Source organism: Azospirillum sp. A1-3, from assembly GCF_023806445.1.
Taxonomy (GTDB): Bacteria; Pseudomonadota; Alphaproteobacteria; order Azospirillales; family Azospirillaceae; genus Azospirillum.
Genome location: NZ_JAMSLU010000003.1, coordinates 115,205 through 171,274, shown reverse-complemented (window position 1 = coordinate 171,274; position 56,070 = coordinate 115,205). Strand labels below are relative to the sequence as shown.

The following is a 56,070-nucleotide window of genomic DNA, read 5'->3' as shown; positions in this document are numbered from 1 at the left end:
GCCGGCGGGCTGCTGGTCTTCCTGACCGCCTTCAACGAACTGACCGTCTCCATCCTGCTGTGGTCGCAGGGACGGGAGACGCTGGGCGTCGTCGTCTATGCGCTGGAGGAAGGCGGCAGCCCGACGCTCGGTGCCGCGCTGGGTGTCATCGCCATCCTGGTGGTGCTGGCGGCGATGATCGCCGCCGGGGCGCTCGGTCGCCGCCTGCCGCCGGGCGTGGTGCCCTGGCGGGGATAGCGGGATTTCAGGCCGGCAATCCCGCCGCCTTGCGCACCGCCTCCAGCACCGCCAGCACGTCGCGCGCCTGCTCGGCTGTCACCGGCGGCGGGGCGCCGTCGAGGATGGATGACGCCACGCCACGATAGAAGGCGGGATAGTCGCCGGGGATGGTCTCGACCCGCCGCTCCGTGCCGTCGGCCTGGACCAGCAGGGCGAAATTCTCCGGATCGTCGGCGCCCCAGTCGGCTTCGGTCGGCAGGCGGCCGGCGCGCAGGGCCGCCTCCTGCCCGTCCATGCCGTGCTTGAGGAAGCTGCCGCCGTCGCCATGCAGCTGGAAGCGCGGCCCCGGCCGGCAGACCACCGTGCCGCAATGCAGGATCGCCCGCATCGGCCCATAGCCCAGCACGATGTGGAACCAGTCGTCGACCTGCGCGTCCGGCCGCTGGGTGCCGACATCGGCGAGGATGCGGTCGGGCATGCCGAACAGGGTCAGCGCCTGATCGATCAGATGGGCGCCGAGGTCGAACAGCACGCCGGAGCCTGCCAGTGTCTGCTCGCGCCAGCCCTGCTTGATCTGCGGCCGGAAGCGGTCGAAATGCGCCTCGTAATGATAGGGGCGGCCGATGTCGCCATGGTCCAGGCAGGCGCGCAGGGTCAGGAAGTCGTTGTCCCAGCGCCGGTTGTGGAAGACGGTCAGCAGCCGGCCCTGCCGCTTGGCGAGGTCGATCAACTCATCGGCTTCAGCGGCGGTGGTCGCCATCGGCTTGTCGATCACCACATGCTTGCCGGCCAGCAGAGCCTCGCGGGCCAAGGGGGCGTGGCTGGTGTTGGGGGTGGCGATCACCACGAGGTCGATGTTCGGGTCGGCGATCACCGCGTCGGCCGTGGTCGCTTGCGCCCCCGGCGCGCTGCGGCGGATGTCGTCGGTGCGCGAACTGGCGATGGCCGTCAGACGCAGGCGCGGTTCGCACTGGATCAGCGGCGCGTGGAACACCGACCCGGCAAGGCCGAAGCCCAGCAGGCCGACCGACAGGCTCTTCATCGTCGCAAAACCTCTTCGTGATGTGTTGTCCGGCAAAGCCGCTGCGTCAGGGCGCCCAGCAGACCATGGTGTCGGCGCCGCCCCGGCGCAACAGGGCGCGCACCGGCATCGCGTCCTCCGGGCCTGCCGCGCGGGCCTGTTCCAGCACCGCCCGCTTGGCGCCGCCGGTGATCAGCACGACGATGCGCCGGCTGTCGAGCAGGCGCGGCAGAGTCAGCGTCATGCGCGGATGCGGCGCGGTGGGGGAGCGCATCGCCCGGCAGGGTGCGGCCCCCTCCCACGCAGAGGCGAGGGCCGGCGCATCGGGGAACAGGGAGGCGACATGACCGTCCTCCCCCATGCCGGTCACCATCAGGTCGAACGGTCCGTCAAAGACGCGCAACGCCTCGGTGCAGGCGGCCTCCCCCTCCTCCGGCGTGGCGGCGCCGGTGTAAAGCGGAACGAAGCGGATGGCGGGGGCGGCGGCCAGCAGCGTCGCGTGCAGGGTGGCGGCGTTGCTGTCCGGGCTGTCGGGCGGCAGCCAGCGGTCGTCCACCAGCGTGGCCGTCACCCGGCTCCAGTCGACGGCGCGCCGGCCGAGCGCCGTCAGGAAGGGCGTCGGCGTCCGCCCGCCCGGCAGCGCCATGGTGGCGCGCCCGCGCGCCGCGATGGCGGCGGTCAGCAGGGCCGCCGTCTCGTCGGCCAGGGTTTCGGCAAGGTCCTGGGCATCGCGGAACACACGAAGGCGCGCGGTCATGATGGAAGCTCCCCGACAAATCTTGTTCGTTGGCGCAGACCATAATCCGCACGCCCCGCATGTGCGCGCGCATCTGTGTAACGGTTGCGTAACAACGCCGGCCCCGGGAAAGCGCCGCGTTACCAAATTGTCCGCCCCGCGCATCATCGGCAGCGTACAGTGACCGCCAAGCGAACGACCGCCGGGCGAGACCTCACCGGGGCGGTCCAACAGCAACCCGTCACGGGAGGGAACCGACATGCGCGACCTGCATCCGTGTGCAGCGCCGGCCCGAACACTGGCTCGAAAGCCGGCAGGGCTCGCACCATGACCATGCAGACCCCATCCTTGCGACCGGCCGCCGGAGAGGACGCCGGGGCCGTTCCCGGCAGCACAACCCCGCAAAAGGCGGGCGGGCTGCGCGCCGTGGCGCAGCGGCATCTGTCGAAGCTGGTGGTCGCCCCGTCCTTCGCGGCGATCCTGCTGTTCGTCTACGGCTTCATCGCCTGGACGGTCTATATCAGCTTCACCAATTCCAGGATGCTGCCCTCCTACGATCTGGTCGGCGCCGACGCCTTCTCCAAGCTGTGGCGGATCGAGCGCTGGTACGTCGCCATCGAGAATCTGCTGATCTTCGGCGGGCTGTTCATCGGCATCAGTCTGATCGTTGGCATCCTGCTGGCGGTGCTGCTCGACCAGCGCATCCGCGGCGAAGGGGCGTTGCGCACCATCTATCTCTACCCGATGGCGCTCAGCTTCATCGTCACCGGCACCGCCTGGAAATGGATCCTCAACCCCGGCATCGGCGTGCAGCAATTCGTGCGCGACCTGGGATTCCCCACCTTCACCTTCGACTGGATCGTCCAGCAGGACACCGCCGTCTACACGCTGGTGATCGCCGCGGTCTGGCAAAGCTCCGGCTTCGTCATGGCGCTGTTCCTGGCGGCGCTGCGCGGCGTCGATCAGGAGATCATCAAGGCGGCCTATCTCGACGGCGCCAGCCTGCCGCGCATCTATTGGGGCATCGTCCTGCCGTCGGTCCGGCCGGTGTTCATGAGCGCCTTCGTCATCCTCGCCCACCTCGCGGTCAAGAGCTACGACCTCGTGGTGGCGCTGACCGGCGGCGGCCCCGGCTATGCCTCCGACCTGCCGGCGACCTTCATGTACGAGATGACCTTCCGCCGCAACCAGATCGCCATCGGCTCGGCCAGCGCGCTGATGATGCTGGCGACGGTGGTGGCGATCATCGTGCCCTACCTCTATTCCGAACTGAAGGGAGGCAAGCGTGTCTAGCCTGACCTCCGCCCTGCCGCCGGCGCAGGGCACCGGCGCCCGCATCGCCCGCTGGGGCCTGTACCTGATCCTTCTGCTGTTCGCGGCCTATTACCTGCTGCCGCTGCTGCTGATGATCACCACCTCGTTCAAGAGCCCGGAGGAGATCCGCACCGGCTCGCTGCTGTCGCTGCCGCGCGATTTCAGCCTAGACGCCTGGAGCTATGCCTGGAACCGCGCCTGCATCGGCGCCGATTGCCGCGGCATGGCGCCCTATTTCCTCAACTCCATCGTCATCGTCGTGCCGGCGGTCGTCATCTCCACCATCTTCGGGGCGCTGAACGGCTATGCCCTGACCAAGTGGCGGTTCCGTGGCGCCAACATCGTGTTCGGCATGATCCTGTTCGGCAGCTTCCTGCCGTCGCAGGTGATCCTGCTGCCGATGGCGCAGACGCTGGGTTTCCTCGGGCTGGCCGGCAGTGCCGGCGGGCTGATCCTGGTCCATGTGGTGTACGGGCTCGCCTTCACCACGCTGTTCTTCCGCAATTACTATGTCAGCATCCCCGACGATCTGGTGAAGGCCGCGACCATCGACGGCGCCGGTTTCTTCCAGATCTTCACCAAGATCATGCTGCCGCTGTCGCTGCCGATCCTGGTGGTGACGATCATCTGGCAGTTCACCCAGATCTGGAACGACTTCCTGTACGGGGCGTCCTTCGCGGCGGGCGGCGCCCAGCCGGTGACGGTCGCGCTGAACAACCTCGTCAACACCACCACCGGCGTGAAGCAGTACAACGTCGACATGGCGGCGGCGATGATCGCCGGCCTGCCCACCCTCGTCGTCTATGTGCTCGCCGGGAAATACTTCATCCGCGGTCTGACCGCCGGCTCCGTCAAGGGGTGATCTTCCGATGGCGACTCTCAGCATCAACAACGTCCGCAAGCAGTATGGCAGCGTCGAGGTCCTGAAGGGCATCGACCTGGACCTGACGGACGGCGAATTCCTCGTCCTGCTCGGGCCCTCCGGCTGCGGGAAATCCACCCTGCTCAACATGATCGCCGGTCTGGAGACGATCAGCGCCGGCGAGATCCGCATCGACCAGCGCGTGGTCAACGAGGTCCATCCCAAGGACCGCGACATCGCCATGGTGTTCCAGTCCTACGCGCTCTATCCCAACATGACGGTGGCGCGGAACATCGGCTTCTCGCTGGAGATGCGCGGGCAGGCCAAGACCGAGCGCGACGGCGCCATCCGCCGCGTCGCCCGGCTGTTGCAGATCGAGCATCTGCTGGACCGCAAGCCGGCGCAGCTGTCGGGCGGACAGCGCCAGCGCGTCGCCATGGGCCGCGCCCTGGTCCGCGACCCCAAGGTGTTCCTGTTCGACGAGCCGCTGTCGAACCTGGACGCCAAGCTGCGCGTCGACATGCGCACCGAGATCAAGAAGCTGCACCAGCGGCTCGGCACCACCGTGGTCTATGTCACCCACGACCAGATCGAGGCGATGACGCTGGCCAGCCGCATCGCCATCATGAAGGAGGGCGTCGTCCAGCAATTCGCCCCGCCGCAGGAGGTCTACGAGCGCCCGGCCAACATGTATGTGGCGAGCTTCATCGGCTCCCCCACCATGAACTTCATCCGCGGCACCCTGTCGGCCGAGGGCGACCGGCTGGGCGTCAGCGTCGGGCGCGAGCGCAGCGGCTTCCTGCCGCTGTTCCAGGCGCCGGAGCAGGCCGGCCACTGGCTGGGCCAGGAGGTGATCCTGGGCATCCGTCCGGAGGCCATCACCTGCTACGACCCGGCGATCGCCGCCGGCAACCCGGCGCTGGTGAAGGTCGCCTGCGGCGTCAATGTGCTGGAGCCGACCGGCGCCGACACCATCACCTATGTCGAGCTGAACGGCCACGAGGTGGTCGCCCGCATCAAGCCGAGCGACCGGGTGGCGGAGGGCGAGACCGCCGACTTCATGATCGACATGGCGCGGGCGAACCTGTTCGACCCGAAGACCGAACAGCGGATCTGACCGGCGACACTTGCCCTCTCCCCCCGGGGGGAGAGGGAGATTTTCCTGGCTCGGAAGATCTTTCCCCGACCAGCGTGATTTCCAGCGTCGTTGACGGTTAACAGGCCGGCTCAATCCGTCCGCAGGGCGGGGGGCCGGCCGTGGTCCGCCGTCGGGCAGGACCCGTTCCGACATGGGGAATGCGCTGATGAACTTCACCATCAATGGCCAAAGCGTCGAGGTCGAGGCGGATATCCGCAGTTCGCTGCTCGACCTCCTCCGCAACAGTCTGGGATTCACCGGGACCAAGAAGGGCTGCGATCAGGGCGCCTGCGGCGCCTGCACCGTGCTGGTCGACGGCGAACGCATCAATTCCTGCCTCGCGCTGGCGGTCCAGTATCAGGGCCGCAGCATCACCACCGTTGAAGGGCTGGGCAGCGACGGCGCCCTGCATCCGCTGCAGCAGGCCTTCGTCGAGCATGACGGCTTCCAGTGCGGGTATTGCACGCCCGGCCAGCTCTGTTCCGCCATCGGCATGGCGCGCGAGATCGAACGCAACATCCCGAGCGTCGTCACCGCCGATCTGTCGGCGGACAGCGTCGCCATCGATGAAAGCGAGCTGCGCGAACGCATGAGCGGCAATCTCTGCCGCTGCGGCGCCTACAACGGCATCATCGAGGCCATCTCCGAAACGCTGGTCAAGACGCCGGCCGCATCGCAGAAGAGGGCGCCGGCATGAACCCCTTCACCCATGAACGGGCGTCCGACGCCTCCGCCGCCATCGAACTGGCCAAGGGCAGCGCCGCGGCGCGCTATCTCGGCGGCGGCACCAATCTGGTCGATCTGATGCGCGAAACGGTCGAACGGCCGGAAATGCTAATCGACGTCACCGGCCTGCCGCGCGGGATCGAGCCGCGCACCGATGGCGGCCTGCTGATCGGGGCGGCGGCGACCAACACGGCGCTGGCCGCCGATGGCCATGTGCGCAGGCATTACCCGCTCCTCGCCCGCGCGATCCTCGCCGGCGCCAGCGCCCAGATCCGCAACATGGCGACGGTCGGCGGCAACATCCTGCAACGCACGCGCTGCCGCTACTTCTATGACACCGCGGCGACCTGCAACAAACGGCAGCCGGGGTCCGGCTGCGACGCACGCGACGGCTTCAACCGCTATCACGCCATCCTCGGCGCGTCGCCGGCCTGCGTCGCCACCCATCCGTCCGACATGTGCGTGGCGCTCGCCGCGCTCGACGCCACGGTGCATCTGGAGGGTCCGGCGGGGCCGCGCAGCATCCCACTGATCGACCTGCACCGCCTGCCCGGCGACCGGCCGGACATCGAGACGGAGCTGAAACCGGGCGAGCTGATCACCGCGGTGGAAATCCCGCCCCTGCCCTTCGCCCGCCGCTCCACCTACCGCAAGGTGCGCGACCGCGCGAGCTATGCCTTCGCGCTGGTGTCGGTCGCCGCCGCCATCGATCTCGACAAGGACGGGACGGTGCGCGACTTGAGGCTGGCGCTCGGCGGTGTCGCCCACAAGCCGTGGCGGGCCTCGGCGGCCGAAGCCGCGCTGAAGGGCCGGCCAGCCACCCCGGAGAGCTTCCGCGCCGCCGCGGAGGCGGAACTCGCCGCCGCGACCGGGCTTCGCGACAACGCCTTCAAGATCGAACTGGCGAAACGGACGATCGTCGCCGTCCTCGGCGAGCTGACGGGAGACGACGCATGAGCATGCAATCCGAGTCCGCAAACACCCGGCCCGGCCGCTGGCAGCCGGCGGTCACGCAGGATCCGATGCTGCACAAGCATGGGGCGCTGGGCCAGCCGGTCTCGCGCATCGACGGGCCGCTGAAGGTTCAGGGCAAGGCCCAATTCGCCGCGGAGTTTCCTTATGAGGGCCTGTGCTACGCGGCACTCGCCTTCAGCACCATCGCGCGCGGGCGGATCACGGTGCTCGACACCGCAGCGGCCGAAGCGGCCCCCGGCGTCGTGCTGGTCATGACCCACCGCAACGCGCCGCGGATGAAGGCGCCATCCCTGATGATGTCGTCGCCGACCGCCGCCGGGGCGAGCGACCTGCCGGTCATGCAGAATGACGAGATCCACTGGAACGGCCAGCCCATCGCCGTCGTCCTCGCCGAGACGCAGGAGCAGGCCGACCATGCCGCCTCACTGGTCAAAGCCGACTATGCGCCGCTGCCGGCGGTAACGTCCTTCGACGAGGCGAAGAAGACGCCGCGCCAGCTGGACAACATCCTGGGCCAGCCGCCGGTGGTCGAGATCGGCGATGCCGAGGCCGCCCTGAAAGCCGCCGCAGTACAGGTCGACCAGATCTACCGGACGCCGCGCCACAACCACAATGCCATCGAGCTGCATGCCGCGACCGTGGCCTGGACCGGCGACGAGCTGAGGGTGCATGACGCCAGCCAGCTTCTCGACCTGACGGCGGGGCAGTTGGCCGATATCTTCGGCCTGGAGCCCGACAAGGTCCGCGTCTCCTCCCCCTTTGTCGGCGGCGGCTTCGGCGGCAAAGGCCTGTGGGACCACCAGATCCTCGCCTGTGCGGCGGCCAAGCTCGCCGGCCGGCCGGTGCGCATCATGCTGTCGCGCGAGGGGGTGTTCCGCATCGTCGGCGGCCGGACGCTGACGGAACAGCGGGTGGCGCTCGGCGCCAGCGCCGACGGCAGGCTCGACGCGCTGATCCACACCGGCATCGTGGCGATGACCACCCACAACTCCTGCCCCGAACAGTTCACCTTCCCGGCCCGCCACCTCTATGCCGCCAAGACCATCCGGCTGGCCCAGGAGGTCGCCGACCTGGACATGTTGGCGAACACCTTCATGCGGGCGCCCGGTGAGTCCGTCGGCACCTTTGCGCTGGAATGCGCCATCGACGAGCTTGCCGACAAGCTCGGCCTCGATCCCATCGAGCTGCGCCGGCGCATCGAGCCGGAAAAGGATCCGACCAGCGGCAAGCCCTTCTCCTCCCGCCACCTGATCGACGCCTATGAGAAGGGCGCGGCGAGGTTCGGCTGGGACCGCCGCAGCCCGACGCCGCGCGGGCGGCGGGACGGCGAGTGGCTGATCGGCATGGGCTGCGCGACGGCGACCTATCCTTACCACCGCTTCCCCGGCGGTGCGGCGCGGATCAGGCTGACGGCCGGCGGGCAGGTCACCGTTTCGACCGCAGTGCACGACATGGGCATGGGCACGGCGACGGCGCAGGCCCAGCACATCGCCGCCCGGCTCGGCGTTCCGATCGGCAACGTCACCTTCGAGTATGGCGACACGACCCTACCGCGCGGGGTGATCGCCGGCGGATCGACGCAGACGGCTTCGATCGGCGGAGCCGTGATCGCCGCGACGGAGGTCTTTGTCGAGGAGCTGCTGAAGCTCGCCGGCAACGATTCGCCGCTGGCCGGCCTGTCGCTGACCGAGGTCGAGACGCGGGACGGCGGCATCGGCCACCGCGAGGATGCCGCGCGCTTCGAAAGCTACGAGTCGATCCTGCGACGGTCGGGACGCGACGAGTTGGTCTGCGAGGCCGCCGCCCCGCCGCCGGCAGAGATGGAGGCCTTCTCGATGCATTCCTACGGCGCGCAGTTCTGCGAGGTCCGGGTCAGCGAGATCACCGGGGAGGTCCGCGTGTCGCGCTTCCTCGGCTCCTTCGATGCCGGCCGCATCCTGAACGCCAAGACGGCGACCAGCCAGTTCAAGGGCGGCATCATCATGGGGATCGGGCTGGCGCTGACCGAGGAAACCAACTTCGACCCGCGCACCGGCCGCGTCGTCAACGCCTCGCTCGCCGAGTATCACGTGCCGGTGCAGATGGACGTTCCCGCCATCGAGATCCTCTACACCGACATCCCCGACCCGCAGGCGCCGATGGGTGCCCGCGGCATCGGCGAAATCGGCATCACCGGCGTCGGCGCCGCTGTCGCCAATGCCGTCTACAACGCCACCGGCAAGCGCATCCGCGATCTGCCGATCACGCTCGACAAGCTGATGTGACGCTTCGCCGGCTTCGATCTGGGAATTGAAGTCACAGGTGATATGGCGGGAGAGGCGGTTTCCAGACTGCGCCTCCCGCCATATGTCTCCATCCGACACATGAAGAAGCGCCGCGGCGCCGATCAGGAGAGAGCAGGATGCAGACCGTGAAGGCAAATGGCGCCGAAATCCCCGCGCTGGGCTTCGGCGTTTTCCGCATGTCGGACGAGGAGGTCGAGCGGGTGGTTCCGGCCGCCCTGGAAGCCGGTTTCCGTCATTTCGACACCGCGCAGATCTACCGCAACGAGGCGGCGCTGGGCCGTGCCCTGCAAGCCGCCGGCGCCCGTCGCGACGATCTGTTCCTGACCACAAAGGTCTGGGTTGACAAGTACAGCCCCGACCTTTTCGCCGCGTCGGTGGATGAAAGCCTGGAGAAACTGAAGGTCGACCGGGTGGACCTGCTGCTGCTGCACTGGCCGGCCGATCAGGTCGCCATCGCCGACCAGATCGAGATGCTGAACGCGGTGCAGGCTGCCGGCAAGACCCGCTTCATCGGCGTCAGCAACCAGAACATCGCCCAGCTGCGGGAGTCGGTGCAGCGCAGCCAAGCCCCCATCGTCACCAACCAGATCGAGGTCCACCCCTATCTCGACCAGAGCAAGATGGCGGCGGCGGCCCGGGAGCTGGGCGTGGCGATCACCGCCTATTACGCCATGGCCGACGGCAAGGTGCCGCACGATCCGGAGCTGCAGCGGATCGGCGCCAAGTACGGCAAGACGGCGGCCCAGGTGACGCTGCGCTGGCTGATCCAGTTGGGCCACATCGTGCTGTCGAAGACCGCCAAGCCGGAACGGGTGCCGGAGAACTTCGCGGTGTTCGACTTTGCGCTGAACGACGGCGACATGGCTGCGATTGCCAAGCTGGCGCGGCCGGATGGGCGGATCGTGAGCCCGGCGGGGCTGGCGCCGGCTTGGGACAAGTGAGTTGGGGGTGGTCGCCCGGCGCTTGATCCCCTCTCCCCCCTGGGGAGAGGGGGATTATCCCTGATCGCAGTCCCCTCACAACATCCGCGGCAGCGTCACGCGCACCCGCAAGCCGCCGCTGGCGCGATTGCTCAGCTCGATACGGCCCTGGTGGGCTTCGACGATCGACTTCACGATGGACAGGCCGAGCCCGCTGCCGCCGGTCTTCCGGTTGCGGGAGCCTTCCAGCCGGACGAACGGCTTGAAGACGTTGGCGATCTCCGCCTCCGGGATGCCCGGCCCCTCGTCGCAGACATCGACCACGATCTCGGCGGCGTCGGCGTCGACGGAGACGGTGGCGCGCTCGCCGTATTTGATGGCGTTGTCGATCAGGTTGGCGAAGGCGCGGCGCAGGCTGGAGGGGCGGCCGGCGAGGCGAAGCTGGCGCGGCTGGTCGAAGCGGTCGTTGCGCTCCACCCCGCCGCCGAAGACGGTGCGGACGGCGGCGAACTGCAGCGGCGGCGGCTCGTGGTAGGTCACCGGGGCGCCGGTGTCGGCGTAATCGTCGCACAGGCTCTGCAGCAGGCTGGCGAAGGCGACCACCTCCACCTCCTCGCGCAGCACGTCGTCGCCGAGGAACTCCAGCGTCGCGGTGACCATCGCCGCCATCTCGTCGATGTCGGCCATCATCTTGGCGCGCAGCGCGTCGTCATCGACATATTCGGCGCGCAGCCGCAGCCGCGTCGCCGGGGTGCGCAAATCGTGGCTGATGGCCGCCAGCAGATGGGTGCGCCCCTCCATAAGGTCGCGCAGCGCGTTGCGCGCCTGGTTGAAGGCGCGGGCGAGCGAGGCGACCTCCTCCGGCCCGTCCTCCGGCAGGGGGCGGGGATGGAGGCGGTCGTGGGGGCGGGTCGCCTGCTCCGCCAGCGCCTCCAGCGGGCGGACCAGCCGGCCGGGCAGCCAGAGCAGCACCGCCAGCGCCAGACCGAAGGCCGCCAGCCCGGCCAGCACCATCTCGAACGGCGTGCTGCGCGGCCGCCAGAAGCGCGGGCTGGCGAACTCCAGCCAGCCGCCGCCGGCAAGCTGGACATAGACGCGGGCGTCGCGCAGCTGGGCCGCCGTGTCCTCCGCCACCAAGGACAGCGATTCGGCCAGCGTCTGGGCGTGGGCGGGCTGGAGCGGCAGCAGGGCGCGCTGGGCGGCGACGAACACCGGGCGCGGCGCGTCGACAACGCCGTCGAGCACCCAGCCGGGCGGAACGGTGGGGGTGCCGGGCGCCTGCCAGGATACCGACAGGTCGGGCAGACCGTGCAGCGCCAGCGCCGGCCCGGCGGCGACGCCGTCCTGCACGGCCCGGTCGGCCGCCTCCACCGCCGCGGCCATTGCCGGACCCAGCCGATGGGCGGTCAGCAGTTCCCGCGCGCGGTCGTCCACCAGATGCATGCCGACCAGCGCACCGCCATGGGTCAGGGCCAGCAGCGCCACCATCACCGCCAGGATGCGGTGGCGCAGACGGGCGGCACGCAGGCGGGCCGGCAGCAGATGCTCAAGCGCCACGGCCGGTTCCGGAGGAGGCTGATTCACCCTGGTCCACCACCGTCGCGGTGAACTGATAGCCGATGCCGCGCACCGTCTTGATCAGGGCCGAGCCGCCCGGCCCCTCCTCCAGCTTGCGGCGCAGGCGGCTGATCTGGATGTCGATGCTGCGGTCGAAGGGGATCGAGGTGTCGCCGCGGTGCTTCTCCAGCAGTTCGGTGCGCTCCACCACCTGCGGCGCGCGTTCCAGCAGCGTGCCGAGCAGGGCGTATTCGCCCTGGCTGAGATGCACCACCACCCGGTCGGGCGTGCGCAGCTCCCGCCGCCCCTGGTCGAGCGACCAGCCGGCGAACCCCAGCACGCGCGGCCGTTCGCGCGCCGGTTCCGGCCCGCCGCAGCGGCGCAGGATGGCGCGGATGCGGGCCAGCAGTTCGCGGGCGCTGAAGGGCTTCACCAGATAATCGTCGGCGCCGACCTCCAGCCCGACGATGCGGTCGACCTCGCTGCCCATGGCGGTCAACATGATGACGGGGGTTTCCGACTTGGCGCGCAGACCGCGGCACAGGCTGGTCCCGTCCTCCCCCGGCAGCATCACGTCGAGGACGATGAGGTCGACCGGCCATTGCGCCAACACCCGCGCCATCTCGCGCCCGTCGCCGGCGGTGGAGACGCGGAAGCCGCTCTTCACCAGGAAATCATGCAGCATGTCCCGGATCTCGGGATCGTCGTCCACGACCAGGAGATGGCGCGCGCGCTCCATGGCTTTCCTTCCCTATTCCGATTGGAACTTTCTTCTTGGTTGGCGCCGAGTGTAGCCTCCCCGGCCGGTCCGGGTACAGTGCGCCGCCAAGGCTCGTTTGTAACGGTTGCGTAACAGCGGCGTGGCCGTGAAAAGGCGTTGTTACCAAATAATCCGGGCGCCGAATTGCCTGCGGGATAGAGTTCCTCCAGCGGCCGAACGGCCAGCCGGAAGACCGAACGAAGAAGGGAACAGGGGGAAATGTCCAAGATGCCGTCTCTCAGCACATCGATCCTCGGCATGACCGCGATCGCGACCGTGATGGCCGGCGCCCTGCTGGCCGCGCCGGCCCAGGCCGAGCCGAAGGTGGAGGTGCTGCATTACTGGACCTCCGGCGGCGAATCGAAGGCGGCGGGCGCGCTGCGCCAGGACTTCGAGGCGGCGGGCGGCAAGTGGATCGACGCGCCGGTGGCGGGCGGCGGCGGCGACGCGGCCAGCACCGTCCTGCGCTCCCGCGTGCTGGCCGGCGACCCGCCGAACGCGGTGCAGTTGAAGGGTCCGAACATCAAGGACTGGGCGGCGCAGGGCAAGCTGGCGACGCTGGACGACGTCGCCAAGGCGGAGAATTGGGACGCCATCCTGCCGCCGCAGATCCGCGACGTGGTGACCTACAAGGGCCATTACTACGCCGTTCCGGTGAACATCCACCGCGTCAACTGGATGTGGGTGAACCCGCAGGCGATGAAGAAGGCCGGCGTCGAGATCCCCAAAACCTGGGACGAGTTCAACGCCGCCGCCGAGAAGCTGAAGGCCGCCGGCATCATCCCGCTCGCCCATGGCGGCCAGCCCTGGCAGGAAGGCGCGCTGTTCGAGGACGTCGTCCTCGGCCTCGGCGGTCCCGACTTCTACCGCAAGGCCCTGGTGGAACTGGACGAAAAGTCGCTGACCAGCGACACGATGGTCAAGGTGTTCGACCAGATGCGCAAGCTGCGCGGCTATGTCGACGACGGCTTCCCCGGCCGCGAATGGAACCTCGCCGCCGGTCTGCTGATGAACGGACAGGCCGCCATGCAGATCATGGGCGACTGGGAAAAGGGCGAGCTGACCGCCGCCGGCAAGGTGCCGGGCAAGGATTTCGTCTGCGCCCATGTGCCGGGCAAGTCGGGCTACATCGTCAATTCCGACAGCTTCGTCATGTTCAGCTCGGCCGACCCCGACCGCGCCGCCGGTCAGAAGCTGCTGGCCAAGCTGATCCTGGGCAAGAAGTTCCAGGAGACCTTCAACGTGCTGAAGGGCTCGATCCCCGCCCGCCAGGACATGGCGCGCGACAGCTTCGACGAATGCGCGGTGAAGTCGATGGACGATCTGAAGACCGCCATCGACAGCAACAGCGCCGTGCCGTCGATGGCGCATGAAATGGCGGTGCCCGGCGCCGTCCGCGGCGCCTTCCTGGACGTCGTCACCGCCCACTTCAACTCCACCATCTCCTCGCAGGACGCGGTGAAGCGTCTGGCCGAGGCGGTCGATCTGGCGAAGTAAGTCTCCGTTTTTCTTTGGTGTCGTCTCTCCTTCTCTGGTGTTGCGCGTGACCTTGAAGCCCCCCTTCCACCATGGGAGAGGGGCTTTCTTCTTTCGCCCCGCGAATTGCGGGAGCACCGCGGTTCCGGTGGTGAAACAGGATGACGCCGGGCAGCCGAAAGTTTGCTGCGGCACCCCGACAGTCATTCCGGTGATCTCCGACGGGAATCGGATGGGTCCGACAGGCCGGACATTTGCCGGCAACTGGCGGCTTACTTCCCCGATCGTGCGGAAGCGAAGGAAACCGGCGCGCACGCAAGGCGAATGGCCGCCGTCCGACAGGCAATGCCGGCATTAGTGCCGGAGCAATCTCTCTAGAATCTCTTTAGAAATTTATCGGTTCCGCCGACTTCCGCTAACGTGTTTACCGGCCTTTCCGTCGGGAACATCATTGGTGGGCGAAATGCGGATGCCGTTCCAGAAACAAACACTGCCTGCGGACACCCTTTTACCCGGCGGATTCGGCACCGGATCAATCAGGATCCTTGACCGTCTTGGACTGACGACAACCCTGTGCTTGTTGTCGCTCTCGGTGTTGAGCTATTTCCTCGCCGCGTCGAATACCCATTATGGCGAAGTCGGCTTGCCTAATCAGGCGGCGTTCTTCGACCGTCTGGCGGCCTCCATCGCCGACCTGCCCGTCCCGCTGGCCCTCCAGTTGGCTCATGCGCTGACCGCCGGCAATGTCTTCACCCATGACGGCCTGTATTTCCTGGTCTATTGCCTGCCGCTCGCCCTTCCGGTCGCCTTGGCCGCATGGCTGTTCCGCTGGCTGTCCGACGCCGACGGGCCGATTCCGAAGGCGGTGACGGACCGGCTGTTCCTGTGGCCGGTCGTCTTCACCGCCGTCAGCATCCTCTCGTTTCCGGTGATGACGCAGGACATCTGGTTTTCCGCGCTGTGGGGCGAGGAGATCGTCCGGGGACAGAACCCCTACTATGTCCCCTTCACGCCGGAGCAGGCCGCCGCCTTCCCGTTCGACGAGGTGCCGGCGATGATGACCTACGGCCCGCTGTGGGCGGTGGTCTCGGCCGGCGTCATGGCGCTCAGCGGCGGGAACGTCTGGGTGACCGCGCTTCTGTTCAAGCTGCTGCTGGCGGGGGCCTGGATCGGCGGGCTCGCCATCATCCGGCATATCGGCCGGACCCATGACGAGGCGACCGCCGCCGCGGGGCTCGTTGCCTTCGGCTGGCTGCCCATCGGCCACATCTATTCGGCCGGCGAGGCGCACAACGACATGGCGATGGTCGTCCTGATGCTGCTGTGGCTGATGCGCCTTTCCGCCGGCGACCGCGCCGGCCCGCTGGCTCTGGCCGCCTCGGCCGCCTGCAAATACACCAGCGCCGCCCTGGTCTCCGTCGATCTGCTCTACAGGCTCGGCAAAACCAGGAAGCTGGATTTCAAGGACAGGCTCACCGCCTACCTGCTGCGCGGGATTCCCGCCGCCGCCTTCTTCCTGGCCGTCCTGTTCCTCTTCTACCGCTCGCCCGCCTTCTTCGACGCCGTGCGCGGCATGTCCGGATGGCAGTGGCTGCAGCCGGCGGATGTCGTCCGGGTGGCGGAGCGGTTGCTGGGCATCGACATGGCCCCCCTGCGCTGGCTGGTGCGCGGAGCCTTTGCCGGCTTCGCCCTGTGGACCCTGGCCGCGCTGTACCGGCGGCCGACCGCGGAGAACGCCTGGAAGGCCGCCACCGCGGTGATGGCGGCGGTGGTGTTCGGCCTGTCGACCCACCTGTGGCCCTGGTTCATGCTGTGGCCGCTGGCGCTGGCCGCGCTGGTGCCGTCCTGGTGGTTCTCGCGCTGGATCTTCGGCGTCGCGGCCTTGGCCCCCTTCGCGGTCGTCCCCTTCTGGCGCTATGAAGACGGATTCGATCCCTTCTACACCAAGACGCTGACCGCCCTGCCGCTCTATGCGGGGGCAACCCTCTTCATGGTCTGGATGCTTGGCCGCAGGGAGAGGGCGGCGGTCGCCGCTTGGGCGGCGTCGCTGCCGGGACGCCTGCGCATCGCACGGGCTCACCGATCATGAGGGGCCGATCATGAGGGGCCGGTCATGCGGGAGCGCCGGATGCCGGCAAGCACGATCGAAACCCTCGCCACGACAGGCCGGACCACGGCTCCGCCCTTGCCTGGGAGTGACCCTATGCTGATGCCGACCCCGCAGCCGGCCAGGGACAGAAGCCTGGACGTCATCCGCGTCACCGCCCTTGTCTTCATGGTGGCGGCCCATTGGGGCCGCACGATCAAGGACGCCGATCACCTCGTCAACGTCCTCCAGTTCGTATTCGAACTGGCGCCGGTGATGTTCTTCTTCGCCTTCGGAATGACGCTCGATCATTTCCTGAGAAAGCCGCTGGCCCGGCGGATCGAAGGCCATCTGAAGCTGTTCATCCTGGCGGCAATCCACGGCCTGTACCAGGAGAAGAACCCGTTCACCAGCGACTTCTTCATGTTCCTCTTCGCCGCCCGGCTTCTGTTCGACATCCACGCCAGCGTCGGCGCCGCCAACAGGGTGTTCATCGCCCTTTTTCTTCTTGCGCTGTGCGGCGCCTGGGTCGTCCTTCCGCTCCCCTACGTCTACGACCTGTTCGCGTCGCCGTTTCCGGGCTGGTTTCCGGTGTTTCCCTGGATCCTCTTCGTCGTCGCCGGGCGGATGTTCGCCCATCACCGGCAGTCCTCACGCACCGCCGTCATCGCTCTGTTGGGGCTGTCGGTGGCGCTGTTCGACATCCTGATCCTCGGGCACAGACTGTCGAAATGGCCGCTGTCGCCCGACTATGCGCTGCTGTTCGGCAGTGCGACCGCGCTGGCGTTCCTCGCCCTCGACCGCGTCCGCTGGCCGGCCTTCCTGTCCTGGCGGACCGTGGACCTGCTGTCCGGCAATCTGCTGCTGGCGACCGCGTTGCATTACATCGCCGTCGCCGCGGTGAGGTCGGCGCATGGCGCGCTGGCGCCGGTCCTCGCCGGATCGGTTCCCGCCGCCTATCTGCCGGCGGCAATCACCCTGGAATATGTTCTGCTGGCCTGCATCGCCTTCCTCATCCTGATCGCGCTGGTCCGCGCGACCCTGGCGGTGGGAGCCTGGCTGGACGGACGCGGAATCCTGGGCATCGCCGACGCCCTGCTGCCGACGATCGCGGTGACCGGCATCGTTCTCTATGCCGCCATGCTCCACCTCAACAACGACCTGCGCGACGCCGGGCTTCCCTTCCTCTGCGCCGTGGCCTTCCTGATCGTCTACAAACGAGGCATAGGAGGGCGCGCATAGGGGGACGCCGGCGTCGCGACCGCCGTCAGTTCGGCGTGATCGCCACCTTCAGCACGCCGTCGCGCTGGTGGCCGAACAGCTCATAGGCCGCTTCGATCTGGTCCAGCGTGAAGCGGTGGGTGACCAGCGGCTTCAGGTCGACGCGGCCGGAGGCGACGACGCCAAGCAGCCGGCGCATCCGCTCCTTGCCGCCGGGGCAGAGCGAAGTGACGATGGTGTGGTCGCCCAACCCTGCCGCGAACGGCCCCAGCGGCAGGCGCAGGTCGCCGGAATAGACGCCCAGACTGGACAGCGTGCCGCCGGGACGCAGGACGCGCAAGGCGGCTTCGAAGGTCGCCTGGGTGCCCAGCGCCTCGATGGCGACATCGACGCCGCGGCCGTCGGTGAGGCGCATGATCTCCTCCACCGGATCGACCTCGCGGAAGTTGACCACGTGGTCGGCGCCCATGCGCCGCGCCATCTCCATCCGCGCCGGCACGGCGTCCACGGCGATGATGGTGGTGGCGCCCTTCAGCTTGGCCCCGGCGGTGGCGCAGAGGCCGATGGGGCCTTGCGCGAACACCGCCACCGTGTCGCCGATGCGGATGTTGCCGCGCTCCGCCCCGGCGAAGCCGGTGGACATGATGTCCGGGCACATCAGCACCTCCTCGTCCGTCAGCCCGTCGGGGACGGGGGCGAGGTTGGTCATCGCGTCGGGCACCAGCAGATATTCGGCCTGGGCGCCGTCGATGCTGTTGCCGAAGCGCCAGCCGCCCAGCGGCTTCCAGCCATGCCTGGTGCCGGCGCCGTCCTGGGAGTGGCAGCCGCACAGGCAGGCGTTGCTGTGGCCGCTGGGGGTGATGGCTCCGGCGATCACCCGCTGGCCCTCCTGGTAGCCGGTGACGGCGGAGCCCAGCTTTTCGATGATGCCGACCGGCTCGTGACCGATGGTGAGGCCGCGATTGACCGGATATTCGCCCTTCAGGATGTGGATGTCGGTGCCGCAGATCGTCGTCGTGGTGATGCGGATCAGCGCGTCGAGCGGTCCGACGTCGGGGACCGGCTTGTCGTCCAGCACGATGCGGCCCGGTTCGACGAATACCGCCGCTTTCATCATGACCATGGCGTCCTCCCCTTGATGGTGGCCGCCGGTCCCGGAGCTGCGTCGCGCAAACATCGCGAACGGCCCGCGGCCGGCGCTGTGCTTCACGCCGTCCAGTCTGGCACGGCGGGGAGGGAGCCCGCGTTGATGCAGATTAAAAGGTGGGAGCTTTGGCGTCGGGGCCCGCACCGTCACGGCGCCCCAACCCTTCGGAAAGGAGCGAGACGACCAGAGTGTTCAGGCTGACGCCCTCACGTCCGGCCCGTTCGCTGAGCCGCCGGTGAAGCGATTTCGGCACCCTCTGCTGCCATTTACCGCTGAAAGCCCCGTCATCGGCGACCGACGGCGGCGGAATCTCCCGGCCGGCGGCGCGCATTGCCTCGATCCAGCCATGCATGGCGTCGGCACCGTTGGAAATCGCCTCTTCGATGGAATCGCCGTCGGACATGCAGCCGGGAAGGTCCGGAAACTCGATCAGATATCCGCCGCCATCCTCGTCGCTGAGGGGCCGGATGGTGAAAGGATAGTCGAGTTTCATCGGTCATTCTCCTGTGCTTCGCGCTGCTCCAACACCCGTCGTTCCTGGACGGCTTCGATGAAGGCGACGAACGCTTTGACATAAACCGGCTTGATCGGGCGATGAGCAGGGACGGATGGCGCCTCGACAACACCGGGATAGTCGAAAATAACGTGGCTGCCGGAAGGCTTTCGGATAGTCACGCCCTGTGCGCGGGCGACAGCCTCAAGATCCTCGATCCGCCAATCCCGCGGATTGTTCTTCATGCGGGCGAGGATCTTATCCGTCTGAGTCATGGTTGGATAGTATCACGGGCGGTACCGACAAACAAGCTGCCGACGGCCTCGCCGTCCCATCTTGACGCCTGTCCGCGCCTGACTAAATTTTGCCCGCGCCAGGGTGCCTCACCCGACAGGATCCCGGCGCACCCGAAGACCGTGTCCTGCATGTTGCTCTGCGGAGGATGTGTGCGATGCCGACGACAAGACTCTTGCGCGCCCCACCCTGTCCGGTCCGGCCGGAATCTGCGCCCGCCTGAGACAACGACCAAACCCGGCCGGCAAGACCTCAAGAAAATCCGAGAAAACAGATCGCCTGTGTCTGCGTAAGCGGCCATGGGCACTTGGCATTGAAAGTCAAACTGGGAGAAATCCCGTACGCTTCTTCTTAAAAAACCCCCTTGACGACAAAAACAGCCTGAGTAAATTTCCCACCCGAAAGCGCGGCCCATTCGGGCGTGCTTGGGAAAGTCAGACATTCGCTTAAGCTCAAGGAGTGTCACACCATGAAGTTCAAACCGCTTCACGACCGCGTTCTGGTCCGCCGCGTCGAATCCGACACCAGGACGAAGGGCGGCATCATCATCCCCGACACCGCCAAGGAAAAGCCGCAGGAGGGCGAGGTCATCGCCGTCGGTGCGGGCGCGCGGGACGAGGCCGGCAAGCTGATCGCCCTCGACGTGAAGCCTGGCGACCGCGTGCTGTTCGGCAAATGGTCCGGCACCGAGGTGAAGATCGACGGCGAGGATCTCCTGATCATGAAGGAGAGCGACATCCTCGGCGTGATCGAGGCTGCCGCCGAACCCGCCAAGAAGGCTGCGTGATAGGGGAGGAACAGGACCATGGCTGCGAAGGACGTGAAGTTCGGCTCCACCGCCCGCGACAAGATGCTGCGCGGCGTGGACATCCTGGCCGACGCCGTGAAGGTCACGCTGGGGCCGAAGGGCCGCAACGTGGTGATCGAGAAGTCGTTCGGCGCCCCGCGCATCACCAAGGACGGCGTGTCGGTCGCCAAGGAAATCGAGCTGGCCGACAAGTTCGAGAACATGGGCGCGCAGATGCTGCGCGAGGTGGCGTCGAAGACCGCCGATCTGGCCGGCGACGGCACCACCACCGCCACCGTGCTGGCGCAGGCCATCGTCCGCGAGGGCGCCAAGTCGGTCGCCGCCGGGATCAACCCGATGGACCTGAAGCGCGGCATCGACATGGCGGTCGACGCCGTGGTGACCGAGTTGAAGGCCCGCTCCAAGAAGGTGACCACCAACGAGGAGATCGCCCAGGTCGGCACCATCTCCGCCAACGGCGACCGCGAGATCGGCGACATGCTGGCCCGCGCGATGGAGAAGGTCGGCAACGAGGGCGTCATCACCGTCGAGGAGGCCAAGAGCCTGGAGACCGAGCTGGATGTCGTCGAAGGCATGCAGTTCGACCGTGGCTACACCTCACCCTACTTCGTCACCAACGCCGACAAGATGCAGGTGGAGCTGGACGACCCCTACATCCTGATCCACGACAAGAAGCTGTCCGGCATCCAGGCCATCATCCCGGTGCTGGAGAAGGTCGTGCAGTCGGGCAAGCCGCTCCTGATCATCGCCGAGGAGGTCGAGGGCGAGGCGCTGGCGACCCTGGTGGTCAACCGCCTGCGCGGCGGCCTGAAGGTCGCGGCGGTGAAGGCCCCCGGCTTCGGCGACCGCCGCAAGGCGATGCTGGAGGACATCGCCATCCTCACCGGCGGCCAGGTCATCAGCGAGGAGGTGGGCATCAAGCTGGACAGCGTCACCATCGACATGCTGGGCCGCGCCGACAAGGTGGTCATCACCAAGGACAACACCACCATCGTCAACGGCGTCGGGTCGAAGGACGACATCAAGGCCCGCTGCACCCAGATCCGCCAGCAGATCGAGGAGACGACCTCCGACTACGACCGCGAGAAGCTGCAGGAGCGTCTGGCCAAGCTGGCCGGCGGCGTCGCGGTGATCCGCGTCGGCGGCGCCACCGAGGTCGAGGTGAAGGAGCGCAAGGACCGCGTCGACGACGCCATGCACGCCACCCGCGCGGCGGTGGAGGAAGGCATCCTGCCCGGCGGCGGCGTGGCGCTGGCCCGTGCGGTCGCGGTGCTGGAGAGCGTCAAGCCGGCCAATGACGACCAGCGCGTCGGCGTGGAGATCGTGCGCCGGGCGCTGACCGCCCCGGTGCGCCAGATCGCCACCAACGCCGGCGTCGACGGCTCGATCATCGTCGGCAAGCTGAACGACAGCAAGGACTACGGCGTCGGCTATGACGCGGCCAAGGGCGAATGGTGCGATCTGGTGAAGGCCGGCATCATCGACCCGGCCAAGGTGGTGCGCACCGCGCTGCAGGATGCGGCCTCCGTCGCCGGCCTGCTGATCACCACCGAGGCGATGGTCGCCCAACTGCCGGAGAAGAAGCCCGCCATGCCCGCCCCCGGCGCCGACATGGACTTCTGATCCGGACGGCATCCGCCCGGACATGTCTTAGGATGTTCCCTGGACGGGGTCGCGCCCTTGGTGGCGCGGCCCCTCTTTTCATGCGGCGGCGGGCCTGTCGTCCGACTGCGCCGCCTCGCGGCAGCAGGGAAAGCGCAGGGTGACCTTTAGTCCCTGCTCCGGCCGGGGTTCGAGGTCGAGGCTGCCACGCAGCTGCTTGGCCAGCTGCCGCATGATCCGGCCGCCCAGCCCGGTTCCCTGCGGCCGATCGGACAGGATGCCCACACCGTCGTCGCAGACGCGCAGCACGCACTCCCCCTCCTCCTTGCGGAAGGTCAGGTCGATGCGGCCGGATCGGCCGTCGGGGAAGGCGTATTTCAGCGCGTTGGTGATCAGCTCGTTGGCGACGGTGCCGACCGCCACGGCGATGCCCATGTCGAGATCGACGTCGTCCACCTCGGCGCCGACCGCCACCGGCCGCACCCCGACGACGCCCAGCTGGATGTCCTCCACCAGACTTTCCAGGAAGTCTTTGGAACTGACGATGTTGACGCCCTCCACCCGGCGCAGGCGGACATAGACGCGGGACAGCACGCCGATCCGCTCGATGGTGCCGTTGACGATGTCCTGCCCGGTCCCCGACCGGTGGGCCGCGAGCGTCAGCTGGGCGCAGATCTGCTGCAGGTCGTTGCGGATCCGGTGGTGGATCTCGTGCAGCATCAGGTCCTTTTCCGCATTGGCGGCGGACAGCTGGTCCCAGGACAGACGCAGCTGCTCGTTCGCCCGGCGCAGGGCGTTGGCTCCGCCGGCGATCCCGAAGCCCAGCGCCATATAGATGAGGAAGGCCAGCCGGTCGCCCGGTTCGGCGATCCACAGCTGCCATTCCGGCTTCATGAAGAACCAGGCCGAACACAGCCCGGACAGGGCCACGGCCAGATAGCCCGACCCGCGGTCGAACAGCAGCGAGATGACGAAGATGGTCGGGATGAAGACCAGGAACGGGTATTTGAACAGCAGCGGGTCCAGCGCATAGCGCAGCAGTGCCGTCAGCCCCACCAGCAGCAGCGTGATCCCGTATTGTGCCCAGACTGCGTCCGGCAAACAGGAATTCAGCCGGCGCAAGATGCTTTCCATACCCCGTGCCCTGTTCCCGACCACACAACGGAAGGGATAACAGCCTGAATCCGGATTCGGATGACCCGGGTATGCACACAATGTTGTGACGAATTTCGTCGATGCCCCTTTTCGCGGTGGCGCCATCGGAGTCTTTCGGAGTGGCCGGCCTTGGCCGCCGGTATGGCACCCCCACCTACAAGGCCAGCCAATAGAATCCGGAGGATCGTGATGCGCAGCACCCTGACCCTGTCGGCCCTCAGCCCTGTTGCCGCCCTTGTTGCCGCCGGTCTTTTGGCCACCGGCCCTGCCCGGGCGCAGGCGGTCAAAACCGTTCCGACCAGTGCCGGGCCGGTGGAGGTCAGCCGCTTCGCCGACGGGCTGGAGCGGCCCTGGGGAATCGATTTCCTGCCGGACGGTCGGGCGCTGGTGACGGAGAAGCCGGGGCGGCTGCGGATCATGGCCCGCGACGGCTCTCTGTCCCCGCCGCTGGCCGGCACGCCGAAGGTCTTCAATCAGGGCCAGGGCGGGCTGATGGACGTGGCGGCCGATCCGGATTTCGCCCGCAACCGCACCGTCTATCTCGCCTATGCCGAGCCGGGCGAGAACGGAACCGCCGGGACGGCGCTGGGACGCGGCACACTGGGCGAGCGCGGGGTCGAGGATTTCCAGGTCATCTTCCGCCAGTCGCCCAAGGTGGACGGCGGCAACCATTTCGGCACCCGCATCGCCTTCGCCCCCGACGGCCACATCTTCCTGACGCTCGGCGAACGCTACAAATTCGACCCGGCGCAGAAGCGCGACAACACGCTGGGCAAGGTGGTCCGGCTGAACCGCGACGGCTCGCTGCCGCAGGACAACCCCTTCGCCGGCGAGGGCAAGACGGCCGGCGCCATCTGGTCCTACGGCCACCGCAACATCGAGGCGGCGGCCATCGACCCGCGCAGCGGCTCGCTGTGGATCGGCGAGATGGGACCGCTGGGCGGCGACGAGCTGAACCGGCCGGAAGCCGGCAGGAATTACGGCTGGCCGGTGGTCAGCTGGGGCAAGCATTACGACGGCCGCGACATCCCCGATCCGCCGACCCGCAAGGACTTCGCCGATGCGGCGATCCATTGGACGCCGGTGATCTCGCCCTCCGGCATGGTTTTCTACACCGGCGGACTGTTCCGCGACTGGCAGGGCAGCGCTTTGCTTGGCAGCCTGAGCGCCAGGGGGCTGGTGCGCGTCGCCATCGACGGAAGCAGCGCGAAGGAGGTGGAGCGCATTCCGCTCGACGCGCGCATCCGCGATGTGGCACAGGGACCGGACGGCGCCCTCTATGTCATCACCGATGCCGCCGACGGCGTGGTCCTGAGGCTGGCGCCGGCGAAGTGACCGCCTGAAGATGGGCCGAAAGAAGGGGCAGATGAGGATCAGAGACTACCGGCCGTCGGACGCCCCGGTTCTGGCGGAGATCTATGCGCGCTCCGTCCGCGGCATCGGCCGACGATTCTACAGCCCCGAGCAGGTGGAGGCCTGGGCCGCGCAGGCGCCGACGGTGGAGCGGGTGCGGGAGGCCTATGGCGACGGCCGGGTCGCCCTAGTCGCAGTGGACGCGACCGACCGGCCGGTGGCCTTCAGCGACGTCGAATCCGACGGCCACATCAACTTCCTCTATTGCGCGCCGGAAGCCGCCGGCCAAGGCGTGATGTCGGCACTGGTCGACAGGCTGGAGGCGCGCGCCCGCGCACTCGGCCATCCCCGCCTGCATGTGGAAGCCAGCGAGGCGGCCCGTCCCTTCTTCCTGCGCCGCGGCTTCACCCTGCTGGAGCGCCGCGAGCTGCGGATCGGCGACGTGCCGATCCACAACTATGCGATGGAGAAGTGGCTGGCGCCGCAATAGGCGGCGCGTCAGGCCGGCGTCAGTTGGGCATCAGCACCAGGGCGCCGCTGGTGCCGCGTCCTTCCAGCGCGCGATGGGCCTCGGCGGCGGCGTCCAGCGGCAGGCGGGTCACCGGGCCGGCGCTCAGGCCCTTGGCGACGCGCGACAGAACCTCCTCGGCGGCGACGCGGTAGGCGGCGAGGTCGGACATGTAGCCGAACACGCTGGGCCGGGCGAGGCAGAGCGAACGGCGCGGCCCCAGTTCGGACAGCTCGATCGGCGAGACCGGACCGCCGGCCTGACCGACGCTGGCCACCGTGCCGAACAGCCGCACCGCGTCGAAGGTCCGGCGCAGCGTGTCGCCGCCGATGCCGTCCACCGCGACGTCGGCTCCGCGCCCGCCGGTCAGGTCGCGCACGGCGGCGACGAAATCCTCCTCCTGGTAAAGAATGGCGTGGTCGAGCCCGTGGGCGCGGGCGGTCTCCGCCTTGGCGGCGCTGCCGACAGTGCCGATGACGGTGGCGCCGAGGCTCTTCGCCCACTGGGTCAGCAGCAGGCCCAGCCCGCCGGCGGCGGCATGCACAAGGATCGTGCTGCCGGGACCCACCGGGCAGACCCGGTTCAGCAGCATGTGCGCGGTGATCCCGCGCAGCATCAGGGAGGCGGCGGTCACCGGTTCCACCCCGTCGGGCAGGCGCACGGCACGGTCGGCGGCCAGCAGGCGCGCCTCGGCATAGCCGCCGGCCGGCAGACCGGCCCAGGCGACGCGGTCGCCGACGGCGAGCCCCTCCACGCCCGGCCCGACCGCCTCCACCACGCCTGCGCCTTCGACGCCGAGCATCGCGGGATATGAGGGCAGCGGATACAGGCCGGTGCGGTGATAGATGTCGACGAAATTGACCCCGGCGGCCTCGTGGCGCAGGCGGATTTCCCCGGCGCCCGGCGCCGGCAGGTCGATAAGGGCGTGCTTCAGCACCTCGGCGCCGCCCGGCGCGGTCATCTGAATGGAGCGGATCATAGCGGCTGTCTCCGTCGATCGTTGCGATGGGGCGGAGGTTAATCTGTGGTGCAGCGCGCAGTAATTCGGCAAGATCGCCCACAAACTGGGTGTTTTTGCGCAGAACTGGTGAGCGATGAATTGGGATGACTTGCGCATCTTCCTGGCGCTGGCGGACAGCGGCAGCCTGTCGGCGACGGCGCGGAGGCTGGGGGTGGACCATTCCACGGTCGCCCGCCGGGTGGCGGCGCTGGAAGGCGATCTGGGGGTGCGCCTGTTCGACCGGCTGCCGCGCGGCTACGCCCCGACGGCGGAGGGGGAGGAGTTCGCGGCGCTGGCCCGCCGGGTGGAGGACGGCGTGCTGGCGGTGGAACGCCATGCCCGCGGCCAGCCGGGTGAGCCGGCCGGCACGGTGCGCCTGTCGGCCCCGCCGGCCTTCGCCAGCCATTTCCTCGCCCCGCGGCTGGCCGGGCTGCGGCGGACCTTGCCGAAGCTGGTGGTGGAGCTGGTGGGCGATGCCCGCGCGGTCAGCCTGACCCGGCGGGAAGCCGACCTCGCCCTGCGCCTGCAGCGGCCGGAGGACGAGGGGCTGGTCGCCCGCCGTATCGGCGCGATGGGCTACGGGCTTTACGCCACGCAAGCCTATCTCGACGGAAGGGACGAGGCCGGCTGGGAGTTCATCGGCTATGACGAGAGCCTTGACCATGTGCCGCAACAGCGCTGGCTGCGCCAGATCGCCGGCCGCCGCCCCTTCGTCTTCCGCGCCAACGACCTGATGAGCCTGCGCGGGGCGGCGTCGGCCGGCGTCGGCATCGCGGCGATTCCGCATTTCCTTGGGCGGTCCGATCCCGCCCTGGTCGCGGTCATGCCCGACCCCGCTCTCCCGCCGCCGCAGCCGCGCGAACTCTGGCTGCTGGTGCATGGCGACCTGCGGCGGTCGGCACGGGTGCGGGCGGTGATGGACGCCCTGGTGTCGATCATCGCCGACGGGCGGCAACTGCTGGAGGATTGAGGGAGTTCATCGCCTGCCACCGCCCAGTTCCGAACGGTTCCATCCGCGGCGTCCTTGAAATTTTTGCGTCTACCGTGAGCGCGGCAAAAAAATGATGGAACAGATGCCCACGCCGCTCCGTTAAATCGGCAGCATCGAAGAGTTCTGCTCTTCCAACCTGTCACTCGGAATATGGAGGCGTCGCATGCCTATCTTGCTTTGGCTTCTGGGTGTTCCCGGAATTATCGTGATCCTGCTTTGGATGACCGGCATCATCGGCTTCTAAGCCCGGCGAGGGGAGCGGTTGGCCCGCGTCTTCCAGACGAATTCCGCGGGCAACCCGCCCCGCCGCTCACCCCTGCGACGTCAGCGATCAGTCGCCAGCGGCCAGTCGCAGGGCTTTCCCATTCCATTCACCGGCAATGCCGGGCCGAAGGCAAGCGCACGCGGACGCTGCGGGGCGGGAAGCGTCGCCTCGATCCAGTCGGTCAGCCGCCGGTACAGCTCCTCCCGCGGCGGAGCATTGCGTGCCGGGACGATGAAGGCCTTGAGGCGTGTCCCCTCCTCCGGCCGCATCAACCGTACGGCGGCGGCTTCGACATCGGGATTGCCGGCCAGATGCGCCTGCACCGCCGCCAATGACACGTTGACCCCACCGACCTGCACGACGGTGTCGAGGCGACCGCTTGGGCGGAAGCCTCCTTCGCCGTGACTCAACCGGTCCTGGAGCGTGGCGAACAGGACCGTTCCGTCGGCCAGATGCCGGGTCACCCTGCCGTCGTCGCCGAAACGCCACCAGGGAAAGGGCCGGAACGGTGCGTCGGGGCTCTCGCGCCAGCCGAGCCCGGCAGTTTCCGAAGACCCGAACACCTCCACCAGCCGCGCCAATCCGATCCCACGCACGCCGCGCGCCGTGTCCGCCGGACAGGGCGCGGTGGAACTGGTGCCCGTCACCCCGCCCGCCAGCGCCGCGCCGGACCGCAGCAAGGCGCCCCACCAGTCGGGGTGGGCGACGACAAGGTCACCGGGACCCAGCTGGGCCGCAAGACCACCGGGTGAGGTGCCGCGTCCATCCACCACCGGGACGGCGAGGCGGTCCGGCAGCAGCACCGTGAACAGGAAGCCGTAGATGTGGTGGGCCGGGACGACGCTCACGACCCGCCGCGGCGCCTCCGCGCCGCCGGACAGGAGAGCGGCCAGCGCATCGGCCTCTTCCTCCAGCGCGGCCAGCGGATGCTCGCAGCGCTTCCCCTCGCCGGTGCTGCCCGAGGTGCGGAAACTCAGCGCACCGTCGAAACGGCCGAGCGCCGCCTCGCAAACGTCGAGCCAGTCCCCGACCGTCCGATGCACCAGAAGGTAATCCTCGATGCCGCTACGGTGCAGGTGCAGCGCCTCGTTGAGGGCCGAGGCGAGTTGCAGGAGATCGAGGGAGTCGGCTCCCACCCCGTCAGGGCCGAGCGGAAGCGTCTCCGGCCAGCGATGGGGATGCGCCGGCGGCGAACCGCCCGGCCGAAGCCGAGCGAATTCGCCCGCCAGCAAATCGCACACGACCCGGCTCAGGCTCTCGCGATTCCGCCACCATCGTTGGATCGTCATCGCAACCCGCTCACAGGCGCTTGACGAACACCCAATAGCTGTCGCCGATCAACGCCTTCTTCATGTGCACCTTCACCTTGGTCGGCTGCATCTGGTAGTTGAAGGTGTACTCGATCATCGTGTTCAGATCCCCGGACTTGACTCCCTTGTCGAACACGCCCTTGAAGGCCGGCGTGTTGGTGCAAGGGGCGATCTCGGTGAAGAAATTCTTGCCGACGACGGTCTTCGGGTCGCGTCCGGTGATGGCGCCTTCGGCGGAATTGTACTGGAGGATACGACCGGTGGCATCGAGCTGCACGGCGCCGAATGCCAGACGGTCGATCTCCGACGCGCTCATTTTGCCGAGGGTGTTTTCGATGTCGGAGGAGCCGAATTCGACGAGTTGCATGGTCGCGGGCATGGTGGGGAGTTCTCCGTAGCCAGAAAGACGCGCGCCGCGCCGGGCGCGCAGCGGACGAAAGACGATGCCAGTTGGCTGACACAGTTATGAATAGACAATGAATTCGAAGAGGGACTTGAGCGTCCCAATCCTCTTCGTCATCGGCGTTGTCGATAGAGGTATGTTTGGGTGCCTCACTTGTCTATAGGGACTCAAAAGCATAGCAATAAAATCATTGCCAATTATGACGTAATATGCTTTTGGTTGTGTCGCAATCTTAACTGAATCTTGACATTCGCCGCAGCGCCGGTCGGCCACCGGTCATTTCGACTGTCATCGAAATGAGATTGACAGCCTAGCCCACGGCCGTTAATTCCATGATTGTCGAAATATAGAATTTATAGGGGTCGGCATGGAGAAGAGGGACGTCCTGGCCGGGCTGGCGGCGCTGGCGCAGGAGACGCGGCTGGACATCTTCCGCCTGCTGGTGGAAGCGGGGCCGGAGGGTCGCTCCGCCGGGGCGATTGCGGAGGCGCTGGCGGTCGCGCCGGCCACCCTGTCCTTTCACCTGTCCAACCTGACCCATGCCGGGCTGATCGTGCAGCGTCGCGAGAGCCGGTCGCTGATCTACTCGGCCGATTTCGAACGGATGACCGGCATCGTCGGCTTCCTGTCGGAGAATTGCTGCGGCCGGTCGGCCAATCCCGCCGCCTGCGCGCCGCTTTGCGCGCCGACGCCGGGACCGGCCAACACGGTGACTGAGGAAAATCCCTGCCAAGGAGCGTCCGCAGGGCCGCGCCGCGGCTGCTGACCGCCTGCAAACGGAGCGAAGAATGGCCGAGAATCGCGTCTACAACGTGCTGTTCCTGTGTACCCACAACAGCGCCCGCAGCGTCATGGCGGAATGCCTGCTGAACCGGGAGGGCAAGGGCCGCTTCCGCGGCTTCAGCGCCGGCAGCCAGCCGTCCGGCCGCATCAATCCGTATGTCCGCGACCTGCTGGAGCGGCTGGGCTTCCCGACGGCGGAGTTGCGGTCGAAGACCTGGGACGAGTTCGCCGCCCCCGGCGCCCCCCACATGGATTTCGTCGTCACCGTCTGCGACAACGCCGCCGGAGAGGTCTGCCCGGTCTGGCCGGGCCAGCCGATCAGCGCCCATTGGGGCTTCCCCGATCCGTCCAGCGCCACGGGCACCGATGCGGAAAAGGCCGCCTTCACCGCCACGGTGTTTGGGCAGATCCAACGCCGCATCCAGGCCTTCGCCGCCCTTCCCATCGCCTCGCTCGACCGCATGGCGCTGAAGCGCAAGATGGACGACATGGCACGGGCGGAGCCTTCCCTGCAGGGCGAGAGCCATGACCGCTGACATCCATTCCACCCCGGTGGCGCCTCCCGCCATGGGCCTGTTCGAGCGCTATCTCAGCCTGTGGGTGGCGTTGTGCATCGTCGCCGGCATCCTGCTCGGCCATCTGGTGCCAGGCCTGTTCCGGGGCATCGCGGCGGCGGAGGTCGCCCAGGTCAATCTGCCGGTGGCGGTGCTGATCTGGCTGATGATCGTGCCGATGCTGTTGAAGATCGACCTCGGCGCGCTGGGACAGGTCAGAGAACATTGGCGCGGCATCGGCGTGACGCTGTTCATCAATTGGGCGGTCAAGCCCTTCTCCATGGCGCTGCTCGGCACGCTGTTCATCGGCCATCTGTTCGCCCCGCTGCTGCCGCAGGACCAGATTTCCTCCTACATCGCCGGGCTGATCCTGCTGGCGGCGGCGCCCTGCACCGCCATGGTGTTCGTCTGGTCGAACCTGTGCGAGGGCGAACCGCACTACACCCTCAGTCAGGTGGCGTTGAACGACCTGATCATGGTGTTCGCCTTCGCGCCGATCGTCGGGCTGCTGCTGGGCGTCGCGTCGATCACCGTGCCGTGGGGCACGCTGCTGCTGTCGGTGCTGCTCTACATCGTCATCCCGGTGCTGGCGGCCCAGCTCTGGCGGCGCAGCCTGCTGGCGGCCGGTGGCGAGCCGGCGCTGGCGCGCGTGCTCGGCCGGATCCAGCCGGTGTCGCTGCTGGCGCTGCTGACCACGCTGGTTCTGCTGTTCGGTTTCCAGGGCGACCGGATCCTGGCGCAGCCGCTGGTCATCGTCCTGCTGGCGGTGCCGATTCTGATCCAGGTCTATTTCAACGCCGGGCTGGCCTACTGGCTGTCGCGCCGGTTCGGGGTGGCATGGTGCGTGGCGGCGCCGGCGGCACTGATCGGCGCCTCCAACTTCTTCGAACTGGCGGTTGCCGCCGCCATCAGCCTGTTCGGGCTCGGCTCCGGCGCCGCGCTCGCCACCGTGGTCGGCGTGCTGGTCGAAGTACCGGTGATGCTGTCGGTGGTGCGCATCGTCAAGGCAACCAAGCCTTGGTACGAAGGACGGGCCGGGGCGTGAGCCCCGCAGGTCTTCAGTGCTTCACCCGCCGCAGGATCAGGGCCAGCGGCACGGCCGAGGCGGAGATCAGCATCAGGGTGAAGAACACGTCGATGTAGGCCCAATAGGCGGTCTGCATCTGCACCTGCTGCCCGATATAGGCGATGGCCCGTTCCCGCGCCCCCGCCTGTCCGCCGGCGGTGGAGAAATAGGTCGTCGCCTGTTCAAGGGTGTGCTGATAGGCCGGGTTGGAAGGGACGATGGTCTCGACCAGCCGGCTGTGGTGGAACTGCTCGCGCATGGCCAGCACATTCTGGGCGATCGACACGCCGATGGAGCCGCCGACATTGCGCGCGACGTTGATGAGGGCGGAGGCCTGATCGGTCTTGTCGCGCGGGATGCCGTCATAGGACGCCGTGGTGATCGGAATGAAGATCAGCGGCAATCCGATGCCGATATAGATGCGCGACCACGCGAAGAACCAGAAGGTCGAATCCGGGTTCAACCGCGTCAGGTCCCACATCGCCAGCGCGACGATGGTGGCGCCGGTGGCGATCAGGTATTTCGGCTGGACGCGCCCGGACAGCCGGCCGACGACGATCATCATCACCATCGTCACCATGCCGCCCGGTGACAGGGCGAGACCGGCCCAGGTGGCGGTGAAGCCGTAATAGGCCTGCAGCAGCTCCGGCAGGAACTGGGTCGTCGCGATCAGGATCGCGCCGGTCGCCAGCATCACCAGAAAGCAGGACCCGAACTGCCGCGTCGCCACCATCCGCAGGTCGAGCATCGGGTTCTCCCGCGTCATCTCCCAGGGGATCATCAGACAGAAGGCGGCAATGCAGATGATGGTGAAGATGATGATGAAGCCGGATGCGAACCAGTCGTCGGTCTGGCCGCGGTCGAGGATCACCTCCAGCGAGCCGAGGAAGGTCGCCACCAGCAGGAAGCCGACCACATCCATGCGGATGCCCTGCCGCTTCATCCGCTGGCGCTCCTCGATGGCCGATTTCGGCTCCTGCACCAGGAAGCTGACCAGCGCGAAGGCGAATAGGCCGACCGGTCCGTTGATGAGGAAACACCAGTGCCAGGACAGATTGTCGGACAGCCAGCCGCCCAGCGTCGGCCCGACCACCGGCGCCACCACCACGGCGATGCCGAAGATGGCAAAGGCCTGGCCGCGCTTGGCCGGCGGGAAGCTGTCGGCCAGGATCGACTGCGAGATCGGCACCATGCCACCGCCGGCGAAGCCCTGGAGCACCCGGAACAGCAGCAGCGATTCCAGATTCCAGGCGAAGCCGCAGGCGATCGAGCTGGCGGTGAACAGCCCCAGGCAGGTCAGGTAGAAGCGCTTGCGGCCATAGCGCTTGGCGATGAAGCTGCTGGCCGTCAGCACGATGGCGTTCGCCACGAGGTAGGAGGTCACGACCCACGACGCCTCGTCGGCGCTGACCGCCAGCGTGCCGGAGATGTAGCGCAAGGCGACGTTGGCGATGGTGGTGTCCAGCACCTCCATGAAGGTGGCGATGGAGACCACCACGGCGATCAGCCACGGATTGCGGCCACCGGCGGCACTCTGCGACGCATCGAAGCCGCCGGCATTGGCGCCTTCCGCCGCGGCGCTCATCGCACCGTCACCCGCGGCACCACAGACATGCCGGGGCCGATGGACACGCCGTCGGGCCATTGGTCGACGACGATCTTCACGGGGATGCGCTGCACCACCTTCACATAGTTGCCGGTGGCGTTCTGGGCCGGCAGCAGCGAGAAGGCGGTGCCGGAGCCGGGCTGCACGCTGTCGACATGGCCGGTGACCTTCTGGTCGGGATAGGCGTCGATGCGGATGTCCACCGGCTGGCCCGGCCGCATGTCGGTGATCTGGGTTTCCTTGAAATTGGCGGTGACCCAGATGTCGTCGGGCACGAAGATCGCGAGGCTCTGGCCGGCCTGGGCGAACTGGCCGACCGCCCCGCTCAGCTGCACGACCCGGCCCGGCTGCGCCGCGGTGATGGTGGTGTAGGACAGGTTCAGCTTCGCCTGGGCCAGCTGCGCCCTGGCGCGCGCCAGATCGGCCTCGGCGCTGGTGCGCTGGGCCTGGAGCGCGCCGACCTGCCGTTCGGCGGCGATCACCGCGGCGTTGGCGCTGGTCAGCTTCGCCTGCTGTTCCTGCAGGTTGGCGGTCGATTGCTGCGCCTGCTGCACCGTTCCGGCGCCGCGGAACTGAAGGTCGCGATAGCGCGCCGCATCCTCCTTGGCGAAGCCGACCGACGCCTCGGCCTGGGAGACCTCCGCCTTGGCCTGATCGATCTGGGCGCGCTGGGCGGCGATCTGGGCGTCATAGCCGGTGATCGCGGCTTGGGCGGAGTCGATTTGCGCCTGCGCCTGCTCCAGCGCGGTCTGATAATCGCGCGGGTCGATGCGGAACAGCAGGTCGCCGGCCTTCACATGCTGGTTGTCGCCGACCGCCACCTCCGTCACATAGCCGGCCACCTTGGGCGCGATCGGGAACTGGCGGGTGTCGATGAAGGCGTCGTCGGTCGATTCATAGGGATGGATGTTGCGCTGCCAATAGATGTAGCCGGCAACCGCCAGCAGGGCGAGCAACACCAGCCCGGCGATGATCGCCAGGGGATGGCGCCGGATGAATCCGGGCTTTTTGCGGCCGGCTTCGGCGGCCGGCTGTCCGCGTTCGCTGCGGCCGGCATCCTGGTCCGCAAGTGTGACGACGTCCCTGTGCTGCTGGTCGTCCGGCATGGTGTGACGCTCCTGACCGAAATGCCGGGCGATCGGTGAAGGCCCGGTCGTTGTCGCGCGGGAGCGGTGCGGCTCCCCAGCGCGAAACACCGGAAACCCCCATTGCGTTGCACCAACGCGGCGGAAAGCTGCCCGCTGCGACTGCAAACCGGCCATGTCCATCGCTGGACAATCACATCAGGGCGTCCGCTCCGTTGTTGGGGTGCAGGACAGCGGCCATCCGCAATCATCCGAGAGTTACCATAGTAATCGCCAAGTAAACTCCGATGATGGTTGGCGATATCCCGGCGACCACGGCGCAGTTTTATCTCCCCTCCACCATGTCCATCTGCCGTTATGGCTGGGTCCATGTTTCCGCATGACGTGCGACATTTTGGCGCCAAGGTCTTCGGCCCCGGTTAGCATGTTGTCGACCTACTTTAATATATTAGTATAGTCGAGTAACGAGCCCTGAAGCGACGCCGGCGAGAGCTTCCATGGAACTACCGTTGAACCGCCGCTGAACCGGTGGCGCCGTGACTCAAGAACCGGGGAACCGACCATGAGGTCCATCGTCAAGCTCATGGCCTCCACAGCCGCGACGGTCGCCGCGACCGTGAATCTGTTGGCACCAACCGCCGTCCTGGCCGATACCGGTCACTTCGCCTATTCGACGGACGGCGGTGCCCAGATCGCCGTCGGGCTGCTGCTGGCGGCGCTGTTCGCCACGCTGATCGCCGAGACCTTTCACAAGACGCTGGCGGCCGGCGCTGTCGTCGCCGTGATGCTGATGATCTCGGCGGCGACGCCGCTGCACATCATGGAGTTCGACACGGCTGTGCGCGCGGTCGACTGGAATGTCATCTTCCTGCTGGGCAGCATGATGGCGATCGTTTCGGTCCTGATCGGCACGCGCGTCTTCGACTGGCTGAACGCCCGCATGATTTCCTGGGCGCGCGGCCGGTCCAAGCTGCTGGCGAACACGGTCATCGTGGCGACGGCGGTGCTGTCGGCCTTCGCCGACAACGTCACCACCGTGCTGTTCATGGCCCCGGTGGTGTCGAAGGCGGCGCGCAGCCTGCGGGTGTCGGTGTGGGCGCTGGCGATGCCGATGGTGATGGCCGCCAACATCGGCGGCACGGCGACGCTGATCGGCGACCCGCCCAACGTCATCGTCGGGGTGGCGGCCGGCCTGCCCTTCATGGACTTCATCTATTTCCTGGCCGTGCCGGTGATCTTCATGATCGTCGCGCTCTGCGCCTTCAGCGCCTTCTGGTACAGGAAGGATCTGGCCGGCGCCCATGCCGAGTCCGACGGCGACGCCGAAACGGTGGAGTTGCAGGATCCGAAGGTGCTGTCCTGGACCCTGGGCGTGGTCGGGCTGACCTTCCTCGGCTTCTTCACCCACAGCATCACCCATCTGCCGGTCGGCGTCGTCGCCTTCGCCGGTGCGGTGCTGACCATGGCCGGACGGCACATCCTCCTGCGTGGCCCGCTGGGGGCCAAGAAGGCGGAGCATCTGTTCACCCACGGCTTCGAACATGGGATCGAGTGGCTGACCCTGGGCTTCTTCATCTTCCTGTTCATGGCCATCAGCTCGGCCGAGCATACCGGCCTGATCGCGGCCGCTGCGGCGAAGCTGCAGGATCTGGTGCAGGCGGTCTCCGTCGGCTTCGGCATGGGGCTGCAGGCGAAGCTGCTGACCGCGGCCCTGCTGATTCTGCTGTTCAGCGCGGTGGTGTCGGCGGTGGTCGACAACATCCCCTACACCATCGCCGCCGCCGCCATCGTGCGGGTGCTGGCCGCCTCCTTCGCCACGGAGTTCGCGACGGCCGGGCTTGGCGGCGCGGAACTGCAGATGACCACCAACGTGCTGTGGTGGTCGCTGGCGCTCGGCGCCTGCCTGGGCGGCAACGGCACCCTGATCGGCGCCAGCGCCAACGTCACCACCGTCGGGCTGCTGGAAAAGGACGGGCACCACATGCCGTTCGTCTCGTTCCTGCGCTTCGGCGTGCCGGTCACCGCCATGACGGTCGGCATCGCGGCGCTGTACCTCACCAGCTATGTCTATGGCGGGGCGATCCAGACCAATTTGGTGGGGCGATGGCGTTGCTGGCGCTGGGCGTCGCCGCGGTCCTGCGCGGCATGAGCCGGCGGATGCCCAAGACGGCGGACGAGGCGGCCGATGGGGCGCTGTCCCCGCCGGTGGGGGAATAGCGCAGACTGCCCGCGGGCAGGGATGGGGGCGGTCGTCCCGCTACGCGGCAGCAAATAATTCCAAATCCGCAAATCCAAAACTGCGCCCAAACGTAGAAGGAAGGCAGCCCTATCCATCGCACTGCGGAGCCCCAGCCCATGACATTTCTGACGGAGACCGGCGCGAGCGGCACCACCCGGGAGATTCCTCCAGGCATCATCCCGCGCGGCGCGGTCCCCATCGACGACGAGACGGCAAGGCTGGAGGCGCTGCGGCGCACGGGACTACTGGACAGCGAGCCGGAGCCGGCCTTCGACGATCTGGTCTCCTGGGCCTGCGACCATTTCCGCGTGCCCATCGCGCTGGTGTCGCTGCTGGATGCCGACCGCCAGTGGTTCAAGGCGCGCCGCGGCCTCGCGGTGCAGGAAACCCCGCGCGACATCGCCTTCTGCCGCTTCACCATCCGCCAGAGCCTGCCGATGGTGGTGGAGGATGCCGCCTGCGACCCGCGTTTCCAGAACAATCCGCTGGTGCTGGGCGAGCCGCACATCCGCTTCTATGCCGGCGCGCCGATCATCAACCGGGATGGGCTGGCGCTCGGCTCCGTCTGCCTGATCGACACGGTGCCGCGCAGCTTCGGCACGGTGGACCGCATGGTGCTGGCCCAGCTGACGGTGACGGCGCTGGCCGCCATCGAGCGACGCCAGTACGAAAAATTGCAGGATGAGAGTCGGCAGGGCTGAGGTAGGCAGGGTTGAGGGCGGCCGGTTGTTTTTATGCTGCGCTGCACCATTCTCACTGGCTCATTGACGGATTTGACGGCAGGATCGGTGCCGGACTTGATTGAAGACGATTTTGCCGGGAACAGGATGACCATCCCCATGACGCCCGCGTCGGCCTTGCCGCCGATCCCGGCCCGCGAGGACGACCGCCTTGCGGCGTTGCAGCGGTACGAACTGCTCGACACACCGGCGGAACCGGCCTTCGACCAGATCACCCGGCTGGCGGCCAAGCTGCTGAAGGTGCCGGTCGCGCTGATCTCGCTGGTCGACCGCGACCGGCAGTGGTTCAAGTCGCGGATAGGGCTGCCGGTGCAGGAGACGCCGCGCCACCATGCCTTCTGCGCCCATGCGCTGGAGTCCGACGCCCTGTTCGTGGTCGCCGACGCCCGGCAGGACGAGCGCTTCGCCAACAATCCGCTGGTCACCGGTGATCCCAACATCCGCTTCTACGCCGGGGCGCCGTTGCGGACGGCCGACGGGCTGGCGCTGGGCACCATCTGCGTGATGGACGACCAGCCGCGCGCCGCCCTGACTCCGGAGGAGGAGGATGCACTGCGCGACCTGTCGGCGATGACGATGGCGCATATCGAGGCGCGGCGCGCGGTGGGCTATCTGCATCCCGTCACCGCGCTGTCGAACCGCTTCCGCTTCCTCGCCGATGTCGATGCCATGACGGCCGAACCGGCGGATTCCGCGGAAACGGCGGTGGTGATCGACACCGCAGCGTCCCAGCAATATGCCGAACTGACCCGCGTGCTGGGGCAGGTCTGCGCCGATGCGTTCGAGGTCGATTGCGCCCGCCGCATCCTCGCCTGCCTGCTGGAGCGGACGCGGCTCTACCATGTCTCGCCGGCCCGCTTCGCCTTCATCCTGGCGGGCCATGGCGCGGCGGACGGCGAGCTTGTTTCCACGCTCCACCGCGTCAGCACCGCCATTCGCAGCCCCTTCAAATATCAGGGCGTGCCGATCGCCACCTCCACCGGCATCGGTTTCGTCCACCGGTCGGACAGCCCGCCGGGCGGCGTCGAGCTGCTGCGCGCGGCCACCAGCGCCGCCCACCAGTCGCTGGAGAAGCAGAAGCCCTGGTGCGCCTATGACGAGGAACAGGACCGCGCGGCCCATCGCGCCTTCCTGCTGCTGCGCAGCCTGACCGAGGCGATGGGGGCGCGGGATCAGCTGCACATCGCCTACCAGCCCAAGGTCGATCTGCGCACCGACCGCTGCATCGGGGCGGAAGCGCTGCTGCGTTGGACCCATCCGGAGCTGGGGCCGATCTCGCCGGCCGAATTCGTGCCGCTGGCCGAACGCACGGCGCTGGTGCAGCCGCTGACCGAATGGGTGATCGCGGCGGTGCTGGCGCAGGTCGCGCGCTGGCGGCGGCGCGGCATTGCCCTGCCGGTGTCGATCAACATCTCGATGCTGGATCTCGGCACCGGCGATTTCGCCGACCGGGTGGCGGCGATGCTCGACCGCCATGGGGTGCGGGCGGACTGGATCGATTTCGAGGTGACGGAAAGCGCCCTGATGACCGACCGGGCGGAGGTCGACCGCCAACTCCACCGGCTGCGCCATCTGGGCATCGCCGTCGAGATCGACGATTTCGGCACGGGGCAGAGCGCCCTGTCCTATCTGAAGGACATTCCGGCTACGGCGGTGAAGATCGACCAGCGATTCATCCGCGCCATCGCCGCCGAACGCAGCGACCAGATCATGGTCCGCTCGACCATCGAGCTTGCCCATGACCTGGGCTATCTCGTCGTCGCCGAGGGGGTGGAGACGGCGGAAGCTTACGACTGGCTGCGCCTGCACGGCTGCGATTTCGGCCAGGGCTACCTGATTTCCCGGCCGCTGGCGCCGACGGCGTTCGAGGACTGGCTGGCGGCGGGCGCCTTCCGCACCGCCGCCATGTCCGCCTGACCTACTTCCCCGCGACGCAGGCGGCGATGGAGGCCCGTTCGATCTCGGCATAAAGGTCGAACGGGTTCAGCACCGGGGCGCCGAGATCCGCTTCGAAGCGCTGCTGGTTCGGGCTGGCGGTGAAGTCCTGCTGCGCGTCGTCGCCCAGGTTGGACTGGAAGATGCCGGCGGCGCTGACCGGCAGGAAATCCTCGTAGACCACCGGGTCGAAGCGGACGAGTCCGCTTTCGATCAACGTTTCAAGGTCGGCACCCGGCGCCGGCAGGTTGCGCCGGCCGGCCTCGGTCAGAGAATAGGTGAAGTAGCCAAGCCCCTCGCGGCGGATTTCGTCCCAGCTGTCGGGGAAGGGCGCGAAGACTTCCCTAAGGGCCGCCATATAGTGCGCGGCGTTGGAGCCGTCAGCGGCCGGAGCGACGAGGCGGCGGGAGTCCTGCAGCAGCGTGTCGTACAGAGCCCGGCCCTTCGGCGTCAGGGCGATGCCGCGCTGTTCAATCTCGCCGAAGCGGGCGGTGTGGACACCCGGGCGCCAGCCGTCGCCATCGCGGAAATCGACCGGCTCGCTCAGCGCCTTGAAGGAGGTCTGGCGCAGCAGGATCGGGCAGCGGCGGGTCGGCGGGCCTTCCACCACCGCCTTGGGCGCGATGCCCTTTTCCGGCATCATCCGCTGGACCGCGTCGATATCCAGCGTGCGCGGCGTCAGGTGGTTGATGTGCGGCCCCTTGAAGGACACCACGTCGGCGATCAGCCGGTGAGCGTCGTGCAGGCGGTTGTACAGGTCCAGCGGCACGTTGGCCCGGCTGTGCCAGCGGAAGGTCTCCAGCGCCTCCGCGACGAAGCGGTCGGCATCCTCCTCGTCAAGCCCGCCTTCGGCCTCCGCCTTTTCGATCAGCGCGAGGCAGCCGGGGGTGAAGATGCTGCGGGCGGCCAGCACCTGCTCCGCCTCCCGCCGCAGAGCGGCGTCGACGATCAGGTCGAGCCGCAGCAGCGAGGTGAAGACACGGAAGGGGTTGCGGCTCAGCGCCTCCCCGTCCACCGGACGGAAGGCGGTGGAATGGACGGGGACGCCGGCCTCCGACAGGTCGTAATAGCCGACCGGATGCATGCCCATCACCGCAAACAGGCGGCACATGGTCGACAGTTCCTGCGCCGTGCCGAGGCGGATGGCGCCGTGGCGCTCCTCCGTGACGCGGGCGAGGCCGCCGGCGGCCTCCAGCCGGTGGCGTTCGGCCGGGTCGGCGGCCAGCACCGCCGCGTTCACCTCCTCCACCAGCTCGACGAGCGTCTGATAGGCCGGAACCTCGGTCCGATACATCTCCGACATGGCGGTGGAGAACAGGGTGCGGATCGCATCGGGGCTGATGGCTTCAGCACTGGTGGCAACGGCACGGGTAATCGTCTGGACGCTCATTCCAAATCTCGCTCGCGTTGGCTTGCCGGACCTGTGCGGTCCCTTCCAAGCTGCTGCTATAGCAACGATTTACCGCGCTGGATTGCGATTGTTTTTCCCGACTTCATGACCAAAGCTCATGACCCTTCAGAGTTGCGGCAGTCCGCCGTCTCCGCCAGGATCCAGTCGCGGAAGGCGGCCAGCGGCGGATAGCCCGCCCGCTCCGCCGGCCAGACGACGTAATAGGCGTTCTCGCTCTCCATCGGCAGGTCGAGCGCCGGCACCAGTTGTCCGGAGCGCAATTCCTCCTCGATCAGGAACAGCGGCAGCAGGGCGACGCCCAGCCCGGCGATGGCCGCCTGGGACGCCGTGGCGAACTGGTCGAACAGCATGCCGTGAACGCCGTCGGCGGGGGTGCCGTGCAGGGTCAGCCAGCGCTCCCACGCATCGGGGCGGCTGGTGAGGTGCAGCAGCGGGGCAAGCCGCAGGTCGGCCGGCTGCCGGAAGTCGAAGCGGTCGCGCAGGCCCCGGCTGCAGGCGGGGATGACGGTCTCGCGGCGCAGCAGCGCCATCTCCCCGCCGGGCCAGTCGGGACGGCCGAAATGGATCGCCGCATCCACCGGGTCCAGCCGGAAATCGAAGGGCGCCATGCGCGTCACCAGATTGATGGTGATGCCGGGATTGTCGGCCAGGAAATTCGGCAAGCGCGGCGCCAGCCAGCGCGTGCCGAAAGTCGGCAGGATGGCGATGCTGAGCGTCCCGCCGAACGGGTTGGCGCGCAGGTTCAGCGACGCGGTGCTGATCTTGCGCAGGGCGTCGCGGACCTCGCGCACGTAATATTCGCCGCCGGCGGTCAGGCGGATGGTCTGCCGTTCGCGGTGGAACAGCTCGACCTCCAGCAGTTCCTCCAGCGCCTTGATCTGGCGGCTGACCGCACTTTGGGTCAGGGACAGCTCCTTGGCGGCCGCGGTGATGCTGCCGGTTCGCGCCGCCGCCTCGAACGCCGAGAGCAGGGCAAGGGAGGGAAGGAAGCGGCGGGGGCTCTGCATCTCATTCTCGTGTGGAATGACTGAATGAGCAAACATCACTTGGCCGAAGGAGGTAGGCAAGTCAATCTTGCCAACCATCCAGGGGCTGCGGTGGCCCGTTCAGCCCATGGAGGCAGTGGGGACAGTGTTTCCCGCCGGGAATGACGGGCGTACAAAGGCAAGCGCAACAGACGCGAAAAGGACCACAGGGGATGCAGAACGATCCGCGGTCGCACGGGCTTTGGGAACGCACCGCACCGGCGGCACCGCCGACCGCCCCGCTGGCCGGCAGCGTCCGGGCCGACGTGGTCATCGTCGGCGCCGGCTACACCGGCCTGTCGGCCGCGCTGCATCTGGCCGAAAGCGGCGTCGACGCCGTGGTGGTGGAGGCGGTGGAGATCGGCTTCGGCGGCGCCGGCCGCAATGTCGGGCTGGTCAATGCCGGCATGTGGGTGATGCCGGACCAGCTGGTCAGCACCCTGGGCCCGGTCTATGGCGAGCGGCTGATCGAGTTGCTGGGCAATGCGCCCCGGTATGTCTTCGACCTCATCACCAAACACGGCATCGCCTGCGAGGACGAGCGCGCCGGCACGCTCCATTGCGGCGTCGGCGAGGCGGGCCTGCGCGAACTGGAACAGCGCGCGGCGATCTGGCAGAAGCGCGGCGCCCCCGTCCGCCTGCTCGACGCGAGGGAAACGGCGAAGAAGGTCGGCACCGAGGCCTACACCGGCTCGCTGCTGGATCTCCGCGCCGGCACCATCCAGCCGCTGGCCTATGCCCGCGGACTGGCGACGGCGGCGATCGCGGCGGGTGCCCGCATCTTCACCGGCAGCCCGGTGCAGTCGGCAAGCCAGAGCGGGGCCAAGTGGGTGGTGAAGACGCCGAACGGATCGGTCACCGCCGACTGGGTGCTGGTCGCCACCGACGCCTACAGCATCGGCCCCTGGAAGCAGCTGCGCACCGAACAGGTCCACCTGCCCTATTTCAATCTGGCGACGGAGCCGCTGTCCGAGGCCATGCAGCGGGCCATCCTGCCGGAACGCCAGGGGGTGTGGGACACCAAGTCGGTGCTGAGTTCCTACCGCTTCGACCGGCTGGGCCGGCTGGTGTTCGGCAGCGTCGGCGCGCTGCGCGGGACCGGGACGGCGGTGCACCGGGCCTGGGCGCAGCGGTCGCTGGCGGCCCTGTTCCCGCAGCTCGGTCCCGTGCGGTTCGAGGCGGAATGGTACGGCCAGATCGGCATGACCAGCGACAACCTGCCCCGCTTCCACCGGCTGGACCGCAACGTCATCGCCTTCAGCGGCTACAACGGGCGCGGCATCGCCCCCGGCACCGTGCTCGGCCGCTGCCTGGCCCAGCACATCACCGGCAAGCTGCCGGAGGCGGAGATGCCGCTTCCCAGCACGGCGCCCGAAACGGTGTCGGCCCGCGCCATGCGGGAAGCCGTCTATGAGTATGGCGCGCAGGCGACCCATCTGGTGGGAGCGAGGCTGCCGGGGAAGATCTGATCGCGCATCGTCCCCGCCCCGGCATCCGGATCACAGCCCCCAGGCGCCGCTTTCCGCCGCGTCGACGACTTGGATGTTGTTCTCCACCGCCTTGACGCCGGGGACGCTTTCCGCCGCGACGCGCACGGCGTCGCGCTGGGATGCGCTGCTGGCGAAGCCCCAGAGCTGGACCACCCCATTGCGGACGACGATGGCGTCGTGCGAGCGTGAATCCCAGGACACCTCCCTGACTGCCGCGGCCACCTGCTCCTTCAGCGCGCGGTCATCCGGCGCGGCGGCCGGGGTATCCGGGGCGACGCTGGCAAGCGCGCGCAGCAGGTTGGCGCGGCTGACGATGCCGACCAGGGCGCCCTGGCGCACCACCGGCACGCGCTTGATCCGCCGGGTCTCCATCAGCCGCACGACGTCCTCCGGCGTGGCGTTCTCGTCCACCGTGGTGACGTGGCTGGTCATCACGTCGGCGACCTTGCGGGAATGGGACTTGATGAAGTCCTCCGCCGGCAGGGTGCCGCCGGACACCATGCCGAGCCACCAGGAGCGATGACGCTCCGTCCCCAGTTCCACACGGCGCAGCAGATCGCCTTCGCTGATGATCCCCACCACCTTGCCGGCCGCATCGACCACGGGCATGCCGCTGATGTTGTTCTCCAGCATCTTGCGGGCGGCATCGGCGACGGTCGCATCGGGACCGATGGTGATGACCCGCGGCGTCATAAGATCGACTGCCTTCATCGTTTCTCTCCCCTTCCAAGTCGTTGGCCGTCATGTCGTTCGACAAGAACAGCCTAGGGGATCGACAGACGGGTACGATTGATCTGCAGCAATTCGCGACCCGGCTTTCCGCATGATGGAAAATACGGCAGAGCTATCCGCAATTTCAGGCAGCCCACAGGTGCTCCGCCATCTTTGAGACGCAGATACTTATTCCATACCGCTCATTCGCTCCCAACACGGCCCCAAGTATCCTGCCGACTATTCGCTGATTTCCGCCACCAGCGTGCCGATCGGATCGGCGGGCTTGGTCGGGGCCGTCTCGGCAGGCGGCGATGGATAGCGGTAGAAGGCATGGCCGCCGATGGAGGTGGTGTGCAGCCGCGCCTCCGCCCAGTCCGGTTTCTGGCGGCGGAGCGCCGCCTGCGTCGGCGGACTGTAGAACAGCGAGGCGCGGGCGGTGGGATCGGGCATGTCGTCGTCGTTGAGATTCCAGGCCAGCCCCCGCGCGATCTGCAGCGCCTCCTGGTCGGCGGTGAGGCGGGGCTTCGGCCAGGACGGCATGCCGCCCGCCCGGATGACGCGGGCCTGCCGACGGATCTCCGCCAGGATGCGCCGCGCCTCGACACGCGGATCGGCAGCCAGCTTCGCCTGCTCGGCGGCCTTCTCCCGCTGCGTGGCCCGCTGCTTCGCCGTCTTGCCGTGCTTCTCCCGCGTCTTCGGTTCGACCGGCGGCACCGCGAAGGGTTCGAACTGGCCGGCGGCGACGATGACGCGACAGGGCAGCGACGGCTGGTCGGCCGAGGCGGCGCGGTTGGCGACCACCCACATCACGGCCGCCATGGCGTCGGCCCCCTCCCCCCTCGCCTCGGCCCAGCCGGCCAGCGCCAAACAGCGGCGCTCCCGTTCGGCCTGCCAGGGCGTCAGCATGTAGACCGACGTGCCGATGACGACCGGTTGCTTGGCGCCGCCCCGCTTCGGCATGCTCCCCTTCACGTCGCCGACGAACCGGGCGCAGCCGCTGTCGCCCGGCCGGCAGGCGGCGTCGCTGGCATCGATGACCTGCGCGCCGGCCGAGGCGGGCAGCAGGACGGTCGCGAGCATCAGGGCTGGAAGGAGATTACGCATCCCGGTCTCTCCGTCTTCGGAAGGGGGACTTCCTTCGACAGGAGGGCGGATGGCAAGTTCCCTGATTCGTCCACTTCTCAGACAGCGTAAGCCTGAGGGCGGAGGATGTACGCCGTTCGGGTCCGGGCAGAGTCCGTCCCCTGCCCTTTACGCCGGAGAGCGGCCGGAACCTTCCGGCTTTCCGCCGTCGCCGGTCCAATCGTCGGTCAGATACTCCTGCGAGCGGCTGATCTCCTCGACCTCGGCGCGGGAGGGCGGCTTCGGCACCTGGGCCTGACCCGATTTGCGGTCTTCGGTGCGGTCGCTGGTGGAGTTGGGTCGGGGATCGGGGGTGCTGAGCATGGAGGGCTCCTTGTCAGTCTGGGTAGAGCCCCAGCAAACAGGAGGCGGACGGCAAGGTTGCGGCGCTGGCCTGCGCGAAACCGGAAGCGCAAAGGCCGCAGGAGACGGCACCGGAGCACTCGGTAGCGTGCATTCGGGATGATGTGGGAGCGGAGTGAGAGTCTGTTGTGCGCCAGGAGTTGCGCTTCACCTTCTGCTCCGATGCGAAGCAGGCTTGACGCAAGCGACGTCCATCCCCATTAATTATACAACGTATAAATAATGGGGATGGAAATGATCAGCGGTCATGTCTTCATCGCGACCAGTCTTGATGGGTTCATTGCACGCAACAACGGGGACATCGGCTGGCTGCTGGAAAGGGACGACCCTTCCGAGGATCATGGCTATGACGCCTTCATCGATAATATCGATGTCATCCTCATGGGACGCGGTACCTATGAAAGCATTCGGAATGTAAGGCCATGGCCCTACACACGTCCGGTTGTGGTGATGTCGAGCTCGCTTAAGGGCCAGCAGGTTCCAGAGGACTTGGTGGGAAAGGTCCAATTCTCTGACAAATCTCCAGAGCAAGCGATGGCAATGCTGGAGGCTGCGGGAAATCGCCGGGTCTATGTAGACGGCGGTTTAATCATCCAATCATTCTTGCTCAAGGGGCTGATTGACGACATGGTGATCACCCGCGTCCCGGTGCTGCTTGGACAGGGGCGCAGCCTTTTTGGCGCAATCCCTTCCGATATTGCACTCGTCCATGAGGAGACCCGCAGCTTCGCCTCCGGCCTCGTCCAGTCACGCTACCGGATCGCACCGTGACACGCCCACGGGGACGCCCGCCCCAGAACAAGGCAACCGTCTCGCGTGATGATATGCTGTCAGCCGCCCTCGACCTTGTTGACACCAACGGGGTCGATGCGTTCACCATGCGTACATTGGCTGGACGGCTCCAGATCAATCCCATGACGATATACCACCATTTCGGTGATCGTGACGGTTTGATCGGAGCCATGTCGGAACGGGTCTACCGCGACGTCTCGGCACCAGCATCAGGCGACCCCCGAAGCCGGATCGAAGCCCTCTTGCGGGCCTATCATGGTCAAGTGCTGAACCATCCCGGCCTCACTCTGCTCATCTTCAGCCGACCCACAGTCTTTCCGGAACAGGCGCAGCGGATAACCAAAGAAATTGCCGAACTTTTGGCCGAAGCTGGCTTGTCGCCGCAGAGAATCCGGCTTTGGGTAAACATACTCGTCGATTTCACCCATGGCGCCGCAATCGCAACCGCAATCAGTGGTCGATTCAATTCTGAAGGCTTTGATTCGAAGGACGATTACGACAAGGCCCTTACTGAACTGTTGAATGGGCTCAACAGCTGATTGCAGGGAGGGGTGCTGCCAGTGTGAATGACCGCTTTGGGTCGCAAGCCGACACACCTCCACCGCACCCCCACAAATCCCCTCACCCCCGCCGTGCGGCCTCGATCGCCGCCACGTCGATCTTCGTCATCCCCATCATCGCCTCGAACCCCCGCTTGGCCTCATCGCCACCCGCTGCCAGCGCATCGGTCAGCACGCGGGGCGTGATCTGCCAGGAAATGCCCCAGCGGTCCTTGCACCAGCCGCAGGCGCTCTCCTGGCCGCCGTTGCCGACGATGGCGGTCCAATAGCGGTCGGTCTCTTCCTGGTCGTCGGTGGCGATCTGGAACGAGAAGGCCTCGTTGTGCTTGAAGGCCGGGCCGCCGTTCAGGCCGAGGCAGGGGATGCCGGCGACGGTGAACTCGACCGTCAGCACGTCGCCCGCCTTGCCGGACGGGTAGTCGGCGGGGGCACGGTGGACGGCGTGCACGGCGCTGTCGGGGAAAGTCTCGGCGTAGAAGCGGGCGGCGGACTCGGCGTCCTTGTCGTACCAGAGGCAGATCGTGGTCTTGGCGACGGCCATGGCTTGTCCTTTCGCGCTGAAATCCTCCCGGTCCGACACCATACCGTGTTCAGTATGGCTTCACCACCACCAGCGTAACGATGGCGATGACCCCGGCGATCACCGCCAGCGGGGAGAAGCGCAGCAGCGGCGAGACCGGGCGGACACCCGACGCAGGCGCCGGTTCGGACAGCCGGCGCAGTCCGGCGGCGAGCTTGCCGTGCAGGGCGGACAGGGCGATGACGATGGCGACCTTCGCCACCAGCCACGGCTCGAAGCCCCAGCCGCCGACCACCACCAGCGTGGGCCCGAGAATCCAGGCGAGCCCCATCGCCGGGGAGGTCACGCGGCGGTCCCAGCGCAAGGCCGCGCGCAGGATGCGGGCAGGTCCCTCCTCGGCGGCGGTCGCGGGGTCCAGGGCGCTGATCAGGATGGCGGTGACGGACAGTCCCGCGATCCACACCGTCACCGCGGCGACGTGCAGACCGATCAGCCAGATATACACAACGTCCGCCCCTCAAAAAGCCTCTTGCGGGCGTCAGGCGCCCACTTGGAGGATGATCTTACCGCGACCGTGGCCGGAATCGAGCCGTTCATGCGCCTTGCCGACCTGCTCCAGCGGCAAAACGGCATCCACGATCACCCTGGCCTGCCCGCGTTCGAACAGCGGCGCCATCTCGCGCAGGCGGGCGCCCTCGCGGGTCAGGAAGGTGCCGTAGAGGGTCTGGTTCTTCACATAGAGCGCGTCGAGGTCGCCGGTCGGCGGCAGGATGGTGGCGATGCGGCCGAAGGGGCGGGTCACCTGGGTGCTCATCGGCACATTGCCACCGGCGGTGTCGAAGGAGGCATCCACCCCCGCCCCACCCGCTTCGCGCAGGATCTGGTCCATCACGTCGGTGTCGCGATAGTCGAGCGTCACGTCGGCGCCGAGGTCGCGCATCGCCTCGTGGTTGGCCTTGCTGGCGGTGGCGAGCACGCGGGCGCCGGCCGCCTTGGCGAACTGGATGGCGAAGCTGCCGACGCCGCCGGCCCCGCCATGAATCAGCACTGTCTCGCCCGGCCGCACCGCCAGACGGCGGATGATGGCCTCCCACGCCGTGCCGCCGGCCAGCGGGATGCCCGCCGCCTCGACATGGCTGAGGCCCGGCGGCTTGTGCGCGACAATGGACGCGGCGGCGACGGTGTAGTCGGCATAGCTGCCGTTGGGATTGCCAAAGATCTCCGGCGTGTAGAACACCTCGTCGCCGGCCTTGAAGCCGGTCACGCCGGGGCCGACCTCCTCGACCACGCCCGACACGTCGTAGCCCAACACCGCCGGGAAGGGGATGCCGGCCCAACTGCCGGCCTGTCGGATCTTGGCGTCCACCGGGTTGGTGCCAGACGCCACCACCCGCACCAGCAGTTCGCCCGGCCCCGCGACCGGACGCGGCCGGTCCTGGAGTTCGAACACGTCGGGGCCGCCGAACCGCGAAATCACCATCGCACGCATGTCGTCATCCTCCGTTCCGGGTATCGCACCGCAGGCGCCACCGTTGCAAACCCACCCCCGCCTGTCCAGCGGGGGAGAGGGGCAGCGCCACCCGCCGGGGTGCCCCGTCGGAGTGTCAGCCGATGCGGAACTCCTCGCGGTGGATCGCCGTCATCGGCAGCCCCTCCGGGCCGATGGCGCCGCGGTACATGCCGGAGCAGTTGAAGGGCAGCGCCACCCGGCCGTCGCGGTCGATGGCGATCAGGCCGCCGGAACCGCCAATCACGCCCAGCTCGTCCACCACGTCGCCGGCGGCGCGCTCCAGGCTCTGGCCGGCCCAGCGCATGCGGGCGTCGATCTCGTGGGCGGTGCAGCGGCGGATGAAATGCTCGCCATGGCCGGTGGCGGAGACCGCGCAGGTGATGTTGTCGGCGAAGGTGCCGGCGCCGATCACCGGGCTGTCGCCGACGCGGCCCTTGGCCTTGGCGGTCATGCCGCCGGTGGAGGTCGCGGCGGCGAGGTTGCCGTCGCGGTCGCGGGCGACGGCGCCGACGGTGCCGTGGCGGCGCTGCTCATCCCCGTCGTCGGGCGCGCCGGCGCGGCGGCGCTCCAGTTCGGCCTGCAGGGCGTCCCAGCGCGGCTGGGTGAAGAAATAGGGGGCCTCCTCCATCGGCAGACCCTGGCGGCGGCAGAGGTCCAGCGCGCCCTCGCCGATCAGCAGGACATGCTCGCTGTGCTCCATCACCGCGCGGGCGGCCAGGATGGGGTTGCGCGGGCCGAACAGGCCGGCCACCGCACCGGCGGAGCGGTCGCGGCCGTCCATGATGGCGGCGTCCATCTCCTGCTTGCCCTCGGCGGTGAAGACGGCGCCGCGGCCGGCGTTGAACAGCGGCTCGTCCTCCAGCGCCATCACGGCTGCGGTGACGGCATCCAGCGCGCTGCCGCCGTCGGCCAGCACCTCGTGCCCGGCGGCGAGCGCGCGGCGCAGGCCGGCGTGATAGCCCTCGGTCAGGGCCGCAGTCAGGGCGCTGCGCTTGATGGTGCCGGCGCCGCCGTGGATGGCGAGGGCGAAGGGCTGCGGATGGGTGAAGGGCATGATTGCGGGCCTTAGCGCAGGGTGGCCGACATGGCCGACAGAGTGTTGATCCAGCCGAGAACGCCGGCCATGCTGGCGGCCGGCAGGCGGACGGTGACGGGGTCGAGGCGGTCTGACACCGGGATCAGCGATGCCAGATCGGCCAGCGCCGGGCTGTTCATCTCGATCTCCAACCGGTAGGGAGCGCCTTCGTTCTGCGGCGGGACGCGGAAAGGCGGGATGCTGGAGGCCCGGCTGACGGCGCGGGTTGCCGCCGCGCGGATGCGGTCGCGGGCGACCGAAGGCGCGACGGAGCGGGCGGCGCGCTGGCTCAGCGCCTGCTTGACCACCACGCGCTCGGATCCGGGGAACAGCGGTTCCATCTCGGCGGCGAAGCGGTCGTCGCCGCTCAGCAGGATCACCGGCACGCCGATCTCGCCGGCATAGGCGCCGTAATTGCCGGCCTCTCCCAACTCCAGACCGTTCACCCGGACGCGGCCGAAGGCGAAGCTGTTGGTGGTGTGGGCGAGGATGCCGTATTGCCGGGCCGATGTGTGGAAGCCGACGCACATCACGCCCGCGGTGTCCGGCTCCAGCCCGGCGAACATGCCGATCGGCTTGGGGCGGCCGAGGATCAGCTCGGCGGCGGGGTGCAGCTCGTCCGGCAGCAGGTTGACCATCGGGCCGTGGCTGTCGTTGACCAGGATCTCGGTGGCACCGCCTTCCAGCGCGCCTTCGATGGCAGCGTTGACCTCGGCGGTCATCAGACGGCGGGCGCGCTCGTACTCGGGGTTGCCCTGCGTCACCTGCTGCTGGGAGACGACGCCGGCCACCCCTTCGATGTCGGCGGAGATGTAGATCTTCACGGAGTGCTCCCGGAGGTCAGCAAATCGGACAGGCAAGGCCGGCTGGCGCCGTCGCGGCCCACCACCGGCGTGGCGGCGGCCAGCGCGTCAAGAACGGCCTCCTGCGTCGCGTCGGCCATCGCCTCGAACAGGGCGTCGATGCGGCGTTCGTTCAGCATGCGCAAGGGGATGAGGTCGGCCCGCTCGTCATGGTCGATGCGGTTGGCGGTGGTGAAGCCCAGAGCGATGTCGCCGCTGCCATGGCCCCAGAAGGATCCCACCCGCGCCAGCCCGACCCCGGCGCGGCGGATCACCCGGCGCAGCTGGCGGTGGTCGAGTGGAACGTCGGTGGCGGCGATGACGATGACGGAGCCCTTCTCCGGCGCGTCGTCCCTTTCCGGCACAGCGACTCGGCGGCCGTCGGGCAAGCGCAACTCCCCTGGCCGGCCGAAATTCGCCAGGACCAGCACGCCCAGATGATGGCGCTTGCCGTCCAGCTTGAGGCGGCGCGAGGAGGTGCCGATGCCGCCTTTGAAGCCGAAGCAGGACATGCCGCCGCCGGCGCCGACCGACCCGACCGCGACCTCCGCCTCGTCCGGTTCGGACAGTGCGGCGGCGAGAGCGGCGGCGGCATGGGCCTCCGTCACCGCCAGCGCCTGGATGTCGTTCAGCGGGCCGTCGTTGCACTCCATCACCACCGGGTTGACGGTGGCGGTGGTGCGGCCGATGTCGGGATTGGCGGCGATGGCATGACGGACCAGCGCGGTGGACGCGGTGCCGACCGACAAGGTGTTGGTCAGCAGAATCGGGGTTTCCAGCGCGCCGAGTTCCTCCACCTGCATCAGGCCGACGCTCTTGCCGAAGCCGTTCAGAATCTCCGCCGCGGCGACGGGCTTGTCGCGGTAGAGGTTGCCGGCATGGGGCAGGATGGCGGTGACGCCGGTCTGGATCGCGCCCTCATCCAGCGTGACATGGCCGACGCGCACGCCGGGAACGTCGGTGATGGCATTGCGCGGCCCCGGCGTCAGCCGGCCGCAGGCGAGCCCAAAGGCCCGCGCGCGTTTGCCATCCTCAGCGGAGTTTCGGGTCGAGGGCATCGCGCAGTCCGTCGCCGAGCAGGTTGAAGGCCAGCACCGTCAGGAAGATGGCGAGGCCGGGATAGAAGGTGACATGGCTGGCGACGCCGATATAGCTGCGCCCGTCGGCCAGCATGGCGCCCCATTCCGGGCTGGGCGGCTGGGCACCGAGCCCGATGAAGCTGAGGCTCGCCGCCGTCAGGATCGAGGTGCCGATGCGCATGGAGACATAGACGATCACGCTGGGCAGCGTGCCCGGCAGGATGTGGCGGACCATCAGCAGCCGGTCGCGCACGCCGATGGCGCGGGCGGCGTCGACATAGACCGCGCGCTTCAGCGACAGCGTGCTGCCACGCACGAGGCGGGCGAAAACGGGAACGCTGAAGATCGCCACCGCATAAATGACGTTCTCGATGCCCGGCCCCAGGATGGCGACGATGCCGATGGCGAGCAGGATGCCGGGGAAGGCCAGCAGCACGTCGCAGATGCGCATGATAAGGCTGTCGATCCAGCCGCCGCGGAAGCCGGCGATCAGCCCCAGCGCCACGCCGGCCGCCCCGCCCAGCAGCACCGACAGCAGCCCGACCGACAGCGAGATGCGCGCGCCCCACAGGATGCGGCTGAAGATGTCGCGGCCATAGGCGTCGGTGCCGGCCCAATGATCGATGGACGGGCCTTCCAGGATACGGTCGTAATCGAAGGCCGCCGGATCGAAGGGAGCGATCCAGGGCGCCGCCGCCGCGGCCAGTGCCAGCGCCAGCAGACAGATGCCGGCGGCCATGGCGGTGCGGTTGCGCCGGAACTTGCGCCAGAACTCGCGCAGCGGCGAACGGACGGCTTCATGGGTTGCGGCGGCCACGCCGGTTGCGTCTGTCGTGGTCATGAGTAGCGAATCTCGGGGTTGGCGAGGGCGTACAGCACGTCGACCAGCAGGTTGATGATGATGAACTCCAGCGAGAACAGCAGGATCTCGGCCTGGATGACGGTGTAGTCGCGGTAATTGACGCTATCCACCAGCAGCCGGCCCAGCCCCGGCCAGGAGAACACCGTCTCCACCACGATGGACCCGCCGAGCAGGAAGCCGAACTGCAGGCCGACCATGGTGATGATCGGGATCAGCGCATTGCGCAGCGTGTGCTTCCACACCACCAGCCGCGACGGCACGCCCTTGGCCCGCGCGGTGCGGACGTAATCCTCGCGCGCGATCTCGATGAAGGCGGAACGGGTGAAGCGCGCCATCACCGCGGCGACACCGAGGCCGAGCGTCAGCGACGGCATGACGAAATGCTGCCACGTGCCATAGCCGCTGGTCGGCAGCCAGCCGAGCTTGACGGAGAACAGGTCGATCATCAGCAGGCCGAGCCAGAAGGACGGAAATGCGATACCCGACACCGCCACCACCATGCCGACGTGGTCCTGCCAGCGCCCGCGCTTGGTCGCCGACGCCACCCCGATCAGCAGCCCGGCCAGCGTCGCCCAGATCATGGCGACGACGGTCAGGTAGAGGGTCGGCATGAAGCGTTCGCCGATCTCCTGCGACACCAACCGTTTGGATTTCATCGACCGCCCGAACTCGCCCTGCACCGCATTGCCGAGGAAACGGCCATACTGCACCCACAGCGGCTTATCGAGGCCGAGATCCTGGCGCACCAGTTCGACGTCCCGCTGCGTCGCATCCGGCCCGGCGACCAGCCGCGCCGGATCGCCCGGCAGCAGATGGACGAAGCCGAAGACGAAGACGGAAATCACCAGCAGAACCGGCAGGATGCCGGCAAGACGGCCGACGAGATATTTCAGCATGGGGCAGAGGTCCTGGTGGAGGGCCTGGAGGTGCGGGGGGCGGATTCTTGGAGGCGTTAGACCCCCACCTAACCTCCCCCGCTCTCGCGGGGGAGGGACTGCCGCCACTCTCCCGCCTAAGCACTGGTCCCCTCCCCCGCGAGAGCGGGGGAGGGTTAGGGTGGGGGCATCGAAGCCGACACCCCCACCCCTGAAACTCACTGCAGATCGGCCTCTTCCATCTGCAGGCCGCCGTCGGCGACATAGTAGAAGCCGGTCAGCTTCTTCGACTTGCCGGCCAGCAGGTTCTCGACGCCGAGGAAGATCCAGGGCGCATCCTTCCAGATCTGCTCCTGGGCGACACGATAGGCCTCGGCGCGCTTGGCGGTGTCGGCGGTGCCGATGCCGGTCTCGATGGCGGCGTCAACCGTGTCGTTCTTATAGTACGCCACGTTGAAGAACTTCGGCGGGAAGCCCTTGCCCCACAGCAGCGGGCGCAGGCCCCAGTCGGCATCGCCGGTCGAGGCCGACCAGCCGCCATACTGCATCTGCACCGTGGCATCCTCCGGCTTCTCGACGCCCCAGACGCGGGCGGTCTCGACGCCGGCCTCAAGCGGGGTGACGGTCAGCTTGACGCCAATCTGCGACAGCTGCTGCTGCACGAACTGCATGCCGCGGATGAAGTTGGTGCTGTTGCGGCCGAACATCTCGGCCTCGAAGCCATTCGGATAGCCGGCCTCGGCCAGCAGTGCCTTCGCCTTGGCAAGGTCGTAGGTGTACTGGTTCGGCTGGGTGACATGGAAGCCGAGCTTCGGCGGGATCGCCGAATCCAGCGGGCCGGCATAGCCGCGATAGACCACCTTCGCGTAGGCGTTCTTGTCGATGGCGTAGTTCAGCGCCTGACGGACCCGCGGGTCGTTGAAGGGCTTCTTCATGGTGTTCATCGCCACATAGCGGGCGATGATCGACGGGGCGTCGATGACCTCCAGCTGGGTGTTGGCTTCCACCATCTTCACCATTTCGGGCGGCAGCGGATAGATGAACTGCGCCTCGTTGGTCTGGAGCATGGCGATGCGGCTGCCGTTCTCCGGCACGCTCTTCAGCGTGACGTGGTCGATCTTCGGCAGGCCTTGCTTCCAATACTTGTCGTTCTTCTCGACCTTCAGCGTGTCCGCTTCCCAGCTGACGAACTTGTAGGGGCCGGTGCCGACCGGATGGCGGCCGATCTCCTTGCCGAAGGTCTCAAGCGCCTTCGGGCTGTGGATCATGGCGCCGGGGTGGGCGAGGTTGTTGTTCAGCGCGCCGAAGGGCTGCGACAGCTTCAGCGTGACGGTGTAGTCGTCGACCACCACCGTCTCGGCCAGCATCGCCAGCAGGCTCTGGCGCTTCAGCCGGTTGGCCGGGTTGGACAGGCGGTCGAAGTTGGTCTTCACCGCCTGGGCGTTGAAGGGCGAACCGTCATGGAAGGTGACGCCCTTGCGCAGGTGATAGGTGTATTCGGTGGCGGTGTCGTTGACCGTGAAGCTTTCCGCCAGCAGCGGGACCAACTTCATGTCCTTGTCGAAGCCGAACAGGCCCTGCATCATCGTGCGGCTGGCCGACTGCGACAGGGTGTCGTTGATGTCGGCCGGGTCCAGCGTGGTGATGTTGTCGGGAATGCCGACGACCAGATCCTTGGCGGCGAAGGCCGGACCGGCCAGCGCGGTGCCGGCGAGCAGGCCGGCCAGCAGGGGAAGAGCAAAACGCTTCACGTGAGAACTCCCTGTTTTTTGGTTCAGAAATCGCCGCCGACGGCGTGGCGCGCGACGAAATGGTCGTCGCCGACCGGCACCAGAGGCTGGACCACCGGCTCATCGCCGATGGCGCGGATCGGGCTCGGGATCTCGCCGGTCAGCAGCCGCAGGTCGCGGGTGCGGCGGCTGGGATCGGCGATCGGCACCGCCGCCATCAGGCGACGGGTGTAGGGGTGCTGCGGATTCTCGAACACGGCGCGGCGGGGGCCGAGTTCGACGATCTGGCCGAGATACATCACCGCGACCCGGTGGCTGACCCGCTCCACCACCGCCATGTCGTGGCTGATGAACAGGTAGGACAGGCCGCGCCTGGCCTGGAGTTCCATCAGCAGGTTGACGATCTGCGCCTGGATCGACACGTCGAGCGCCGCCACCGCCTCGTCGGCGATGATCAGCTTGGGATCGCAGGCGATGGCGCGGGCGATGCAGATGCGCTGGCGCTGGCCACCGGAGAATTCGTGCGGATAGCGGCGCGCATGTTCCGGCTTGAGACCCACCTGGGTCAGCAGTTCGGCGACTCGCTCCTCGATGGCGCGGCGGCGCGACATGCCCGGCTTGGCGGCCGGCGCATAGTCGTGGACCAGCATCGGCTCGGCGACGCTGAAGCCGACGGTCATGCGCGGGTTCAGCGAGGCGAAGGGATCCTGGAAGATGTACTGGATCTTTTCCTTCAGCTTCGCCTGACCGTTGGAATCCAGCGTCGCAGTGTCGAGGCCGTCGAAACGGATGGTGCCGGAAGTGGCGGACTGCAGTCCCATGATGGTGCGGCCGGTGGTCGACTTGCCGCAGCCGGACTCGCCGACCAGGGCCAGCGTCTCGCCCGGACGGACGGCGAAGCTGACCTTCTCCACCGCATGGACGCGGGCCTTCAGCGAGCCGAAGATGCCCTTGCGCACGTCGAAGCGGGTGGTGAGGTCGTGCACCTCCAATAGTGGCGCGTCGGCGGCACGCACGGTGTCCTGCACCGGCGGGGCCGGCGGCGCGGCATCCGTCTTGGCGTCATCGACCACGAGCAGGGGAAAGCGCACCGGCAAATCCTGGCCGCGTAGCGCGCCCAGCTTTGGCACGGCGGACAGCAGCGCCTTGGTGTAGGGATGCTGCGGTGCCTGGAAGATGCGCTCGACCGTGCCCTCCTCCACCTTGCGGCCGCGCCACATCACCACCACGCGGTCGGCCACCTCCGCCACCACGCCCATGTCGTGGGTGATGAAGATGACGCCCATCCCCATCTCGTCCTGCAGCAGGCGGATCAGCCGCAGGATCTGGGCCTGGATGGTGACGTCCAGCGCCGTGGTCGGTTCGTCGGCGATCAGCAGCGACGGCCGGCACGACAGCGCCATGGCGATCATCACGCGCTGGCGCATGCCGCCCGACAGCTGGTGCGGGTGGCGGTCGAGCAGCCGG

53 protein-coding genes (2 of these 53 only partly in view) are annotated in these 56,070 nt (G+C 67.9%); 25 read left to right on the top strand and 28 right to left on the bottom strand.

All coding sequences use genetic code 11. The features are described from left to right. On the top strand, positions 1-237 hold the final stretch of the coding sequence (locus M5E06_RS18710) for an ABC transporter permease (protein ID WP_252139490.1). The gene continues 1,416 nt to the left of window position 1, outside the view; only the last 237 of its 1,653 coding nucleotides appear in the window; the start codon falls outside the window, past its left edge; its stop codon occupies positions 235-237. Between the two features lie 7 nt (positions 238-244). Here M5E06_RS18710 and M5E06_RS18705 read toward each other — a convergent pair whose 3' ends face one another. Together M5E06_RS18705 and pgl are read right to left on the bottom strand one after the other, a co-directional pair. Beyond that, complete coding sequence (locus tag M5E06_RS18705; protein WP_252139489.1) at positions 245-1,261, bottom strand: oxidoreductase; 1,017 nt, start codon at positions 1,259-1,261, stop codon at positions 245-247. Positions 1,262-1,307: 46 nt separating this feature from the next. Further along, positions 1,308-1,997, bottom strand: a complete 690-nt coding sequence (gene pgl / locus M5E06_RS18700) for a 6-phosphogluconolactonase (RefSeq protein WP_252139488.1) — start codon at positions 1,995-1,997, stop codon at positions 1,308-1,310. A 306-nt stretch (positions 1,998-2,303) separates the two neighbouring features. Between pgl and M5E06_RS18695 the strand changes: the two genes are divergently transcribed. The 7 genes from M5E06_RS18695 to M5E06_RS18665 all read left to right on the top strand — a co-directional run bounded on the left by M5E06_RS18695 (position 2,304) and on the right by M5E06_RS18665 (position 10,217). Then, positions 2,304-3,269, top strand: a complete 966-nt coding sequence (locus M5E06_RS18695; protein WP_252139487.1) for a carbohydrate ABC transporter permease — start codon at positions 2,304-2,306, stop codon at positions 3,267-3,269. Then, positions 3,262-4,152: a carbohydrate ABC transporter permease gene (locus tag M5E06_RS18690; RefSeq protein WP_136703700.1), complete on the top strand. Its 891-nt coding sequence runs from the start codon at positions 3,262-3,264 to the stop codon at positions 4,150-4,152. The genes M5E06_RS18695 and M5E06_RS18690 overlap by 8 nt, the downstream gene beginning before the upstream one ends. Positions 4,153-4,159: 7 nt before the next feature. After that, entirely contained in the window at positions 4,160-5,269 is a 1,110-nt protein-coding gene (locus tag M5E06_RS18685) for an ABC transporter ATP-binding protein (RefSeq protein WP_252139486.1), read from the top strand. 187 nt (positions 5,270-5,456) lie between these two features. Beyond that, the gene (locus M5E06_RS18680; RefSeq protein WP_252139485.1) at positions 5,457-5,987 is read left to right on the top strand and encodes a 2Fe-2S iron-sulfur cluster-binding protein; all 531 of its coding nucleotides are present in this window, start codon (positions 5,457-5,459) and stop codon (positions 5,985-5,987) included. Beyond that, the gene (locus M5E06_RS18675; protein WP_252139484.1) at positions 5,984-6,973 is read left to right on the top strand and encodes an FAD binding domain-containing protein; all 990 of its coding nucleotides are present in this window, start codon (positions 5,984-5,986) and stop codon (positions 6,971-6,973) included. The genes M5E06_RS18680 and M5E06_RS18675 overlap by 4 nt, the downstream gene beginning before the upstream one ends. Beyond that, complete coding sequence (locus tag M5E06_RS18670) at positions 6,970-9,255, top strand: xanthine dehydrogenase family protein molybdopterin-binding subunit (RefSeq protein ID WP_252139483.1); 2,286 nt, start codon at positions 6,970-6,972, stop codon at positions 9,253-9,255. The genes M5E06_RS18675 and M5E06_RS18670 overlap by 4 nt, the downstream gene beginning before the upstream one ends. Before the next feature lie 137 nt (positions 9,256-9,392). Continuing rightward, entirely contained in the window at positions 9,393-10,217 is an 825-nt protein-coding gene (locus M5E06_RS18665; protein ID WP_252139482.1) for an aldo/keto reductase, read from the top strand. 75 nt (positions 10,218-10,292) lie between these two features. Here the strand turns inward: M5E06_RS18665 and M5E06_RS18660 are convergent, their stop codons facing one another. Beyond that, complete coding sequence (locus M5E06_RS18660) at positions 10,293-11,753, bottom strand: ATP-binding protein (RefSeq protein WP_252139481.1); 1,461 nt, start codon at positions 11,751-11,753, stop codon at positions 10,293-10,295. Further along, a complete protein-coding gene (locus tag M5E06_RS18655; protein WP_252139480.1) occupies positions 11,743-12,492 on the bottom strand; it encodes a response regulator in 750 nt (249 codons plus the stop codon). The genes M5E06_RS18660 and M5E06_RS18655 overlap by 11 nt, the downstream gene beginning before the upstream one ends. A 249-nt stretch (positions 12,493-12,741) precedes the next feature. On the opposite strand from M5E06_RS18655, the gene M5E06_RS18650 reads away from it, so the two are divergent. From M5E06_RS18650 to M5E06_RS18640, 3 genes are all read left to right on the top strand, one after another. Continuing rightward, on the top strand, positions 12,742-14,010 hold the full coding sequence (locus M5E06_RS18650; protein ID WP_252139479.1) for an ABC transporter substrate-binding protein: 1,269 nt from the start codon (positions 12,742-12,744) through the stop codon (positions 14,008-14,010). A 556-nt stretch (positions 14,011-14,566) separates the two neighbouring features. After that, positions 14,567-16,078 (top strand): MptA/MptB family glycosyltransferase, encoded by a 1,512-nt coding sequence (locus M5E06_RS18645; protein ID WP_252139478.1) that lies wholly within the window; start codon positions 14,567-14,569, stop codon positions 16,076-16,078. 114 nt (positions 16,079-16,192) lie between these two features. Next, positions 16,193-17,317 carry a hypothetical protein gene (locus M5E06_RS18640; protein ID WP_252139477.1) on the top strand — a complete coding sequence of 375 codons (1,125 nt, stop codon included), beginning with the start codon at positions 16,193-16,195 and terminating at the stop codon, positions 17,315-17,317. A gap of 25 nt (positions 17,318-17,342) precedes the next feature. Here M5E06_RS18640 and M5E06_RS18635 read toward each other — a convergent pair whose 3' ends face one another. The 3 genes from M5E06_RS18635 to M5E06_RS18625 form a co-directional block, all read right to left on the bottom strand. After that, on the bottom strand, positions 17,343-18,419 hold the full coding sequence (locus tag M5E06_RS18635; protein ID WP_109154219.1) for an NAD(P)-dependent alcohol dehydrogenase: 1,077 nt from the start codon (positions 18,417-18,419) through the stop codon (positions 17,343-17,345). A gap of 133 nt (positions 18,420-18,552) precedes the next feature. After that, on the bottom strand, positions 18,553-18,936 hold the full coding sequence (locus tag M5E06_RS18630; protein ID WP_109154220.1) for a type II toxin-antitoxin system HicB family antitoxin: 384 nt from the start codon (positions 18,934-18,936) through the stop codon (positions 18,553-18,555). Beyond that, a complete protein-coding gene (locus M5E06_RS18625; RefSeq protein WP_109154221.1) occupies positions 18,933-19,211 on the bottom strand; it encodes a type II toxin-antitoxin system HicA family toxin in 279 nt (92 codons plus the stop codon). Before M5E06_RS18625 ends, M5E06_RS18630 begins: the two co-directional genes overlap by 4 nt. A 488-nt stretch (positions 19,212-19,699) precedes the next feature. Here M5E06_RS18625 and groES point away from each other — a divergent pair, with 488 nt between their 5' ends. Beyond that, positions 19,700-20,017 carry a co-chaperone GroES gene (gene groES, locus M5E06_RS18620; RefSeq protein WP_109154222.1) on the top strand — a complete coding sequence of 106 codons (318 nt, stop codon included), beginning with the start codon at positions 19,700-19,702 and terminating at the stop codon, positions 20,015-20,017. Between the two features lie 18 nt (positions 20,018-20,035). Then, on the top strand, positions 20,036-21,661 hold the full coding sequence (gene groL / locus M5E06_RS18615; RefSeq protein ID WP_252139476.1) for a chaperonin GroEL: 1,626 nt from the start codon (positions 20,036-20,038) through the stop codon (positions 21,659-21,661). Between the two features lie 78 nt (positions 21,662-21,739). Here groL and M5E06_RS18610 read toward each other — a convergent pair whose 3' ends face one another. Continuing rightward, positions 21,740-22,774, bottom strand: a complete 1,035-nt coding sequence (locus M5E06_RS18610; protein ID WP_252139475.1) for a sensor histidine kinase — start codon at positions 22,772-22,774, stop codon at positions 21,740-21,742. Between the two features lie 210 nt (positions 22,775-22,984). On the opposite strand from M5E06_RS18610, the gene M5E06_RS18605 reads away from it, so the two are divergent. After that, positions 22,985-24,130 carry a PQQ-dependent sugar dehydrogenase gene (locus tag M5E06_RS18605; protein ID WP_252139474.1) on the top strand — a complete coding sequence of 382 codons (1,146 nt, stop codon included), beginning with the start codon at positions 22,985-22,987 and terminating at the stop codon, positions 24,128-24,130. A gap of 31 nt (positions 24,131-24,161) precedes the next feature. After that, positions 24,162-24,638 carry a GNAT family N-acetyltransferase gene (locus M5E06_RS18600; RefSeq protein WP_252139473.1) on the top strand — a complete coding sequence of 159 codons (477 nt, stop codon included), beginning with the start codon at positions 24,162-24,164 and terminating at the stop codon, positions 24,636-24,638. Positions 24,639-24,657: 19 nt separating this feature from the next. Here M5E06_RS18600 and M5E06_RS18595 read toward each other — a convergent pair whose 3' ends face one another. Beyond that, complete coding sequence (locus M5E06_RS18595; protein WP_252139472.1) at positions 24,658-25,635, bottom strand: quinone oxidoreductase family protein; 978 nt, start codon at positions 25,633-25,635, stop codon at positions 24,658-24,660. A 115-nt stretch (positions 25,636-25,750) separates the two neighbouring features. On the opposite strand from M5E06_RS18595, the gene M5E06_RS18590 reads away from it, so the two are divergent. Beyond that, complete coding sequence (locus M5E06_RS18590) at positions 25,751-26,626, top strand: LysR family transcriptional regulator (RefSeq protein ID WP_252139471.1); 876 nt, start codon at positions 25,751-25,753, stop codon at positions 26,624-26,626. A gap of 345 nt (positions 26,627-26,971) precedes the next feature. Here the strand turns inward: M5E06_RS18590 and pcl are convergent, their stop codons facing one another. After that, positions 26,972-28,201: a 4-coumarate--CoA ligase gene (gene pcl / locus M5E06_RS18585; RefSeq protein WP_252139470.1), complete on the bottom strand. Its 1,230-nt coding sequence runs from the start codon at positions 28,199-28,201 to the stop codon at positions 26,972-26,974. Between the two features lie 10 nt (positions 28,202-28,211). After that, entirely contained in the window at positions 28,212-28,601 is a 390-nt protein-coding gene (gene pyp, locus M5E06_RS18580) for a photoactive yellow protein (protein WP_247870963.1), read from the bottom strand. A 391-nt stretch (positions 28,602-28,992) separates the two neighbouring features. Between pyp and M5E06_RS18575 the strand changes: the two genes are divergently transcribed. From M5E06_RS18575 to arsB, 3 genes are read left to right on the top strand one after another with little or no spacing between them, the layout of a single operon-like run. Continuing rightward, a complete protein-coding gene (locus tag M5E06_RS18575) occupies positions 28,993-29,391 on the top strand; it encodes an ArsR/SmtB family transcription factor (RefSeq protein ID WP_109154230.1) in 399 nt (132 codons plus the stop codon). A 22-nt stretch (positions 29,392-29,413) separates the two neighbouring features. Next, the gene (locus tag M5E06_RS18570; protein WP_252139469.1) at positions 29,414-29,944 is read left to right on the top strand and encodes an arsenate reductase ArsC; all 531 of its coding nucleotides are present in this window, start codon (positions 29,414-29,416) and stop codon (positions 29,942-29,944) included. Between the two features lie 31 nt (positions 29,945-29,975). Continuing rightward, entirely contained in the window at positions 29,976-31,007 is a 1,032-nt protein-coding gene (arsB, locus tag M5E06_RS18565) for an ACR3 family arsenite efflux transporter (RefSeq protein ID WP_502802001.1), read from the top strand. A gap of 13 nt (positions 31,008-31,020) precedes the next feature. Here the strand turns inward: arsB and M5E06_RS18560 are convergent, their stop codons facing one another. Both M5E06_RS18560 and M5E06_RS18555 read right to left on the bottom strand, forming a co-directional pair. Continuing rightward, positions 31,021-32,613, bottom strand: coding sequence for a DHA2 family efflux MFS transporter permease subunit (locus tag M5E06_RS18560; protein WP_252139467.1), 1,593 nt, complete (start codon positions 32,611-32,613; stop codon positions 31,021-31,023). Further along, on the bottom strand, positions 32,610-33,740 hold the full coding sequence (locus tag M5E06_RS18555) for an HlyD family secretion protein (protein WP_252139466.1): 1,131 nt from the start codon (positions 33,738-33,740) through the stop codon (positions 32,610-32,612). The genes M5E06_RS18560 and M5E06_RS18555 overlap by 4 nt, the downstream gene beginning before the upstream one ends. 541 nt (positions 33,741-34,281) lie before the next feature. On the opposite strand from M5E06_RS18555, the gene M5E06_RS18550 reads away from it, so the two are divergent. The 3 genes from M5E06_RS18550 to M5E06_RS18540 all read left to right on the top strand — a co-directional run bounded on the left by M5E06_RS18550 (position 34,282) and on the right by M5E06_RS18540 (position 38,615). Next, complete coding sequence (locus tag M5E06_RS18550; RefSeq protein WP_252139465.1) at positions 34,282-35,868, top strand: ArsB/NhaD family transporter; 1,587 nt, start codon at positions 34,282-34,284, stop codon at positions 35,866-35,868. A gap of 206 nt (positions 35,869-36,074) precedes the next feature. Next, positions 36,075-36,659: a GAF domain-containing protein gene (locus M5E06_RS18545; RefSeq protein WP_252139464.1), complete on the top strand. Its 585-nt coding sequence runs from the start codon at positions 36,075-36,077 to the stop codon at positions 36,657-36,659. Between the two features lie 138 nt (positions 36,660-36,797). Continuing rightward, the gene (locus tag M5E06_RS18540; RefSeq protein WP_252139463.1) at positions 36,798-38,615 is read left to right on the top strand and encodes a sensor domain-containing phosphodiesterase; all 1,818 of its coding nucleotides are present in this window, start codon (positions 36,798-36,800) and stop codon (positions 38,613-38,615) included. A 1-nt stretch (position 38,616) separates the two neighbouring features. On the opposite strand, the gene hglS is transcribed toward M5E06_RS18540, so the two are convergent. Both hglS and M5E06_RS18530 read right to left on the bottom strand, forming a co-directional pair. After that, positions 38,617-40,023, bottom strand: a complete 1,407-nt coding sequence (hglS, locus tag M5E06_RS18535; protein ID WP_252139462.1) for a 2-oxoadipate dioxygenase/decarboxylase HglS — start codon at positions 40,021-40,023, stop codon at positions 38,617-38,619. A 116-nt stretch (positions 40,024-40,139) separates the two neighbouring features. Next, positions 40,140-41,051 (bottom strand): LysR family transcriptional regulator, encoded by a 912-nt coding sequence (locus M5E06_RS18530; RefSeq protein WP_252139461.1) that lies wholly within the window; start codon positions 41,049-41,051, stop codon positions 40,140-40,142. Between the two features lie 191 nt (positions 41,052-41,242). Here M5E06_RS18530 and M5E06_RS18525 point away from each other — a divergent pair, with 191 nt between their 5' ends. Beyond that, complete coding sequence (locus M5E06_RS18525) at positions 41,243-42,538, top strand: NAD(P)/FAD-dependent oxidoreductase (RefSeq protein ID WP_252139460.1); 1,296 nt, start codon at positions 41,243-41,245, stop codon at positions 42,536-42,538. A gap of 30 nt (positions 42,539-42,568) precedes the next feature. On the opposite strand, the gene M5E06_RS18520 is transcribed toward M5E06_RS18525, so the two are convergent. The 3 genes from M5E06_RS18520 to M5E06_RS18510 form a co-directional block, all read right to left on the bottom strand. Next, a complete protein-coding gene (locus M5E06_RS18520) occupies positions 42,569-43,270 on the bottom strand; it encodes a CBS domain-containing protein (protein WP_252139459.1) in 702 nt (233 codons plus the stop codon). A 240-nt stretch (positions 43,271-43,510) separates the two neighbouring features. Beyond that, the gene (locus M5E06_RS18515) at positions 43,511-44,377 is read right to left on the bottom strand and encodes a cell wall hydrolase (RefSeq protein ID WP_252139458.1); all 867 of its coding nucleotides are present in this window, start codon (positions 44,375-44,377) and stop codon (positions 43,511-43,513) included. A gap of 147 nt (positions 44,378-44,524) precedes the next feature. Continuing rightward, positions 44,525-44,719 (bottom strand): hypothetical protein, encoded by a 195-nt coding sequence (locus M5E06_RS18510; RefSeq protein ID WP_252139457.1) that lies wholly within the window; start codon positions 44,717-44,719, stop codon positions 44,525-44,527. Positions 44,720-44,986: 267 nt separating this feature from the next. On the opposite strand from M5E06_RS18510, the gene M5E06_RS18505 reads away from it, so the two are divergent. Both M5E06_RS18505 and M5E06_RS18500 read left to right on the top strand, forming a co-directional pair. Continuing rightward, a complete protein-coding gene (locus M5E06_RS18505; protein ID WP_252139456.1) occupies positions 44,987-45,529 on the top strand; it encodes a dihydrofolate reductase family protein in 543 nt (180 codons plus the stop codon). A gap of 53 nt (positions 45,530-45,582) precedes the next feature. Beyond that, positions 45,583-46,089, top strand: a complete 507-nt coding sequence (locus tag M5E06_RS18500) for a TetR/AcrR family transcriptional regulator (protein WP_252139455.1) — start codon at positions 45,583-45,585, stop codon at positions 46,087-46,089. A gap of 82 nt (positions 46,090-46,171) precedes the next feature. Here the strand turns inward: M5E06_RS18500 and M5E06_RS18495 are convergent, their stop codons facing one another. From M5E06_RS18495 to M5E06_RS18450, 10 genes are all read right to left on the bottom strand, one after another. Then, positions 46,172-46,651 (bottom strand): VOC family protein, encoded by a 480-nt coding sequence (locus M5E06_RS18495; protein ID WP_252139454.1) that lies wholly within the window; start codon positions 46,649-46,651, stop codon positions 46,172-46,174. A 49-nt stretch (positions 46,652-46,700) separates the two neighbouring features. Then, on the bottom strand, positions 46,701-47,135 hold the full coding sequence (locus M5E06_RS18490; protein ID WP_252139453.1) for a CopD family protein: 435 nt from the start codon (positions 47,133-47,135) through the stop codon (positions 46,701-46,703). Positions 47,136-47,168: 33 nt separating this feature from the next. Continuing rightward, positions 47,169-48,119, bottom strand: coding sequence for a zinc-dependent alcohol dehydrogenase family protein (locus M5E06_RS18485; protein WP_252139452.1), 951 nt, complete (start codon positions 48,117-48,119; stop codon positions 47,169-47,171). A gap of 115 nt (positions 48,120-48,234) precedes the next feature. Further along, the gene (locus M5E06_RS18480; RefSeq protein WP_252139451.1) at positions 48,235-49,194 is read right to left on the bottom strand and encodes an isoaspartyl peptidase/L-asparaginase family protein; all 960 of its coding nucleotides are present in this window, start codon (positions 49,192-49,194) and stop codon (positions 48,235-48,237) included. 11 nt (positions 49,195-49,205) lie between these two features. Beyond that, entirely contained in the window at positions 49,206-50,039 is an 834-nt protein-coding gene (locus M5E06_RS18475) for a M55 family metallopeptidase (protein WP_252139450.1), read from the bottom strand. Further along, the gene (locus M5E06_RS18470; protein WP_252139449.1) at positions 50,036-51,115 is read right to left on the bottom strand and encodes a DmpA family aminopeptidase; all 1,080 of its coding nucleotides are present in this window, start codon (positions 51,113-51,115) and stop codon (positions 50,036-50,038) included. The genes M5E06_RS18475 and M5E06_RS18470 overlap by 4 nt, the downstream gene beginning before the upstream one ends. Beyond that, on the bottom strand, positions 51,090-51,977 hold the full coding sequence (locus M5E06_RS18465) for an ABC transporter permease subunit (RefSeq protein ID WP_109156714.1): 888 nt from the start codon (positions 51,975-51,977) through the stop codon (positions 51,090-51,092). The genes M5E06_RS18470 and M5E06_RS18465 overlap by 26 nt, the downstream gene beginning before the upstream one ends. Beyond that, the gene (gsiC, locus tag M5E06_RS18460; protein ID WP_252139448.1) at positions 51,974-52,894 is read right to left on the bottom strand and encodes a glutathione ABC transporter permease GsiC; all 921 of its coding nucleotides are present in this window, start codon (positions 52,892-52,894) and stop codon (positions 51,974-51,976) included. The genes M5E06_RS18465 and gsiC overlap by 4 nt, the downstream gene beginning before the upstream one ends. Before the next feature lie 197 nt (positions 52,895-53,091). Then, positions 53,092-54,624, bottom strand: coding sequence for a glutathione ABC transporter substrate-binding protein (locus M5E06_RS18455; RefSeq protein ID WP_252139447.1), 1,533 nt, complete (start codon positions 54,622-54,624; stop codon positions 53,092-53,094). 23 nt (positions 54,625-54,647) lie between these two features. Further along, a protein-coding gene (locus M5E06_RS18450; protein ID WP_252139446.1) for an ABC transporter ATP-binding protein crosses the window boundary here: on the bottom strand, positions 54,648-56,070 show its 3' portion. Its footprint extends 488 nt past the window's final position; only the last 1,423 of its 1,911 coding nucleotides appear in the window; its start codon lies off the right edge, out of view; its stop codon occupies positions 54,648-54,650.

Bases quoted from the DNA above. Each gene is read 5' to 3' on its own strand.
- M5E06_RS18640 (WP_252139477.1), top strand. From the start codon at position 16,193: ATGCTGATGCCGACCCCGCAGCCGGCCAGGGACAGAAGCCTGGACGTC.
- M5E06_RS18630 (WP_109154220.1), bottom strand. From the start codon at position 18,936: ATGAAACTCGACTATCCTTTCACCATCCGGCCCCTCAGCGACGAGGAT.
- M5E06_RS18570 (WP_252139469.1), top strand. From the start codon at position 29,414: ATGGCCGAGAATCGCGTCTACAACGTGCTGTTCCTGTGTACCCACAAC.
- M5E06_RS18635 (WP_109154219.1), bottom strand. From the start codon at position 18,419: ATGGTCATGATGAAAGCGGCGGTATTCGTCGAACCGGGCCGCATCGTG.
- M5E06_RS18525 (WP_252139460.1), top strand. From the start codon at position 41,243: ATGCAGAACGATCCGCGGTCGCACGGGCTTTGGGAACGCACCGCACCG.
- M5E06_RS18655 (WP_252139480.1), bottom strand. From the start codon at position 12,492: ATGGAGCGCGCGCGCCATCTCCTGGTCGTGGACGACGATCCCGAGATC.
- M5E06_RS18610 (WP_252139475.1), bottom strand. From the start codon at position 22,774: ATGGAAAGCATCTTGCGCCGGCTGAATTCCTGTTTGCCGGACGCAGTC.
- pcl (WP_252139470.1), bottom strand. From the start codon at position 28,201: ATGACGATCCAACGATGGTGGCGGAATCGCGAGAGCCTGAGCCGGGTC.
- hglS (WP_252139462.1), bottom strand. From the start codon at position 40,023: ATGAGCGTCCAGACGATTACCCGTGCCGTTGCCACCAGTGCTGAAGCC.
- M5E06_RS18470 (WP_252139449.1), bottom strand. From the start codon at position 51,115: ATGCCCTCGACCCGAAACTCCGCTGAGGATGGCAAACGCGCGCGGGCC.
- M5E06_RS18480 (WP_252139451.1), bottom strand. From the start codon at position 49,194: ATGCCCTTCACCCATCCGCAGCCCTTCGCCCTCGCCATCCACGGCGGC.
- M5E06_RS18600 (WP_252139473.1), top strand. From the start codon at position 24,162: ATGAGGATCAGAGACTACCGGCCGTCGGACGCCCCGGTTCTGGCGGAG.
- M5E06_RS18665 (WP_252139482.1), top strand. From the start codon at position 9,393: ATGCAGACCGTGAAGGCAAATGGCGCCGAAATCCCCGCGCTGGGCTTC.
- M5E06_RS18505 (WP_252139456.1), top strand. From the start codon at position 44,987: ATGGAAATGATCAGCGGTCATGTCTTCATCGCGACCAGTCTTGATGGG.
- arsB (WP_502802001.1), top strand. From the start codon at position 29,976: ATGGGCCTGTTCGAGCGCTATCTCAGCCTGTGGGTGGCGTTGTGCATC.
- M5E06_RS18705 (WP_252139489.1), bottom strand. From the start codon at position 1,261: ATGAAGAGCCTGTCGGTCGGCCTGCTGGGCTTCGGCCTTGCCGGGTCG.
- M5E06_RS18465 (WP_109156714.1), bottom strand. From the start codon at position 51,977: ATGACCACGACAGACGCAACCGGCGTGGCCGCCGCAACCCATGAAGCC.
- M5E06_RS18595 (WP_252139472.1), bottom strand. From the start codon at position 25,635: ATGATCCGCTCCATTCAGATGACCGCGCCGGGCGGCGCCGAGGTGCTG.
- M5E06_RS18670 (WP_252139483.1), top strand. From the start codon at position 6,970: ATGAGCATGCAATCCGAGTCCGCAAACACCCGGCCCGGCCGCTGGCAG.
- M5E06_RS18555 (WP_252139466.1), bottom strand. From the start codon at position 33,740: ATGCCGGACGACCAGCAGCACAGGGACGTCGTCACACTTGCGGACCAG.
- groL (WP_252139476.1), top strand. From the start codon at position 20,036: ATGGCTGCGAAGGACGTGAAGTTCGGCTCCACCGCCCGCGACAAGATG.
- gsiC (WP_252139448.1), bottom strand. From the start codon at position 52,894: ATGCTGAAATATCTCGTCGGCCGTCTTGCCGGCATCCTGCCGGTTCTG.
- M5E06_RS18575 (WP_109154230.1), top strand. From the start codon at position 28,993: ATGGAGAAGAGGGACGTCCTGGCCGGGCTGGCGGCGCTGGCGCAGGAG.
- M5E06_RS18520 (WP_252139459.1), bottom strand. From the start codon at position 43,270: ATGAAGGCAGTCGATCTTATGACGCCGCGGGTCATCACCATCGGTCCC.
- M5E06_RS18485 (WP_252139452.1), bottom strand. From the start codon at position 48,119: ATGCGTGCGATGGTGATTTCGCGGTTCGGCGGCCCCGACGTGTTCGAA.
- M5E06_RS18530 (WP_252139461.1), bottom strand. From the start codon at position 41,051: ATGCAGAGCCCCCGCCGCTTCCTTCCCTCCCTTGCCCTGCTCTCGGCG.
- M5E06_RS18605 (WP_252139474.1), top strand. From the start codon at position 22,985: ATGCGCAGCACCCTGACCCTGTCGGCCCTCAGCCCTGTTGCCGCCCTT.
- pyp (WP_247870963.1), bottom strand. From the start codon at position 28,601: ATGCCCGCGACCATGCAACTCGTCGAATTCGGCTCCTCCGACATCGAA.
- M5E06_RS18515 (WP_252139458.1), bottom strand. From the start codon at position 44,377: ATGCGTAATCTCCTTCCAGCCCTGATGCTCGCGACCGTCCTGCTGCCC.
- groES (WP_109154222.1), top strand. From the start codon at position 19,700: ATGAAGTTCAAACCGCTTCACGACCGCGTTCTGGTCCGCCGCGTCGAA.
- M5E06_RS18695 (WP_252139487.1), top strand. From the start codon at position 2,304: ATGACCATGCAGACCCCATCCTTGCGACCGGCCGCCGGAGAGGACGCC.
- M5E06_RS18675 (WP_252139484.1), top strand. From the start codon at position 5,984: ATGAACCCCTTCACCCATGAACGGGCGTCCGACGCCTCCGCCGCCATC.
- M5E06_RS18500 (WP_252139455.1), top strand. From the start codon at position 45,583: ATGCTGTCAGCCGCCCTCGACCTTGTTGACACCAACGGGGTCGATGCG.
- M5E06_RS18590 (WP_252139471.1), top strand. From the start codon at position 25,751: ATGAATTGGGATGACTTGCGCATCTTCCTGGCGCTGGCGGACAGCGGC.
- pgl (WP_252139488.1), bottom strand. From the start codon at position 1,997: ATGACCGCGCGCCTTCGTGTGTTCCGCGATGCCCAGGACCTTGCCGAA.
- M5E06_RS18560 (WP_252139467.1), bottom strand. From the start codon at position 32,613: ATGAGCGCCGCGGCGGAAGGCGCCAATGCCGGCGGCTTCGATGCGTCG.
- M5E06_RS18625 (WP_109154221.1), bottom strand. From the start codon at position 19,211: ATGACTCAGACGGATAAGATCCTCGCCCGCATGAAGAACAATCCGCGG.
- M5E06_RS18650 (WP_252139479.1), top strand. From the start codon at position 12,742: ATGCCGTCTCTCAGCACATCGATCCTCGGCATGACCGCGATCGCGACC.
- M5E06_RS18540 (WP_252139463.1), top strand. From the start codon at position 36,798: ATGACGCCCGCGTCGGCCTTGCCGCCGATCCCGGCCCGCGAGGACGAC.
- M5E06_RS18510 (WP_252139457.1), bottom strand. From the start codon at position 44,719: ATGCTCAGCACCCCCGATCCCCGACCCAACTCCACCAGCGACCGCACC.
- M5E06_RS18680 (WP_252139485.1), top strand. From the start codon at position 5,457: ATGAACTTCACCATCAATGGCCAAAGCGTCGAGGTCGAGGCGGATATC.
- M5E06_RS18550 (WP_252139465.1), top strand. From the start codon at position 34,282: ATGAGGTCCATCGTCAAGCTCATGGCCTCCACAGCCGCGACGGTCGCC.
- M5E06_RS18545 (WP_252139464.1), top strand. From the start codon at position 36,075: ATGACATTTCTGACGGAGACCGGCGCGAGCGGCACCACCCGGGAGATT.
- M5E06_RS18685 (WP_252139486.1), top strand. From the start codon at position 4,160: ATGGCGACTCTCAGCATCAACAACGTCCGCAAGCAGTATGGCAGCGTC.
- M5E06_RS18495 (WP_252139454.1), bottom strand. From the start codon at position 46,651: ATGGCCGTCGCCAAGACCACGATCTGCCTCTGGTACGACAAGGACGCC.